Origin of the sequence: Oscillibacter sp. 1-3, from assembly GCF_000403435.2 — a bacterium.
Taxonomy (GTDB): domain Bacteria; phylum Bacillota; class Clostridia; order Oscillospirales; family Oscillospiraceae; genus Oscillibacter.
The window spans coordinates 271,604-328,854 of the sequence record NZ_KE159709.1 but is presented as its reverse complement, the minus strand read 5'-3'; the positions used below and the strand labels follow the sequence as shown (position 1 = coordinate 328,854).

Annotated in this window: 57 protein-coding genes and 2 pseudogenes (1 of these 59 cut by a window edge); 13 read left to right on the top strand and 46 right to left on the bottom strand. The window is 58.8% G+C overall.

Annotated features, from left to right (window positions below; translation table 11 throughout):
* The 3 genes from C816_RS14135 to C816_RS14130 form a co-directional block, all read right to left on the bottom strand.
* A protein-coding gene (locus C816_RS14135; protein ID WP_081646363.1) for a Mu transposase domain-containing protein crosses the window boundary here: on the bottom strand, positions 1-271 show its 5' portion. The gene continues 581 nt to the left of window position 1, outside the view; the window shows 271 of its 852 coding nt (coding positions 1-271); the start codon lies at positions 269-271; its stop codon lies beyond the left edge, outside the window.
* A gap of 98 nt (positions 272-369) precedes the next feature.
* Positions 370-642, bottom strand: coding sequence for a hypothetical protein (locus C816_RS25025; RefSeq protein ID WP_016323081.1), 273 nt, complete (start codon positions 640-642; stop codon positions 370-372).
* Positions 643-687: 45 nt separating this feature from the next.
* Positions 688-894: a hypothetical protein gene (locus C816_RS14130; protein WP_040655665.1), complete on the bottom strand. Its 207-nt coding sequence runs from the start codon at positions 892-894 to the stop codon at positions 688-690.
* Positions 895-1,178: 284 nt separating this feature from the next.
* On the opposite strand from C816_RS14130, the gene C816_RS14125 reads away from it, so the two are divergent.
* Entirely contained in the window at positions 1,179-1,400 is a 222-nt protein-coding gene (locus tag C816_RS14125) for a DUF378 domain-containing protein (protein WP_016323080.1), read from the top strand.
* Here the strand turns inward: C816_RS14125 and C816_RS25020 are convergent.
* The 8 genes from C816_RS25020 to ssnA all read right to left on the bottom strand — a co-directional run bounded on the left by C816_RS25020 (position 1,388) and on the right by ssnA (position 9,613).
* Positions 1,388-1,597 (bottom strand): cysteine hydrolase family protein, encoded by a 210-nt coding sequence (locus C816_RS25020; RefSeq protein ID WP_051147094.1) that lies wholly within the window; start codon positions 1,595-1,597, stop codon positions 1,388-1,390. The two genes, C816_RS14125 and C816_RS25020, sit on opposite strands and share 13 nt — an antisense overlap.
* The gene (locus C816_RS25015; protein WP_016323079.1) at positions 1,594-1,758 is read right to left on the bottom strand and encodes a hypothetical protein; all 165 of its coding nucleotides are present in this window, start codon (positions 1,756-1,758) and stop codon (positions 1,594-1,596) included. Before C816_RS25015 ends, C816_RS25020 begins: the two co-directional genes overlap by 4 nt.
* 180 nt (positions 1,759-1,938) lie before the next feature.
* Entirely contained in the window at positions 1,939-3,678 is a 1,740-nt protein-coding gene (locus tag C816_RS14115) for an Rqc2 family fibronectin-binding protein (RefSeq protein WP_016323078.1), read from the bottom strand.
* The gene (locus C816_RS14110; protein ID WP_016323077.1) at positions 3,669-4,085 is read right to left on the bottom strand and encodes a Mini-ribonuclease 3; all 417 of its coding nucleotides are present in this window, start codon (positions 4,083-4,085) and stop codon (positions 3,669-3,671) included. Before C816_RS14110 ends, C816_RS14115 begins: the two co-directional genes overlap by 10 nt.
* Positions 4,086-4,112: 27 nt before the next feature.
* Positions 4,113-4,406, bottom strand: a complete 294-nt coding sequence (locus C816_RS23775; RefSeq protein WP_155979024.1) for a hypothetical protein — start codon at positions 4,404-4,406, stop codon at positions 4,113-4,115.
* A 22-nt stretch (positions 4,407-4,428) separates the two neighbouring features.
* A complete protein-coding gene (locus C816_RS14105) occupies positions 4,429-5,016 on the bottom strand; it encodes a hypothetical protein (RefSeq protein ID WP_040655662.1) in 588 nt (195 codons plus the stop codon).
* Positions 5,017-5,293: 277 nt separating this feature from the next.
* Entirely contained in the window at positions 5,294-8,242 is a 2,949-nt protein-coding gene (gene ygfK, locus C816_RS14100) for a putative selenate reductase subunit YgfK (protein ID WP_016323075.1), read from the bottom strand.
* 27 nt (positions 8,243-8,269) lie between these two features.
* Complete coding sequence (gene ssnA / locus C816_RS14095; RefSeq protein WP_016323074.1) at positions 8,270-9,613, bottom strand: putative aminohydrolase SsnA; 1,344 nt, start codon at positions 9,611-9,613, stop codon at positions 8,270-8,272.
* Between the two features lie 303 nt (positions 9,614-9,916).
* Between ssnA and C816_RS14090 the strand changes: the two genes are divergently transcribed.
* From C816_RS14090 to C816_RS14070, 5 genes are all read left to right on the top strand, one after another.
* Positions 9,917-11,131 carry an immunoglobulin-like domain-containing protein gene (locus C816_RS14090; protein ID WP_016323073.1) on the top strand — a complete coding sequence of 405 codons (1,215 nt, stop codon included), beginning with the start codon at positions 9,917-9,919 and terminating at the stop codon, positions 11,129-11,131.
* 188 nt (positions 11,132-11,319) lie between these two features.
* The gene (locus C816_RS14085; protein WP_016323072.1) at positions 11,320-12,024 is read left to right on the top strand and encodes a PAQR family membrane homeostasis protein TrhA; all 705 of its coding nucleotides are present in this window, start codon (positions 11,320-11,322) and stop codon (positions 12,022-12,024) included.
* Between the two features lie 250 nt (positions 12,025-12,274).
* Positions 12,275-12,904: a redox-sensing transcriptional repressor Rex gene (locus C816_RS14080; protein WP_016323071.1), complete on the top strand. Its 630-nt coding sequence runs from the start codon at positions 12,275-12,277 to the stop codon at positions 12,902-12,904.
* Positions 12,905-12,913: 9 nt separating this feature from the next.
* Positions 12,914-13,987, top strand: a complete 1,074-nt coding sequence (locus C816_RS14075) for an S-layer homology domain-containing protein (protein ID WP_016323070.1) — start codon at positions 12,914-12,916, stop codon at positions 13,985-13,987.
* Positions 13,988-14,072: 85 nt separating this feature from the next.
* The gene (locus C816_RS14070; RefSeq protein ID WP_016323069.1) at positions 14,073-14,285 is read left to right on the top strand and encodes a hypothetical protein; all 213 of its coding nucleotides are present in this window, start codon (positions 14,073-14,075) and stop codon (positions 14,283-14,285) included.
* A gap of 377 nt (positions 14,286-14,662) precedes the next feature.
* Here the strand turns inward: C816_RS14070 and C816_RS14065 are convergent, their stop codons facing one another.
* The 3 genes from C816_RS14065 to C816_RS21925 all read right to left on the bottom strand — a co-directional run bounded on the left by C816_RS14065 (position 14,663) and on the right by C816_RS21925 (position 17,679).
* The gene (locus tag C816_RS14065) at positions 14,663-15,310 is read right to left on the bottom strand and encodes a YczE/YyaS/YitT family protein (protein WP_016323068.1); all 648 of its coding nucleotides are present in this window, start codon (positions 15,308-15,310) and stop codon (positions 14,663-14,665) included.
* A gap of 63 nt (positions 15,311-15,373) precedes the next feature.
* Positions 15,374-16,609, bottom strand: coding sequence for a glycerate kinase type-2 family protein (locus C816_RS14060; protein WP_016323067.1), 1,236 nt, complete (start codon positions 16,607-16,609; stop codon positions 15,374-15,376).
* 29 nt (positions 16,610-16,638) lie between these two features.
* On the bottom strand, positions 16,639-17,679 hold the full coding sequence (locus C816_RS21925; RefSeq protein WP_016323066.1) for an endonuclease/exonuclease/phosphatase family protein: 1,041 nt from the start codon (positions 17,677-17,679) through the stop codon (positions 16,639-16,641).
* Positions 17,680-17,890: 211 nt separating this feature from the next.
* On the opposite strand from C816_RS21925, the gene C816_RS14050 reads away from it, so the two are divergent.
* Positions 17,891-21,049 carry a PAS domain-containing hybrid sensor histidine kinase/response regulator gene (locus C816_RS14050; RefSeq protein ID WP_016323065.1) on the top strand — a complete coding sequence of 1,053 codons (3,159 nt, stop codon included), beginning with the start codon at positions 17,891-17,893 and terminating at the stop codon, positions 21,047-21,049.
* 86 nt (positions 21,050-21,135) lie between these two features.
* Here C816_RS14050 and C816_RS14045 read toward each other — a convergent pair whose 3' ends face one another.
* From C816_RS14045 to C816_RS14015, 7 genes are all read right to left on the bottom strand, one after another.
* Positions 21,136-22,128 carry an asparaginase gene (locus C816_RS14045; protein WP_016323064.1) on the bottom strand — a complete coding sequence of 331 codons (993 nt, stop codon included), beginning with the start codon at positions 22,126-22,128 and terminating at the stop codon, positions 21,136-21,138.
* Between the two features lie 5 nt (positions 22,129-22,133).
* A complete protein-coding gene (locus C816_RS14040) occupies positions 22,134-23,231 on the bottom strand; it encodes a metallophosphoesterase family protein (protein ID WP_016323063.1) in 1,098 nt (365 codons plus the stop codon).
* Between the two features lie 28 nt (positions 23,232-23,259).
* Complete coding sequence (locus C816_RS14035; RefSeq protein ID WP_016323062.1) at positions 23,260-23,733, bottom strand: YbaK/EbsC family protein; 474 nt, start codon at positions 23,731-23,733, stop codon at positions 23,260-23,262.
* Positions 23,734-23,773: 40 nt separating this feature from the next.
* Positions 23,774-24,547: a TIGR00282 family metallophosphoesterase gene (locus tag C816_RS14030; RefSeq protein WP_016323061.1), complete on the bottom strand. Its 774-nt coding sequence runs from the start codon at positions 24,545-24,547 to the stop codon at positions 23,774-23,776.
* A gap of 508 nt (positions 24,548-25,055) precedes the next feature.
* Complete coding sequence (locus C816_RS14025) at positions 25,056-26,153, bottom strand: C45 family autoproteolytic acyltransferase/hydrolase (RefSeq protein ID WP_016323060.1); 1,098 nt, start codon at positions 26,151-26,153, stop codon at positions 25,056-25,058.
* Positions 26,154-26,258: 105 nt separating this feature from the next.
* Positions 26,259-27,824, bottom strand: coding sequence for an AbgT family transporter (locus C816_RS14020; RefSeq protein WP_016323059.1), 1,566 nt, complete (start codon positions 27,822-27,824; stop codon positions 26,259-26,261).
* Positions 27,825-27,903: 79 nt separating this feature from the next.
* Entirely contained in the window at positions 27,904-29,529 is a 1,626-nt protein-coding gene (locus C816_RS14015; protein ID WP_016323058.1) for an amidohydrolase, read from the bottom strand.
* Between the two features lie 231 nt (positions 29,530-29,760).
* Here C816_RS14015 and C816_RS21920 point away from each other — a divergent pair, with 231 nt between their 5' ends.
* Both C816_RS21920 and C816_RS14005 read left to right on the top strand, forming a co-directional pair.
* Positions 29,761-30,759: a LysR family transcriptional regulator gene (locus C816_RS21920; RefSeq protein WP_016323057.1), complete on the top strand. Its 999-nt coding sequence runs from the start codon at positions 29,761-29,763 to the stop codon at positions 30,757-30,759.
* A gap of 101 nt (positions 30,760-30,860) precedes the next feature.
* Positions 30,861-32,267, top strand: a complete 1,407-nt coding sequence (locus tag C816_RS14005; RefSeq protein WP_155979021.1) for an MATE family efflux transporter — start codon at positions 30,861-30,863, stop codon at positions 32,265-32,267.
* Between the two features lie 183 nt (positions 32,268-32,450).
* On the opposite strand, the gene citX is transcribed toward C816_RS14005, so the two are convergent.
* Genes citX through C816_RS13970 form a run of 7 tightly spaced genes read right to left on the bottom strand, consistent with a single transcriptional unit; the run spans position 32,451 to position 39,206 of the window.
* The gene (gene citX / locus C816_RS14000) at positions 32,451-33,701 is read right to left on the bottom strand and encodes a citrate lyase holo-[acyl-carrier protein] synthase (RefSeq protein ID WP_016323055.1); all 1,251 of its coding nucleotides are present in this window, start codon (positions 33,699-33,701) and stop codon (positions 32,451-32,453) included.
* Between the two features lie 33 nt (positions 33,702-33,734).
* On the bottom strand, positions 33,735-35,264 hold the full coding sequence (citF, locus tag C816_RS13995; RefSeq protein WP_016323054.1) for a citrate lyase subunit alpha: 1,530 nt from the start codon (positions 35,262-35,264) through the stop codon (positions 33,735-33,737).
* Between the two features lie 3 nt (positions 35,265-35,267).
* The gene (citE, locus tag C816_RS13990; protein ID WP_016323053.1) at positions 35,268-36,170 is read right to left on the bottom strand and encodes a citrate (pro-3S)-lyase subunit beta; all 903 of its coding nucleotides are present in this window, start codon (positions 36,168-36,170) and stop codon (positions 35,268-35,270) included.
* Positions 36,167-36,463: a citrate lyase acyl carrier protein gene (citD, locus tag C816_RS13985; protein WP_016323052.1), complete on the bottom strand. Its 297-nt coding sequence runs from the start codon at positions 36,461-36,463 to the stop codon at positions 36,167-36,169. The genes citE and citD overlap by 4 nt, the downstream gene beginning before the upstream one ends.
* Positions 36,464-37,537 (bottom strand): GNAT family N-acetyltransferase, encoded by a 1,074-nt coding sequence (locus C816_RS13980; protein ID WP_016323051.1) that lies wholly within the window; start codon positions 37,535-37,537, stop codon positions 36,464-36,466. It lies immediately after the preceding gene.
* Positions 37,538-37,547: 10 nt separating this feature from the next.
* Positions 37,548-38,561, bottom strand: coding sequence for an AbrB family transcriptional regulator (locus C816_RS13975; RefSeq protein ID WP_016323050.1), 1,014 nt, complete (start codon positions 38,559-38,561; stop codon positions 37,548-37,550).
* A 51-nt stretch (positions 38,562-38,612) separates the two neighbouring features.
* Positions 38,613-39,206, bottom strand: coding sequence for a hypothetical protein (locus tag C816_RS13970; RefSeq protein WP_040655655.1), 594 nt, complete (start codon positions 39,204-39,206; stop codon positions 38,613-38,615).
* Between the two features lie 48 nt (positions 39,207-39,254).
* Here C816_RS13970 and C816_RS13965 point away from each other — a divergent pair, with 48 nt between their 5' ends.
* Both C816_RS13965 and C816_RS13960 read left to right on the top strand, forming a co-directional pair.
* Entirely contained in the window at positions 39,255-40,142 is an 888-nt protein-coding gene (locus C816_RS13965; RefSeq protein ID WP_016323049.1) for a LysR family transcriptional regulator, read from the top strand.
* A gap of 7 nt (positions 40,143-40,149) precedes the next feature.
* A complete protein-coding gene (locus C816_RS13960) occupies positions 40,150-40,779 on the top strand; it encodes a trimeric intracellular cation channel family protein (RefSeq protein ID WP_016323048.1) in 630 nt (209 codons plus the stop codon).
* A gap of 33 nt (positions 40,780-40,812) precedes the next feature.
* On the opposite strand, the gene C816_RS13955 is transcribed toward C816_RS13960, so the two are convergent.
* The 17 genes and pseudogenes from C816_RS13955 to C816_RS13885 form a co-directional block, all read right to left on the bottom strand.
* Complete coding sequence (locus C816_RS13955; protein WP_016323047.1) at positions 40,813-41,148, bottom strand: hypothetical protein; 336 nt, start codon at positions 41,146-41,148, stop codon at positions 40,813-40,815.
* A gap of 13 nt (positions 41,149-41,161) precedes the next feature.
* The gene (locus tag C816_RS13950) at positions 41,162-41,542 is read right to left on the bottom strand and encodes a hypothetical protein (RefSeq protein ID WP_016323046.1); all 381 of its coding nucleotides are present in this window, start codon (positions 41,540-41,542) and stop codon (positions 41,162-41,164) included.
* On the bottom strand, positions 41,543-41,836 hold the full coding sequence (locus C816_RS13945; RefSeq protein ID WP_016323045.1) for a DUF2089 family protein: 294 nt from the start codon (positions 41,834-41,836) through the stop codon (positions 41,543-41,545). It lies immediately after the preceding gene.
* 145 nt (positions 41,837-41,981) lie between these two features.
* Entirely contained in the window at positions 41,982-43,958 is a 1,977-nt protein-coding gene (locus C816_RS21915) for a M23/M56 family metallopeptidase (protein WP_016323044.1), read from the bottom strand.
* Entirely contained in the window at positions 43,955-44,329 is a 375-nt protein-coding gene (locus C816_RS13935) for a BlaI/MecI/CopY family transcriptional regulator (protein WP_016323043.1), read from the bottom strand. Before C816_RS13935 ends, C816_RS21915 begins: the two co-directional genes overlap by 4 nt.
* A 230-nt stretch (positions 44,330-44,559) precedes the next feature.
* Positions 44,560-45,319: pseudogene (locus tag C816_RS22865) on the bottom strand (IS5 family transposase).
* A gap of 45 nt (positions 45,320-45,364) precedes the next feature.
* Entirely contained in the window at positions 45,365-45,991 is a 627-nt protein-coding gene (locus C816_RS22860) for an IS630 family transposase (protein ID WP_081646360.1), read from the bottom strand.
* A complete protein-coding gene (locus C816_RS13925; protein ID WP_155979020.1) occupies positions 45,895-46,305 on the bottom strand; it encodes a winged helix-turn-helix domain-containing protein in 411 nt (136 codons plus the stop codon). Before C816_RS13925 ends, C816_RS22860 begins: the two co-directional genes overlap by 97 nt.
* 103 nt (positions 46,306-46,408) lie before the next feature.
* The gene (locus C816_RS23770) at positions 46,409-46,603 is read right to left on the bottom strand and encodes an alanine racemase (RefSeq protein ID WP_016323042.1); all 195 of its coding nucleotides are present in this window, start codon (positions 46,601-46,603) and stop codon (positions 46,409-46,411) included.
* Positions 46,584-47,618 carry an acyltransferase family protein gene (locus tag C816_RS23765; protein ID WP_242832221.1) on the bottom strand — a complete coding sequence of 345 codons (1,035 nt, stop codon included), beginning with the start codon at positions 47,616-47,618 and terminating at the stop codon, positions 46,584-46,586. The genes C816_RS23770 and C816_RS23765 overlap by 20 nt, the downstream gene beginning before the upstream one ends.
* Complete coding sequence (gene vanG, locus C816_RS13915; protein ID WP_016323040.1) at positions 47,618-48,667, bottom strand: D-alanine--D-serine ligase VanG; 1,050 nt, start codon at positions 48,665-48,667, stop codon at positions 47,618-47,620. Before vanG ends, C816_RS23765 begins: the two co-directional genes overlap by 1 nt.
* Positions 48,664-49,215 (bottom strand): annotated as a pseudogene (locus C816_RS13910) (D-alanyl-D-alanine carboxypeptidase family protein); the annotation flags it as partial. The pseudogene C816_RS13910 and the gene vanG, both read right to left, overlap by 4 nt.
* A gap of 387 nt (positions 49,216-49,602) precedes the next feature.
* Positions 49,603-50,310 (bottom strand): VanW family protein, encoded by a 708-nt coding sequence (locus C816_RS13905; protein ID WP_196803642.1) that lies wholly within the window; start codon positions 50,308-50,310, stop codon positions 49,603-49,605.
* 70 nt (positions 50,311-50,380) lie between these two features.
* Positions 50,381-51,514, bottom strand: a complete 1,134-nt coding sequence (locus C816_RS13900; protein ID WP_305809364.1) for a sensor histidine kinase — start codon at positions 51,512-51,514, stop codon at positions 50,381-50,383.
* Entirely contained in the window at positions 51,498-52,214 is a 717-nt protein-coding gene (gene vanR, locus C816_RS13895) for a VanR-ABDEGLN family response regulator transcription factor (RefSeq protein WP_016323036.1), read from the bottom strand. The genes C816_RS13900 and vanR overlap by 17 nt, the downstream gene beginning before the upstream one ends.
* A gap of 256 nt (positions 52,215-52,470) precedes the next feature.
* On the bottom strand, positions 52,471-53,244 hold the full coding sequence (locus tag C816_RS13890; RefSeq protein ID WP_016323035.1) for a CAP domain-containing protein: 774 nt from the start codon (positions 53,242-53,244) through the stop codon (positions 52,471-52,473).
* A 489-nt stretch (positions 53,245-53,733) separates the two neighbouring features.
* A complete protein-coding gene (locus C816_RS13885) occupies positions 53,734-54,555 on the bottom strand; it encodes a MerR family transcriptional regulator (RefSeq protein ID WP_016323034.1) in 822 nt (273 codons plus the stop codon).
* 88 nt (positions 54,556-54,643) lie between these two features.
* Between C816_RS13885 and C816_RS13880 the strand changes: the two genes are divergently transcribed.
* Together C816_RS13880 and C816_RS13875 are read left to right on the top strand one after the other, a co-directional pair.
* Complete coding sequence (locus C816_RS13880) at positions 54,644-55,975, top strand: MATE family efflux transporter (RefSeq protein ID WP_016323033.1); 1,332 nt, start codon at positions 54,644-54,646, stop codon at positions 55,973-55,975.
* A 12-nt stretch (positions 55,976-55,987) separates the two neighbouring features.
* A complete protein-coding gene (locus C816_RS13875; RefSeq protein WP_016323032.1) occupies positions 55,988-56,986 on the top strand; it encodes an AI-2E family transporter in 999 nt (332 codons plus the stop codon).
* Positions 56,987-57,033: 47 nt separating this feature from the next.
* On the opposite strand, the gene C816_RS24550 is transcribed toward C816_RS13875, so the two are convergent.
* Positions 57,034-57,251: hypothetical protein (locus C816_RS24550; protein WP_207636943.1), on the bottom strand; the 218-nt coding region annotated here is incomplete at its 5' end.

Here is a 57,251-nt window from a genome sequence, read left to right as displayed (position 1 = left end):
ACCTGAAACCGTGGAACCCCGCGAAGTCCTCAAACTGCCGGTTCAGCGTAGAGTCCTCCTGTTTCAGCAGCCGCTTGATGACCACCTGCTTCATGTTGTTGTACAGGATTTCCTCTGGGCAGCCGCCAAAGTACCGAAACGCGTTCTGGTGGCGCCGAATCAGCGTGTTTATGCTCATATCTGTGACAAATGCGATGTACCGCATCCGTGAGTACCCCAGTATCATGAGAAAGCAGTACAGCTTTTTCCACTTCCCATCCTCGTATACCAGGTGATCCTCGAAAAATCCTCAGTCCATCTGTCCCTGTTTCCCCTGCATTATCTCAAACCGTACCGTCGCTTTCTCATTCAAATCCATCTTCCGGCTGCTCACATACGCCTTGACGATGCTGCAGCCCCGTCAAACCCCATCTCCTGCAGCTTCTCCAGTATCCGCTGCGCCGAATAAGGCGCTTCCTCCAGCCACTCGTCCATGATCTGCTTGTACGGGTCCATCTTTGTTGGCTTGGGTTCGCGCAATGTGTACTTCGGCTTCTGCGGCGATTCCGCGTACCGCTTTGCTGTTCGCGGATCCATGCGGTACTTCCGTCCCAGCTCCACATAGCTCAGCCTTTTTGTCTGTCGCTTCGGATATCCATCCACTGTGCTCCTTTCATTTTCTGACTCCCTTTCCGGGCTCTTTGCGCCCTATTGGGAGTCTATCTTTTTCTCCTCCTCCGCCTCATACCTACATTTTTTCCTCGGCGTTTTCTTTCTTTTTATCACTGGCGGTGACCGAATTTCTTGCCCTGCTCTTTGTAAGCTATTCGCCAGCGGAATGTTCACGGCCCTGTCCAACGGCATGATGTCCGCCGCGCCAGCCTTTTCTTGATCGTTTCTCTTCACCGCCGCCATTCAGCTGATGCCCGTCCTGCTGGGCAGCTTCACCGGCGTGTGGCTGGCTATCCCAGCGGCGGAACTGCTGAGGGCGGTCATGGCAGCGGTCCTTTTGGTGAAATAGCGGAGACGGTACGGATACTGAAATGACAAAACAACGCAGGCCGCAAGGCCGCCGGACAGACGCGCTGAAAAGTGGTAAAAAATTCACAATTCAACCAAGCATAAAGCTATTTTTCCGTGGTTAAACTAACCGCGGCACCACCGGCATTTTTCGCCGGAGGTCCGAAGGAGGTATTCCTATGGCTATCATCGACAAGATCGCGCTGACCCTGGCGGTCATCGGCGCTTTGAACTGGGGCGGCATAGGCCTGTTTGGCTTTGACTGCGTAGCCTTTTTGTGCGGCGGTCAGGCAGCTGTGCTCTCTCGGGTCATCTACACCCTGGTAGGCGCCGCTGGGCTGTGGTGCGCCACGCTGCTGTTCCGAGACAGCGAGGAAGAGCGGACGCCCTACACGGCCTGAGAAAAAGGGAGCGCCGCCTGGACGCTCCCTTTTACATATGCTTTATTTTGAATCTCTGGACTCATCCGCCAAGGCGCCGCCCACCTGGCATTTTCCGCGTCCTGAACGGTCACCAGGGCATCCACCGCCGTATAGTGAATGCAGACATCCGTCAAACCGCCGATGAGATAGAGTGTATCCGCATGGAGCCCTTTCAAAAGAATCTCCAGGTCCGTGCCAAAGAAGGCGCTGTACCGGGTTTGGAGATCAGGTATTCCCCTTCAACAGGGAAAGTCAGCTCTGCGTAGTCTGTCAGCGGAGAGGTTTTGATGCAGCGGACCCCCTCGAAGCCGTCCAGCTCCCGCCCGAAGTCCACCATGTGCGGCTACATCCTTAACCTGAATGACCAACAGCTTCCGGGTTCGGAACACATCCAGCACGCGTCTGGCATTCCGGATACACGTCCAGGCGGGATCGTCCGGACTTTCCTTACCGCGGAGCGCATTGATACCGGTCCATATTGTCGTCAAGAGCCATGGACATGTTATTTCTCTCTCCCCTACCGAATCCTCAGCCGCTTCACCAGCGCCTCCTCCGGGGTTACATTCACAGTCTGGTGCCCCGTGTAGATCACCATGCCCGGCCGGGCTCCGGCGGGCTTTTTTACATACTTGACCTGCACGTAATCCACAGGCACGTTGCCGCTCTCCCGGGCCTGAGAATACCAGGCCGCCAGCTTGGCGGCCTCCACCAAATCGTCCTCCCCCACGGCCTGCCCGCCGGTGCAGAGAATCACGTGAGAGCCGTGGAGCTTCTGCGTGTGGAGCCAGATGTCCCGATGGTCCGCCTCCCTCAGCGTCAGGCGGTCATTCTGGCGGTTGTTTCGTCCCACCAGCACCAGGAAGCCGCCGCTGGTGCGAAATTCCCGGGGCTTCGCCGGACGCTGGCGGGTCTCCTTCTTCCCCTGCTTTTTCAAAAAGCCCGCCTCCCGCAGCTCGCTCCGGATGTCCAGGAAGTCCTGCTCCGTCTCGGCCAGCCCGATCTCCTCCAGCACGCTCTCCAGGTACTCCAGGTCCCGGCGGGCGATGTCCATCTGCTCCCGGAGATACCGCTCGGCGGTCTTGGCCTTGGTGTAGCGCTTGTAGTATTTGGCGGCGTTCTGCTGGGGGGTGAGCAGCGGGTCCAGCTGGATGACAGCCTCGCCCCCCGCCTCGTCGTAGTAGTTCTCGCACACCAGCCTGCCCTGCCCCCGCTCCATACGGTAGAGATTGGCGGTGATGAGGTCGCCGCAGATCCGGAGCTGGTCCCGGTTTTGGGTCTCGGCATAGTCCTTCTCCTGCTGGCTGAGCTTCCGCCGCAGGCGGTCCCGGGCAGTGGAGGCAGTGCGGATCAGATCCGCCCCCCGCTGGCGTGTCCGCTCCTGCCGCTCCCGGGCCTCGTAGAAGGTGTCCAGCAGCTGGGAGAAGCTGCCGCAGGTTTCCGTCTCCATGGCGGCGCCGTACTGGGCGATGGGCAGGCAGGCAAACTCCACTGCCCGGCCCTCCCGTTTGAGGCAGATGGGTGTGAAGCGGCTCTCCCGCACGGCGGTGAGGAACGCTTCCACCTCCCGCCACAGAGCTGCCCGGTCCTCCAGGGCGCAGAGACGGCTGTCCGTCTCCCCCGCCGCCCGGAAGGCCAGCTCCCGGGCCATGAGGGGAGAAATGCCGAAATAGTGGTCCAGCAGAAAGGCGTCAATCTGCCGCTCAGGGTTGGCGTCGGAGAGCTTCTCGTAAAACCCCGCCTCTGTCTCCTCGATCACAACGAGACGACCCCCGGCGGCAGGGGGCTCGTAGTACAGCCCCGGCAGCACCTGGCGTTGGGCGGACATCTCCGCATCCACCCGGCGGAGACACTCGATGACCCGGCCCTCCCCGTCCAGCAGGATCAGATTGGACCGGCGGCCCATGGCCTCCAGCACCAGCGTCCTGCGGCCAGGGCGGCCAAAGTCGTCGGCGACGTCCAGCTCCAGCCGGACCAGCCGTTCCAGGGGCGGCTGGGTAAGACCTGCAATCTTTGCCCCGGTCAGGTGCTTGCGCAGCAGCATACAGAACATGGGCGGCTCCGCCGGGTTGTCCCGGACGATCTCCGTCAGCTGAATGCGGGAGGCATTGGCCCCGGCATTCAGCAGCAGCCGCCGGCCCCGCAGCAGCAAAATCACCTGGTCCCGGGCGGGCTGCTGCACCTTGTCGATGCGCAGGCCCAGCAGCTGGGGCCGCAGCTCCTCCACCACCGCCTGTAAACAGATTGCGTCTAACGGCATGGCGTATCCTCCTCCATCATCTCGCAAAAGAGCTGGTTGACCCGCTCCCGCTGGCCGCTGAGGTACAGCCAGCCCAGCAGGGCCTCCAGGGCCGTGGCCTCGCCGTACTGGGCCCGGCTGGCGTGGCCTGGGACGGTGTGGACGTGGGCGTTGCGGCCCCGGCGAAACACCGCCGCCTCCTCCTCTGTCAGCATGGGCAGAATCCGCTCCGCCCGCCGGGCCTGGGACTCGGCGCACACCAGGCGGATGGCGGCCTGGTGCAGCCCCCTTCCGGTGGCCCTGCCGTGGGCGCAGAGCCAGGTGCGGGCCAGAATCTCAAACACGGCGTCCCCGATGTGGGCAAGGCCGATGGAACTCATAGCCCGGAGCTGGTCCGGAGCAAGATGGGGTTCAAAGTAGTTCTCCATAGGGTTCTCCTTTGTCAAAAGCGCGTTTTACAGCAGTATACCACGTTTCCCGGAGGTTGGGCAATAAAAAATACGGCCTCTCCGCTTTTTGTATAGCGCAGCGGCCGCATGGAAAGATTTTCCCAAATAAGCGAACAGGGAACCGCCGGCAGCGGCTCCCTGATTAGGCCATGTTTGAAAAATAGCGGAATGCCCAACGGCGAGAGATTTTTTGCCAATCAAGGCAAATCTTTGCAGGCGGGCTGACGCCCGGCAAGAAAATTTAACGCAGAGTGGCGGATCAAGATCCACCGTTTGGGCGTTTTGTCTTTTTTCAAACATGGCCTAATTCCAAAATACCGATTTATTCATCAGGAAAAATCAATTCATCTTCGTCGTAAAGTTCGCCCGCAAAGAAACAACGCGCTAATTCTTCAAAGCTATGAAAAAAAGGCAGCGCCCATTGTAAAATATCCGCTCTTGTTTCCTCCTCCGCTGTCAGCCGGACCCGCTCCATATCCGCCTGAAATATTTGTCCGCTTTGCGTCTCAATCAAAACATAATTTTCCCCATTATATATTCCCAACCAGAGATACCCTGTTCCGGCAAACGCGCGGTTCACTTCCTCAAATTCACTTAAATCATTATTGGGAAGCATTAAAGGAAGCCGGAGAACCGTCGTTGCAATTTCCTCTTCTATCTCCAGTCTGCGCCATCTGCCCGTTTCCTCGCAATACGTATTTGAAAAATCCCCCAACATTTTCCCTGTAACAAATTGGACAGGCAAGATATAAGACCGAAAGTAGTCTTTGACCGTATCAGGTATGATAATCCGGAGCCTGCTTTCAAGCTCGCTGATCTCACGGCTTGAGATCATAGATTTTACCAATTTTACCTCTGGATGCCTACGGCTGAATTCTTCTATCGCAATCTGGATATAGCTTTTTTCCACACCATGCCTCCGCTCTATCGTCGGCGCGCTTGAAAATCGGTAAAAAGAAGGTAAGGTAAAGCTGACCGCGGCCAAACGGAGTACGTCCATCGCAGTCCATGCCCTGCTTTAACCGCCGAATTTTACCGTTTTTCAAGCGCGTCTGCTATTACTTCCGGTTTTTTTATTATATCACCGCCGTTTCCAACCGTCAACGCAGCTCCCTGAAATTACCGCATCCCAGCTCCGGCAGCGCAAAAGAGGGTGGGAGCTTTCGCTCCCGCCCTCCACGGAAAAATCACAGCAGATAGGTATACTTGGTCAGCACCGTCAGAATCAGGACCTCAATCTCCGCGGGCAGGTCGTTGGCGCCGTCCAGGTCGGCCTCGAAGACCTTCCCGTCCAGCCGGACCAGCGCCTTCCTGCCGCCCAGGGGCAGGAAGCCCTGGTTGTTCACGCTCTCGTCAAAGCCCTCCCGGGTCTTGAACAGGGTGAACTTGTCCCGGTACGGCGCGGAGTCGTAGGGGCAGAAGATGGCGCAGTTGCCGCACTCGTTGCACATCCGGTCCACGTGGAGGATCTCATGCCGCCCGTCGGGCAGCTCCACCACCACGTTGGCCCGGTTGGGGCACACGTCGGCGCAGACCTGGCACACCACGTTGCAGGTCAGGCACCGGTCTCCCTCGCACTTGGCGGACTCGCAGAGGACGCCCTTCTTGGCGATGGCCTCCGCCCGGCCGGCCCTGGCGTGGGCGGGGACGGCGTACTTGTAAGTCTCGCCAATGACGGCGTTTGCGAACCACTGGGCGTCCGCGATGCCCTCCACCACAGTGGCGGGGCCCCGCATGGCGTCGCCGCCGGCGTACACGCCCTCCACGTTGGTCTTGAAGGCCGGCAGGCCCTTACCGTCCACCTCGATGCCGTTGGCGGTGAACAGCTCGCTCTCCACCTTCTCACCCACGGCGGAGATAACGGTGTCACAGTCGATCTCCACAAACTCGCCGGTGGGCTCCGGCTTCCGGCGGCCCTTCTCGTCGGGCTCGCCCAGCTTCATCTTCTCGCAGCGGAGCCTGCCGCCGCTCTGCTCCACGGGGGCCACCAGCTCCAGGAAGTTCACACCGTCGGCGATGGCCAGCTCCAGTTCTTCGGCGTCGGCGGGCATATACTTCTTGGTTCGGCGATATACCAGGGTGGAGGACTTGGCCCCGGCCCGGAGAGCCGCCCGGGCGGCGTCCATGGCGGTGTTGCCGCCGCCCACCACGGCCACATGGCCCAGGGAGACGTCTTTCCCGGCCTTCAAATCCTTCAGCCAGCCGATGACGGGCACCACGTTGCCGGGAATGTCCAGCCTTCCGGCCTTCCAGGCGCCCGCGGCGAAGAAGATGTGGGTATACCCTTCGGCTTTCAGCTCCGCAACAGAGGGGGCGGGGGTGTTCAGCTTGATCTCCGCGCCCATCCTGGCGATGAGGGCCGCGTCCTTGTCGATGGCCTCATCGCTGATGCGGAAGGCAGGGATCACCTGCCGGACGATGCCGCCCAGGCTGCCGGACTTTTCAAAGACGGTGACAGGGATGCCCGCCCGGCCCACAAAATAAGCTGCGGCCATGCCGGCGGGACCGCCGCCGACGACGGCCACTTTCCGGCCGTCTTTCACCGGGGCCGCCGGTTTGATCTTGGACACATAGGCGTCGTAGCCCCTCTCAGCGGCCACCAGCTTGGCAGCGCGGATCTGGACGGAGTCGTCATAGAAATTCCGGGTACACTTGGTCTGGCAGCGGTGGGCGCAGATGGTGCCGGTGATGAAGGGCAGGGGGTTCTTCTCGCAGATCAACCGCAGGGCGGAGTCATACCGGCCCTTGCGGCACAGCTCGATATACTCCGGGATGTCTTGCTGGATGGGGCAGCCGCCCTTGCAGGGGGCGGTGAAGCAGTCCATCAGCGGCACCTTCTCATAGAGCTTCCGCCGGGGCAGGGGCTTCACAGCCTTAACATGGTACTTGTCGGATCGGGCCGCCAGGGCCAGGGCCTCGATGCCCGCCACGTCCACGCCGGTGAAGGGCTTGAACTCCAAAGCGTCCAGCTTGTCGCCGATCTGGACGAAGCGCTGGTAGCCGCCGGGCTTGAGCTCCGTGGTGGCCATGGTGATGGGCCAGATGCCAAGGGAGAACAGCTTGTCGATGTTCAGCGCGTCCGCGCCGCCGGCGTAGCTGATCCGCATTTTTCCGCCGAACTCCCGGGAGATGCGGGCGGCCATTGTGGTGGTCAGGGGGAAGAGGGACTTCCCCGCCATATACATCTCCTCGCTGGGGAGCTCCCCGGCCTTCACATCCACGGGGAAGGTATTGGAGAGTTTTAGGCCAAACTCCACGCCGCACTTGTCCGCCAGAGCCTGCAGGCGGCGGAACATGGGCACGGCGTCCTGGTACTGGAGATCCTCTTTGAAATGATGATCGTCGAAGGCGATATAGTCGTAGCCCATACCGTCCAGGATGGAGCGGGCGGTCTCGTAGCCCAGGATGGTGGGGTTGCACTTGACAAAGGTGTGGAGACCCTTTTTCTCAATGAGGTAACTGGCAATGCGCTCGATCTCGTCCGGCGGACAGCCGTGGAGGGTGGAGAGGGTCACGCTGCCGGAGATCCGGGGGGAGATGGTATCAATGAAGGCGCTCTCCCCAGGGAAAAACTCCTTCAAAACCTTGATGCACTCCTGGAAGATGGGCGTCTGGGAGGCATTGGTCATGCCGTTCAGGAAGGCGTCAATCTTCCCGCCCTGGATGCCCGCCAGGTCATAGCCCACGGACATATTGAACACAAAGGCGTCCGGGTCTCCCAGGCCGTACGCCTTGGCCATGACCTTGCAGGCGCACCAGGCTTTGACATACTCCTCAAAGGCCTGCTGGACATAGAGCTCCGTGGACCACTCGCAGTTGTAGCACTCATCCTCCGCCAGGATGCAGGGGCGGTTGATGCAGGCGGCCAGGTCCGCTCCGTCCATTTTCTGGACGGTTTTCAACTCAAAGAACCGTGCGCCAGCGAAATAGCCGGCGATGATATTCTGGGCCAGCTGGGTGTTGGGTCCGGCGGCGGGGCCGAAGGGGGTCTCGATCTTCTCACCGAAGATGGGCAGGGTCTTGACGCCCGCCCTGTAGGGCCTGTGGACACCGAAAACTGTACCTTCTCTCTGGTATTCGGCGGTCACCCAGGTCATCAATTCCCGGAAGGGAATGGGGGTCATCAGTTCAGACATGGCTTGATTCCTCCTAATATTGTTTAATCAATACTCGCAGTGGTTCAGGGTCCCCCAGAGCTTTTTAGAGACCTCCAGGATCTTCGCATTGACGGCCTCCTCGTCGATCTCGGTCAACACCCGGTCCCTCATCAAAATTTTGCCGTTTACCATGGTGGTCTGACACTGGCGGCCCGTCATGCCGAAGAGCATATGGCCATCGATGTTGGCGCCGCTGAACGGGGTGAAGGGCTTGTAGTCCATGACGATCACATCCGCCGCCGCTCCGGCCTTCAAAACGCCCATCTCCGGGAATCCTGCCCGCCGGGCCATTTTTGCGTTGTTCTTAAAGAGCATGTCCGTCACCTCGCACCAGCCCACGCCGGGCAGGCACGCGTTGTGCCGCTGGATGGTCAGGGCCGCCTTGATGCTCTCCAGCATGTCGTTGGTGTAGGCGTCGGTACCCAGCCCCACCAGAATGCCTTTTTGGAAGAGCCGGAGCACCGGGGAGCAGCCCACGGCGTTGCCCATGTTGCTCTCGGGGTTGTTGACGCACATGGTATCCGTGGCCTTGATGATGTCCATCTCGGCAGTGTTCACGTGGATGCAGTGGCCAAGAATGGTCTTGGAACCCAGAATCCCATGGTCCTGGAGCCGCTGGACCGGACGGCGGCCGTAGTTCTGGAGGCTGTCGTACACATCGTTCATGCCCTCGGAGACGTGGATGTGGTAGCCCACCCGGCCGGCGTTGGCGGCGTTCATGCGTTCAAAGGTCTTGTCGGAGATGGTAAAGAGCGCGTGACCTCCGAACATGGCCTTGAGCATACCGCTGGGGTTCTTCTCGCAGTAGTCGATGAAATCCTTGTTCTCCTGAACGGACTGGAGGGACTTCTCCTCCCCGTCCCGGTCGCTGACCTCGTAGCAGAGGCACGCCCGCATCCCCATCTCCCGGGTTACCTCCGCAATCGCCATCAGGGAGCCGGGAATCTCGCAGAAGGAGGCGTGGTGGTCAAAGATAGTGGTGACGCCCTGCTTGATGGAGTCGATCACCAGGGCCTGTGCGCTGGCCCGGGTAGCCGCCAGATCCAGGTGGCGGTCGATGTACCACCACTGGCCGTCCAGCACCTCATAGAAGTTGGTGGGGGCGTAGCCGTTGATGGAGAGTCCCCGGGCCAGGGCGGAGTAGATGTGGGTGTGGGCGTTGATGAGGCCAGGCATGATGACGCCGCCCCGGGCGTCCACAAACTCCGCCTGGGGATACTTGTCCCTGAGGGCGGCAGTCTCCCCCACCTCCACGATCTTTCCGCCGTCGGTGACCACGCCGCCGTCGGGCAGGTAGCCCGCGCCGCCGGGGTCCCGGGTGATGAGTCTGCCGTTTGCCAGTAAGATCATACGAAAAACCTCCTGATGTTGATTTAGGCGATTTCCAAAAAGAAAAGGCGCCTCAAACCGGACTGGTTTGAAACACCTATCAAAAGAAAAGGAATGATAGGTGTCAGCCCGTGCGCGCGGCACTCCGTTACAGCTATCATTCTCAGTTTGTGTTTTTATTGTACCAGAGACGACGGCAGGATACAAGCGTCAGATAGGAAAAAAAGAAAAAATTTTTTGTACATTTTTAACAGAATCCGGAAACCGGCGGAACCTTTTACACCGTCCTTCCGACAAAAGAGATACTAAAGGGGGTTGACACAGATGAAAAAAATAATGAACGGAATCCTGCTTCTGGGTATTCTGTTCCTGACCGCCTGCGGGGGAGAGCCAGTCCCGGAGCCCTTGCCGGAGGATGGGCTCCGCGGACCGGGAGAGGCGCCGTCAGACCATCCCGGATGGACCGTGGACATGGAGCGGGAGGTCTATGACCCGTCTCTGACCACGTTTGCCTATTTTATCCGCAATGAGACGGGAGAGACTGCGGAGTTTGGGGAGGATTACCAGATCCGGCGCCTGGAGGGAGGCATGTGGACAGACCTGACCCCCAGGGATAACTGGGGCTTCAACCACATCGGGTATTCCCTGGCCCACGGCGGTGAAATGGCCCTGACCTGCACACTGGACAGGTACGAGGAGCCGCCGGAGCCGGGGCGCTATCAATTGGTCAAGCCTCTGGGGGACACCGCCGCGTATGTGGAGTTTCAGTTGGGAAAAAGCCCTTACACAGCAGAAACCCCTTACGGCTTTGAACCTCTGGAGAATCTGCCGGAGAACTACCGGGCCGATACGGCGCCGAAGGACTGCGTGGTATTTGCAAACAGCGGCATGAGAAATCCGGAGAATGTGGAGGCGTTCCTGCGCAAATCCGCTCTAGGAGTTCCCTGCCAGCTGCGGGCCGTGGAGGACCGCGGCGACGGTGACCCTGTCATCCAGGATGTGATCTATGAAAACGGCCATTTTCTGCGGCGGGCGCGCCGGAGCGGAAAGATCGAAGAACAGCGGTTTTCCTATCTGGTGACGGACGGACAGGATCTGTACCTCTCCAACGGTACGGACTGGGCCAGCGGCGAACAGTACCATGACAGCCGCGCCCTGCTGATCCCGAAGGGAACGCCGGAGATGATTGCCGCCGCAGAGGAGACGACGGCGCGGCGGCTGGAGGGAAATGCTGCCCGTTATCAGATCTGGTCCGCCGACGGCGTCTGGTCTGCCGCGCTGACGAATGTCCCCACGGAATTTTCCGTCAGATGGCAAAAGCCCGGCGAGGGCTCCTGGGGCGGCGTCTATGATCTCCAGAACTGGGACGGCCTGGAGACCTCCGTCACCGGCATCTCCTGGCAGAAGGACGGTGCGCTGCTTCTCACCTGCGGCACCTCCAACGGCGGCACCAGCCGGCTGGCCTTTTCCCCGGAGACGGAACGGCTGACCAGTCTGGATTTTTATGGTCTGCCCCTGGCGGAGGATACGTCCAAATAGAGACAAAATAACAGAGCTCCAAAGGAGGGTGCTTCCGCGCCCTCCTTTTTGGTAAAAATTTCACAGAATGCACACAGTTTTTTTGAAAAAACTACTTGCAATATGATTATATATCGTGTAATATAGTTTTGTAAATCATATTTCGCAATATGGACAGCCGCCATTCAGCGCGGCAGAGGAGAACGATTATGGAAGCGACGCCGATGACAAACGAGATGTATCGGGCCAGGGCCCGGGCAATCCGAAGGGCCAAGGTCCAGGCCCGGAACGAGCCCCCTCACCTGACAGCGGGAGAGGAACTCTTCAACACGGCGAGCCACGGCGCTGGCGCGGCGCTGGCGGCGGCGGCCATGGTATTGCTGCTTCAGCGGTCGGATACGCCGCTGAAGGTCATGGCCTCCTGCTTTTACGGCGTCAGCATGGTGCTGATGATGGTGATGAGCAGCGTGTACCACGCCATGCGGACCGGCTCCAGGGCAAAACGGGTCTGCCGCCGGTTTGACTATACCTCCATCTACCTGCTGATCGGCGGAACCTTCGCCCCCATCCTGCTGGTATACCTGGGCGGCGTGCTGGGGATTACGCTGTTTTGTGTCCAGTGGGCCGTGATTCTCACCGGCGTGACGCTGATTCTGGTCTTCGGCCCCGGCCGCTGGCGGGCGCTGCACTTCACACTGTATTTTCTGATCGGCTGGAGCGGGCTGGTGTTTTTGCCGGATTTCTACGCCAATAACCGGCCTCTGCTGTGGTTCATCCTGGGCGGCGGACTGGTGTACACCCTGGGGATGATCCCCTTTGCCAGGGGCCGGAAAAACGACCACTGCGTGTGGCACATGTTCGTGCTGGCCGCCGCGGCGCTGCAGTGGGCGGGAATCTACTCCAGCATCTATTGATGCGGACAACAGCTTTGTAAGTTTTCAATGGTGCGTGAAACCTTCCTCGTCCCGCACACACCCTTCCTTCCCGTTGAATCGGTTTTTTACAGTCTGTGCCCGGGTGCCTCCGCACCCGGGCTTTGGCGTGATTGCACAAAAATCAGGGAAATTTTTTGAGAAAAAGATTGTTAAAAAAATTGACAAGTCGCTGAATTTGGTCTAAACTAATCATAACTTTAACAAACTTTCTCGATGGGAGCTGATCGACTTGAAGAAGGAAAACATCTCTGACGCGGTCATCCGCCGCCTCCCCCGATATTACCGGCAGCTGACGGACCTCTGCGCCCGTGGCGTAGTCCGCATCTCCTCCCACTCCCTGGGTCAGGAGATGAACATCACCGCCTCTCAGATCCGGCAGGATTTCAGCTGCTTCGGGGAGTTTGGCCAGCAGGGCTACGGCTATAATGTGGAAGAACTGCGCTCTGAGATCGGGCACATCTTAGGTGTGGACAACAACCACCACCTGATTATGATCGGTGTAGGCAACCTGGGCCACGCCCTGCTCCAGAATTTCCACTTTGACCAGGCGGGCTTTACTGTGGACGCCGCCTTCGACATCTCCCCCGCGATGGTGGGCTCCAGCGTCAACGGAGTACCTATCTACGCCATGGACGAGCTGGATCAATATATCCGGGGCCACGCCGTGGACGTGGTGGTGCTGACCATCCCCCAGTCGGTAGCGCAGGACACCGCCGACCACCTCATCGGCCTGGGGGTCCGGGGCTTTTGGAACTTCACCAATGTGGAGCTCAGCAGCGTGAATCCCGACGTACAGTTTGAGAATATCCATTTTGCGGACAGCCTGCTGACCCTCAGCTACCGCATCGCCAACCGCTGAGGAACGCCTATGAGAAAAAAACTTCTGATCCTGCTGCCCGTCTGCGTACTGCTTTTGGCCGCCGTCTGGGCCCTGGCCGCGGGAGACGCGGCGGACCCGCTGGCCACGCTCAGCTATCTCACCGGAACCTTCACGGACACGGTGGACCAGCGGGTGGACCAGCGGCTGAACGACGCCGATCTGTCCGGCAGCGGCGGAACCGTATCCGCCGCCTCCGTCTGGATGGAGACAAGGCTGAAAGGGGCGGACGACGCGGTATGCTCCACCGGCTCCAGCATTCTGCTGCTGGCAGGGGAAGCATATGTGTCCTATCCCTCTCCAGGCGCGGTGGTGGACGTCACCGCCGGTACGGTGGTCCCCAGCGGCACGGCCCTCGTTGCAAACCACCGCTATATGGCGGCGGAGGATACCGCGGCCCACTTCATCGTCACCTCTAAAACGGCGGTGCTGGACTACCAGGGGAGCGTGGAGTTCTCCTATTCCAGCGCCGAGGACTACAACGCCATGGCCGCCGCCCTGAAAGAGCTCCACCTGTTTCGGGGCACCCTCACCGGCTATGGCCAGGGCTTTGATCTGGAGGCCGCCCCCACCCGCCTCCAGGCGCTGATTATGTTCATCCGCGTCCTGGGTGAGGAGCAGCAGGCCCTGGCCTGGACGGGGACCACTCCCTTTCGGGATGTGGCCCAGGGTACCGAGGCGGAGAAATACGTGGGCTACGCCTATGAGCGGGGCTATACCAACGGGTACAGCCCCACAGAGTTCCGGCCCGCCGGCGCCGTCAACGCCTCCCAGTACACCGAGTTCGTTCTCCGGGCCATGGGATACAGCTCCGCCGCCAATACCAACCTGGCGGACGTCTTTGACCGGGCTATGAACGCGGGAGTTCTGACCGCAGGGGAGTGCACCATGCTCCAGCGGGACCGCTTCCTGCGTGCGGAGCTGGTGTACATCTCCTATTACGCCCTGGACGCCCTGCTGCCAAACAGCAGCCGGACCTTGGGCGATCAGCTGATGGATGCCGGCGTCTTCACCGCCGGGGAGTGGGACTCGGCCCGGGGACTGGTGACCTCCTGGCGGCTGTAAGAGATTTTCGCACCCTTGGCGGGGGGGCGCATACTATGGGTTGAGACCGGTTGAACCGGCCAACAATTCATAGGAGGTTCCCCTTATGTGCAATAACGGCTTTGGCGGCGGCAACTGCTGCTGGATCATCATCCTGCTGATCATCATCTGGTGCTGCTGCGGCAACAGTGGCTGGAATGGCGGCAGCAATTGCTGCTGCTGCGAGTGCTGCAACGGCGGCGGCAACGGCTGCGGCAACGGCTGCGGCTGCAATTGCTGCAATTGCAATTGCAACTGCAATCCCACTCCCTGCTGCTGATTCCTTACTCCATACCAAAGAAGTCGGGGCGCTCCGGGCAAAACCCGGGGCGCCCCGCTCTTTTCAGACAGCCTGTCCTATCCCGCTTTTCAAATTGTTCTGCAGTTTTTTGCAGACAAGGGACTTCTGCGCCCTGGCACTCCTTCCCTGCATATGCCTTGCGCGGTAGCTTCTGTTTTGATTTTTTCGGCAGACAGCGAGGCATCTCGGGCAAATGTTCAGGAGCAGTACAGCAGCATTAGAAAAGTTTGTTGAATTGACAGCCGCCCCGCTATTCCAACCTACTTGCAAAATTCAAAAAAGAGTTATAATAATGCAGGTTCTCCAGGCTTTTTTGCCGGCCTGCATCTTTGCCGCTGAAAGGCTGCGGTGCCTCCCTATGCAAACCACCCGCCGACACGGTCCGAGATCAACGCAATTACGGGCCCCAGGCAGAAACCGGTGAGCACCGTCGTCAGCCCCACCGTGGAGCCCAGAAAAAAGCCCACAGACAAAATAGAGATGTCCCAGACCATCCGGACCCGGCGATAGCTCCACCCCTTCACTCGGGCGGCGATCAGCTGCGGGACGGCGTCATAGGGGGCCACGCCCAGGTCCGCCACCATGTAAAAGGCCGCGGCGACCAAAAAACCGGCCATGCTCAGCGCAAGCATCACGACTCTGGCCGTCATAGAGAGCCCCTCTGCCGGAATCGCCTGCTGCATGAGCTTCATACAGAAATCCGCGATGTATCCAACGCCCACCATGTTGCCAATGGTTCCGATCCCAATGCGGGACAGATCATACCGGAGGACCGGTACGAACATCAGCAGATTGAACGCCAGCTGGCAGGTTCCAAAGGACACGCCGGTACGGGCGGACACCCCCAGGGTGAAGGTGGAGCAGGGATCGGTGCCGAAGCCCACCGTCTTAAATACCGCCACACAGACCCCGATCACAATCAGGCTGAGCGTCAGAGCCAGCAGCCTGCGGCCCATGCGGGGCCGGATCAGGTGTCCGGCCAGGTCCTGAACATTTACAGACATATCTCCCACTCCCGCGTAAAATATCTCCCTCAATCCCGAGAGGACACCGGCAAGGCCCTGCGGTCACGGCCGCAGCAGCGCCACCGCCACATCGTTGACGTTGGTGCCCGTGGGACCGGTGAAAATCAGTCCGTCCACCGCCCGCAGGGCGTGGTAGGCGTCATTGTCCGCCAACACCTTGTACACCTCCAAGCCCTTTTCCTCCAGGGCGGCCAGGGTGCCGCCGTCCACATAGCCGCCGGCGGCGTCGGTGGGACCGTCAGTGCCGTCGCTGCCCACGGAAAGCACCGCCCCATGGGGGATTCCGCTGATACCCGGCGAGGCCGCCAGAGCCAACTCCTGATTCCGTCCCCCCAGACCCCTGCCGGTCAGACGGACCACCGTCTCACCTCCGGCGATGAAGGCCAGCCGCCGCCCCTCCCCGGCGTGGGTCCGAAGGATACTGGCCAGAAAGCTCCCCGCCTCCCGGGCCTCGCAGCAAAGATGGTCCGTCAGCAAAACCGGCTCATAGCCCAGCTCCCGGCACCGCTCCGCCGCCGCCGCGCACAGCTCCCGGACGCTGCCGGTGATCTCGGTACACACGTTGTCCAGCTCCTTGGGTGTCTCCTCCCCCAGCAGCCGTCTGGCCTCCGGCGTCAGACGGAGCCCGTATTTCTCCGCCGCGGCCATCGCCTGGGCACAGGTGGAACCGTCCGGACAGGCGGGACCGCTGGCGATCATATCCAGCGGATCGCCCAGAATATCACTGAGGACGATGCCAAATACCCGGGCCGGGGCACAGAGCTGGGCAAAACGGCCGCCCTTGACACGGCTCAGCCGCTTGCGGATGGTGTTGATCTCCACAATATCCGCGCCGCTGGACAGCAGCTGCTGCGTGATGTTCTGCAGCTCCGCGCCGCAGACCCGGGGCTTTTCAAAGAGGGCGCTGCCTCCGCCGGAGAGCAGGAACAATACGGTATCCTCCTCCCGCAGCTCTTTCACCAGCTCCAGCGCCCTGCCGGTGGCCGCAAAGCCGTTCTCGTCCGGCACGGGATGCCCCGCCTCGCAGCAGACAACGCCGGGGATCTCCCCCTTCACATGGCCGTATTTGGTAATCACGATGCCGTCGTCCACACGGCCCAGAGCGTCCACTGCCGCCTGCGCCATCTGCCACGCGGCTTTTCCCGCCGCCACCAGCACCATCCGCCCGCCCCGGGGATGGTAACGCTCCAGCGCTCGCCGTACCGCCGCGTCCGGCTGGACGGCGCTCAGGCAGGCCCGGATAATCTGTTCGGCATCGTTCCGCAAAATCTCATTCATCTTCCGCACTTCCTCTCTAGAGTCTGTTTTCAAACCGGCAGCAGCCGGCACATGGCCCAGACCGCGTTGTGATCGGACAGCTCCGCTCCGGTGAAGGCCGCCAGCGCCGAACCGGGACGGGCATAGACGAGGTCCTCCCGGGCGGTGGAGACCATGCGGCTCTCCTCTGCCGAGGCGCCTTTCAGTAAAATCCAGTCCAGCCGCAGCGGCAGGAAATCTCCCCCCGGCAGAGGCTTGCGCCTTGTCAGCCTCGGCTCGCCGGGCACGATCTCATACCCCGCCTCCACCGCCATAGGCAGCAGCTCCTCAAACTGGAACACGTCCTCCAGGCACCGGCGGCGCAGCTCCGGACTTCCGGCGATGTCCCCAATGTCCTCCTTGTCCCGGCCGTCAAAGGTATTGGTGTTCAGGTCGCCTCCCAGGATTACCGGCATGTCAGGCAGCTCCCTTTCCACCGCTTTGAGAATCGTCTCCATCTGCGCCCTGCGGCCCTCTCCGTGGGTGCGGTTCTCCAGGTGGATGGACACGGCCCCCAGGGGCCGTCCGCCCACGTCCAGCTCCGCGAACACCGCCAGACGGCCCCCGATGCGCCTCTGCCGGTCAAAGTACCAGTTGTACTGCTCCGGCAGGCGGATCACCCCCGCCCGGCGGATGGGCCAGCGGGAGAACACGGCGTTTCCATGGAAGCCCTTCCCGTTTTCGTCGTTCACCAGCTCGATGAACTCCAGGCCCCAGGCGTAGTTCAGGCCGAGGGCCTGCGCCAGCTCCCGGGCGGTGTTTTTGTTGCCGGACCGGGCGCAGCCGTCGTCCAGCTCGTTGGCAAGAATCAAATCAAGGGGCTGAATATCCAGGCAGTCCCGCAGAAAGTCCTGAATTTCCTCCAGATGAACGCCCCGCTCCATGTTGAACATCAGCACGCCCAGAGCGCCTGGAGCCGTGTCCGGCGGACTCGCAAAATTTTCGGTCTCCGCCGTCCCGAATTGGGCAATGCGGGCCATCACCTCTTCCTGGGACCGCCGCTCCAGCAGCGCCCCCAGGGCCTTACGCTCTTCCAGCGGGATTCCTCGCATGGCGTTCACGCTCCTTGTCTCTTCGATAGATAATAAGATACCACAGTGAAACATCTTCCGTCAATGAACAAAGCACTTTTCCCATAACCTCCTCCCCAGATTCCCCCTTTTGTCATATTGACACAACGGTGGAAGTCTATTAAAATAAATGTATCTATGCACAGAGCCGCAGAAGCATCCGCGGGCTTTTGCTGTTTGGAGGAAGGTCATCATGTATCACTGTCAATTACACTTCTATTGTCTGGGCCGCCGGCAGGAGCTGTTCGACGCGGTCAGGGCGATCCCTCCACTGGAGCATTTCACCCACACTTTTTCAAAGAGCGGTGAAACGGACATGGCCCTGGCCGCCCAGGCGGACGTGATCCTGGCCGATCTGCGGGGTCTGGACGCCCCGGAGACCGCAGTCCGGCTGGCCGCCGGAAAAAGGGCGGAGGCGTCTTTGATTCTCCTGACGGAGCGGGAGCAGTTCCCCGCTCTGGAGGAATGTCTTGACGCGGCCGCCGACCTCTGGGTGCTCCCCATGTCCGCCGCGGAGCTCTCCTTCCGCTTCCGCCGCCTCCAGGCCCATATAAAAGACCGCGCCGACGCCTGGCAGACCAGCCACTTCCTGGACGCTGCCATCAACAGCACCCCCAACCTGATCTGGTACAAGGACAAAAACGGCATCCACGAGAAGGTGAACGACAGCTTCTGCGAAACCGTTGGCAAGACCAAGGAGCAGGTGCAGGGCCGGGGCCACGCCTATATCTGGGACGTGGAGCACGACGATCCCGCCTGCATCGAGTCGGAGCGGATCGTCATGGAGAACCGGGAGACCTGCGTGTCTGAGGAGACCATTCAGACCGGCGGCGGCACCCGGCTGCTGACCACCTACAAGTCCCCCCTGTACGATATGGACGGCAGCGTCATGGGCACCGTGGGCATCGCCATCGACGTGACCCAGGAGCGGGCCTACGAGCAGGAGCTGATTGCCAAGACCCAGACCCTGGAGACCCTCTTTACCACCATGGACTGCGGCATTATGTGCCACAGCCTGGACGGCTCCCGCATCCTCAGCGTCAACCGGGCCGCCCTGGAGATCCTGGGATACCGCTCCGAAGAGGACCTGGTGGCGGACGGGTTCAACATGATCGCCTCCTCCGTGCTGGAAGAGGACAAGCCGAAGCTGCGGGAGGCCATCCTCTCCCTGAACCGTGAAGGCGACAGCGTCAATGTGGAGTACCAGGTCCGGCACACCAACGGCGCCATCCTCCACGTTATGGGCAACATCAAGCTGATCCGGGAGGGCGGCGAGCTGTTCTACCAACGCTTCCTGCTGGACTTCACCGCCCAGAAGCAGCGGGAGCGGGAGGCCCGGATAGAGACCGAACGGCGGCACAGGAGCCTGGTCCAGGCCCTGGCCGTGGACTACAATCTGGTGTGCTTTTTGGACCTGAACAGCGGCCTGGGCGAACCGATCCGAACCCATGCCTGCCCCTTCCATATTCTGGACTCCCTCTTTGACGGACGGCAGCCTCTGATGGAGAGCATGGAGGCGTACATAGAGACCTGCGTCCATGAGGACGACCGGGAGATGCTGCGTCAGGCCGTCTCCATAGAGTCCCTGCGGGAGGGCCTGGCCGAGCGAAGCACCTTCTACCTCAACTACCGCACCCGCTGCGGCGGGAAGATGCGCTATTTCCAGATGAAGGCCGTTCGCGCCGGAGATTGGGACAGCAGACACGGCGTGGTGATAGGCTTTCGCAGCGTGGACGAGGAGACCCGGGCCGAGATGGAGAAAAAGGCCCTGCTGGAGGACGCCCTCTCCCAGGCCAACCGGGCCAGCAAGGCCAAGAGCGTGTTCCTCTCCAACATGTCCCACGACATCCGCACGCCCATGAACGCCATCATCGGCTTCACGGCCCTGGCCACCACCCACATCGACCAGAAGGAACAGGTGGCGGGGTACCTCAAAAAGATCATGACCTCCGGCAACCACCTGCTGAGCCTCATCAACGACGTGCTGGACATGAGCCGCATTGAAAGCGGTAAAATCTATCTGGAGGAGAAGCCCTGCAGCCTGCCGGACATCCTTCACGGCCTGCGCAACATTGTCCAGGCAGACGTCCATGCCAAGCAGATGGAGCTGTACATGGACGCGGTGGATGTGAAAAATGAAGGCATTTACTGCGACAGGCTGCGGCTGAATCAGGTGCTTTTGAATCTGCTGGGCAACTGCATCAAATACACTCCCGCCGGCGGCGTGGTCTGCGTCCGGGTCATTGAAAAGCCCGGAGCCCCGGCCGGCTGGGCAAAATACGAGTTCCATGTCAAGGACACGGGCATCGGCATGAGCGAGGAGTTCGTCTCCCACATCTTCGAGCCCTTCGAACGGGAGCGGAATTCCACCACCAGCGGCATCCAGGGCACGGGCCTGGGCATGGCCATCACCAAAAATATCGTGGACATGATGAACGGCACCATCGACGTCAAGAGCAAGCTGGGCGTGGGCACCGAGTTCACTGTCACCATCACCTTCCGCCTGTGCTCCGAGGCGGCGGTTCCCCAGACCATCCCGGAGCTGAGAAACTGCCGGGCCCTGGTAGTGGACGATGACTTCAACACCTGCGACAGCGTCTCCAGCATGCTCCAGCAGATCGGAATGCGGGCGGAGTGGACCCTCTCCGGCAAGGAGGCAGTGCTGCGGACCCGTCAGGCGGTGATGCGGAACGACCACTACTACGTGTACATCATCGACTGGCTGCTGCCGGACATGAACGGCGTGGAGGTGGCCCGCCGGGTCCGGAAGGAGTGCGGCGAGGAGGTGCCCATCATCGTCCTCACCGCCTACGACTGGTCCGACATTGAGGACGAGGCCCGGGAGGCCGGCGTCACCGCCTTTTGCAGTAAGCCCCTGTTCCTCTCCGAGCTGCGCAGCTGCCTGCTCTCCGTGGTGGGCACGGAGGAGGAGCCCCTGCCTGAAACGGTCGAGGCGCCCACCGTCCGCACAGGGCGTATCCTGCTGGCGGAGGACAACGAGCTGAACCAGGAGATTGCCCAGGCCATTCTGGAGGAGGCCGGCTTCTCTGTGGAGATCGCCGGAAACGGCCAGATCGCCCTGGAGATGCTGCGTGCATCCCAGCCCGACCACTACCAGCTGGTGCTGATGGATGTCCAAATGCCGGTGATGAACGGCTATGACGCCACCCGGGCCATCCGCGAACTGGAAAATCCCGATCTGGCCGCCATCCCCATCCTGGCCATGACCGCCAACGCCTTTGAGGAGGATAAACAGGAGGCCATCCGCTCCGGAATGAACGGGCACATTGCAAAGCCCATCGACATCGACGAGCTGATGAAGGCTTTGGATACCGTACTGCGAAAACTGTAAGCAAAGGCACCCGCGCCGCCTGAGCGGCGCGGGTGCCTTATTCAGACCCTGTATTCACAGCCAGTGGCTGTGAATACAGGGTCCGCTTATCCGGCGGGCCACAGAATGTCCTGAGCCACTGGCGTGTAGAAGAGGCGGGCGACCTCCTCCCGCCGCCGGGTCTGGCCCAAAATCCACATCAGCTTCGCCACCACCGCCTCGCAGGTCATGTCGTAGGCCTCCAGCACCCCCAGATCGTTTTTCAGGGCGTGGCCCACATGGTATACCCCCAGGTCGCTGCCCTCGTTCTCCACCTGAGTGGTGAGGACCACGGTCTTCCCAGCCTCCATGGCGTCCCGGACGCAGTCGTACAAACCGCTGTCCTCCGGCAGGCCGCCCACGCCAAAGCTCTCAATAATCAACGCGTCGTTCCGCTCCAAAAGATAGTCCGCAAGCCCCCGGGTCACGCCGGGGACCAGCTTCAAAAGCGCCACTTGGGTGTTCAGCCGATCATAGAACACTGGGGCTGCCTTGCACTCCTGCCGGATATAGCGCAGCAGCACGCCGTCCCGCAGGACGCCCAGGTCGGGGTAATTGATGCTGGAGAAGGCCTGAAAGCTCTTGGACCGGGTCTTTTTCGCCCGGGTGCCCAAAATCACCCGGTTGTTGAACACAATGGAGACTCCCGGCAGGTCCTCCGCCGCGCAGCGGAATGCGTCCATCAGGTTGACCTTGGAGTCCGTGGAGTCGAAGCCGATGGGCTTCTGGGCCCCGGTGAGGACGATGGGCTTGGGACTGCCCTGGATCAGATAGCTGAGAGCCGCCGCCGTGTAGGCCATGGTGTCCGTGCCGTGGGTGATGACAAACCCGTCGTACGCCTCATAACGGGCCCAGACGCACCGGGCCATCGTCTGCCAATGGCCGGGGATGATGTTGGTGCTGTCCAGGTTCAGAAGCTGGATGCAGTCCACATCACAGATGCCGGAGATGGCCGGAACCTGGGACAGAAGCTGCTCCGTGGTCAGCTCCGGCGTCAGTCCCCCCTCCGTCATCTCCGAGGCGATGGTGCCGCCGGTGCCGATGAGTAATATCTTCTTCATACGCCTCACCCCAAATCCCGGTGGTCCAGCGCCGCCAAACCAAAACGGGCCGCCTGGTCCACAGTCTCCCGCTCCGCCTCGCTCTCCGCTCTCTGCCGCCGCTCCCCCAGTTCCCGGAGAAACAGCCCCCGGAGGGAGTCCTCCTCCGCCCGGGCCCAGATGTCCTCCGCCATACGGGTGCAGTCCCGGATCTCCAGGGCGTAGAACCGGTCCGCCAGGGCCTCCTGGAGCCCCCGGACGTCCGCGCCGCCCTCGCCGGTCCGGCCCGTCAGCACAATCCGGTACAGGTGCCGGGCGGTGTCCTCCGGCAGGGCCGCCTCCACGGCGGAGCGGGGGGAGCGGCCCGTCACGTCCACCTCCAAAATCTCATAGCGCCGCTGGGCAAAGGGGACAAACTCCAGCACAATCCGGCCGTTTTCTCCAATGGTTCCCCGGTAGAACCCCTTCTCCCCCAGCTCGTCAAAGCCCCGGCCCTCAATACAGCCGGGCCAAGCGCAGAGGGTCTTTCCAAGCCGCAGGGGCTCCGTCCGCCTGTGGATATGCCCCAGGGCCAGATAGTGGAGGCCGCTGGCGGCGATCTCCTCCCTCCGGATGGGGCCGTACCGGGCCTCCGGCGGATCGATCTCCCCGTGGAGCAGGCCGATGTGGACCCGTCCGTCCTCCGGGGCCGAAAAACCCGCCAGGAAGCTCTCCGCCCGCTCGGGAGCGGTGAAGGCCCCGCCATGGACGGCGAGGTTCCACTCCGGCAGCTCCACGGCGGTCAGGCGGTCCTCCCGAAACACATGTACATTCTCCGGCCAGCGAACAGTCAGCCAGGGGCTGCCGGGTCCGGCCCAGTCGTGATTCCCCGGGGCGATAAACACCCTGGCCGTCATCTGTCCCAGGGCCTCCGCCAGCTGCTCCCCGGTCTCCCGGAAGGCACTGCCGCTGTCAAACAGGTCCCCCGCCAGCAGCACCAGGTCCACGTTATTCTGATTCACATAATTTGCAAGCCGGAATCCCAGCTCCCGGCTCTCCCGGCGGCGGCCCGCCGCCTGCCGGGCAGTCAGCGCCCCGAAGGCACTGTCCAGATGGAAGTCCGCCGCGTGCAGAAAAGTCAACATAACAACAACTCCAGCAGAGAATTTCCGCTCACTGCCATGCCTTGCAGACGTCCACCCACTCCACGAAGTTGGAGGAGCACCGCTCCAGCTCCTCACAGGTCAGCTCGATGGCGCTGCTGCTGCTTCCGGCGGCGGGAAAGACCGTCTCAAACCGTTTCAGAGACACGTCCAGATAGACCTTCACATCCTCCGGCAGGGCGAAGGGGCAAACGCCGCCCACATCGTGGCCGATGAGGTCATGGGCCTCCTCATGAGTCAGCATTTTGGCCTTGGTGTGAAATTGGGCCTTGTACTTGCCGTTGTCCACCTTGGCGTCCCCCGCCGCCACCACGATGATGGGAAGGTCCTCCACCTTGAAGCTGAGGCTCTTGGCGATGCGGGCGCCCTCCACGCCCACGGCTACCGCCGCCAGCTCCACCGTGGCGGAGGAGACGTCAAACTCCCGGATGCGGCCCGCCATGCCCCGCTCTTCAAAATAGGCTCTTACTCTTTGAATCGACACAATCGTCTTCCTCTCTTTTCAACAAAATATTCAGTGCCGCTTACCGCAGGTCCACCCGCTCCACGGCAGTGCAGAGGCCGGTATCGCTGTCCAGCGTAAAGACGGCCCCCTGCATTTTGCAGGGCCCCTCCGGGGACTTGTACCGCCCCGGCAGACCGCCCAGAAAGCTCTCCACCGACTGCCAGGGCTCAATGCCCAGCACGGACTCCACAGGCCCGGTCATCCCCAGGTCCGTCAGGTATCCGGTGCCCTTTGGATAGACCCGCTCGTCGGCGGTGGGCACGTGGGTATGGGTTCCCCAAAGGGCGCTGACCCGCCCGTCCAGATAGTAACCCATGGCCAGCTTCTCGCTGGTGGCCTCGGCGTGGAAGTCCACCAGGGTGAACTCCGCCTCCCCCTCTCTCAGGAGCTTGTCCGCCGTAGTAAAGGGGTTCTCCGCCCCCCAGGCCAGATCACAGCGGCCGATGAGGTTCATCACCCGCACCCGGACGCCCCCCAGATCGAAGATCTCACAGCCATGGCCCGGCATCCGCCCGGTGTAGTTGGCGGGCCGCAGCAGCCAGGGGGTGTCCTCCAGGAAGGTCTTGATCTGCATCTTGCCGAAGGAGTGGTTTCCCAGGGTCACCGCGTCGGCTCCGGCGTCCCGGATGCGCTCCGCCTGCTCCGGCGTCAGGCCCACGCCGGAGGCGTTCTCACCGTTGACCACGGTGAAGCGAATCTGCTTTAGTTTCTGCAAAGGCCGCAGGTTTTTTTCCAGGTGCCGCAGACCCGGCTCCCCTACCACGTCGCCTATCGCCAGAATATGGTACTGCATATGGTTTCCTCCGCTTTTGGGTTCATTTCATGGGATAGTATACCAGAAAAGCCGCCGTTTGGAAAGGCTTGATTTTTTTATACGCTCCTGACGGCTCCATATATCCTCTTTCTGCCGCTCTCTCGGAACTTTCGTTTTCGCCGTTACCCGCGGCCATACGCCCAATACCTGCAGAAGCTTCTCGTATTCGCTTGAACCGGACGGCACAGTCACGCCGTCCGCGGTATTTGAACGAGGCAGGCATCCGTGCCGGGAGTCAGACGCAATCATCCGCCAGAACGCAAGTGGAACGAGGCATTTGCAAACGCCGCCAAAACATGCCCGCCCGGCCCTTGTTTGAAAAATGCCGAAACGCGCAGCGGCGAGGGATTTTTCGCTGGGCAAGGCAAAAATTCGCAGGAATACTTTGTGTATTTCAGGAATTTTTAACGCGGCTCAGCGGAAACAGCTCCGTCGCTTGGGCATTTCGACATTTTTCAAACAGGGTCTAACCGGCACAGCCCTCCTGTCACAGCGGATATGCGGTGAACTGTCCCTGGCAGGGGCAGCCCTTGCAGATATAGGCTGTCCTGCCGCTCAGATCATAGATGGACGAAGCGATGGTCTTCCAGATTTTATCCACATCAATGTCTCCATAAGGCACGTGGCTGCACACCGCCTCCAGGCAGTCGGACTCCGGATACCGGGTGGGCCAGCCGGGCTTCATCTCATGGTCGGTGAGGCAGGACCGAAGGATTTCCAGGTCCAATTCCCCGTGGTGCGCCATCAGCCGGCGGCGCAGCACGCCGTCCCGGAACTTGCTGCCGTGGTTGGTGCAGTATTCCGCCCCCGCCACCATGTGGTTGGCATGGGTGACGACGCCATTCTCCGGCTCCAGCTCAAATACACCGCCGGGAGTCGCCTCCAGATTCACCGCCTTCCCCTCGGCGGAGGCCACCAGAATGTTGCAGGAGACCCCTCGGGGACTGTTTTTCACCACATCGCAGGCCTGGGCAAAATTCCGGCAGCTGAGGGCCTTCCGGCGGACAAAGGTCACCGGAGCGCCGACGTCTCCCGTGTCAAAGACGGAGGTCAGATTGTTGCCGCACACACTGACGCCGTGGTTGTTGATGCCGTCCCGGATCAGCTGACCGGCCTCGGTCAGTCCAACAATGCGGGTCCCGCTCAGATCGTCAATATCCACGATCACCACATGGTCCTCCACCCAGGGGCGGTAGTCCCAGTTCTTGATGAGAAATGTCCCGCCGCCGCGGGCGGCCTCCGGCAGCACGGCGCCGCTGGTGCACTCCTGATCCTGGGGGAGATTTTTCAGCTTTAGGATCTCATACCTGCAGTTCAGGGCCATGATGGCATCCAGATCCGCGCCGCTCCCCTCCGCGATGCCCCGGGCCTCCGCCAGCTCAGCAGGGAAATCCCGCTCCAGAAGCTCCAGATACAAATGGCTCCGCTGCAAAATCTCCTCCCAGGGCGCGGAGAGGGTCCTGGCAAAGTGCCGCTGATAGCCCTGGATGCCCAGGCGGATCAGATCCCGCGCCTGGGCGCCGTACTGCACGCCCCGCTCAAAGGGATCGGCGGAACGGATTTTTACACACTGAAACGCTTCCATAAAGAATTCTCCTTATCCGCATCATGCATTTTTTACAGCGCAGCTCGCAGCAGCGCCGTGCGCTGCTGCGAGCTGCCGAGAGAAAAGAGGTGTACCCGTATAGAATTAGCCTACCAGCATGGAGACGCCGGGGCCCAGCGGAAGCTTCAGCATCCACCAGATCGCCAGAATCACCATCTCCGTGATAAAGGTCGCGATGGCGTAGGGCATGCAGCCGGCGAAGACCGTGCCCATGCCGGGCTCCTTGCTCCTGTCCGTATTATACTTCGCAAGCAGGCCCACAATCAAGGCCACATCGGAGGAAATCGGAGCCACTGCGTTGGTGGCGGAGTCGCCGATGCGGTAGATAATGGTGGCCAGGGCCGGGCTGTACCCCAAAGTATAGAGCATGGGAATCAGGATAGGCGCCAGGATCATCCATTTGGAAGAGCCGGAGGTCATGAACAGGTTCAGGAAGGTGGAGAACAGCGCCACCAGAATAAACAGGCCGAATCCCTGGATACCGGTGGATTTCAGCCAGGAGCCTCCCACGGAGCCCAGATAGGTGGGGATGTTGGAGGCGTTGAACAGATGGATGAACAGCGAGGCGGGCAGCGCGATGACCATGAAGGTGGTCATGGAGTTGATGCCGGTGGCCAGCAGAGCGGGCAGCTGGTTCCACTTTTCAATTTTGCCCACAGTGCGGCCATAGGTGGCGCCCGTTACCAGGAAGAACAGGAACAGAAGGGTGAGAACACTTTTAATCAGGGGGGAGTTGGGCACGATGGAGCCGTCGTCCGCCCGGAAGAAGGAGTTCTTGGGGATGGTGATGGCCACGAGGACGGCCAGATAGATCAGGGCGGCGATGCCGGCGTTGCGAAGGCCCCTGCGCTCAACGGGGGTGAGCTCGCTGTTCTCGTCCGCAGCCCGGACCAGGCTGAGATCCTTCGCCTCGCCCAGGTAGGGGCGGACGAATTTGACGGTGACAAATGTGTAGACAAAGGTCAGCACAATGGCGCAGGCCAGCAGGAAGTACCAGTGCTGCAGCACGTGGACGGTGGAGGTGTCCAGGCCCAGGGCCTCGCACACCGACACGTTGATGCCGCTGAGCAGCACGTCCAGATTGCCCACAAACACATTGGCGGACATGCCTGCGTTTCCCGCGGCATAGGCCAGCAGAATGCCGAGCCACGGGTTATACCCCAGGGCGGCGAATACCGACGCGGACACCGCCGTGGCGCCCAGGATACCGGCGTTGGAGGCGGTGTTTGCGTTGATGGCAATGAACGCCACCACCGCAAACACCATTGCCGGCTTTGCACCGCCGATAAATCGTTTGATAAACGCTCCAAACAGACCAACCGTCTCCGAAAGACCGATGGACAGCAGCAGCAAGCCCATCATCATCATGGGGGAGAAGTTGTAGTAGATGCTGTACATGTTCTGGGTGACGTTGGTGATGGTCTCCTTGTTAATGAGGTTTTTGATGGTGACCTCCACAATCTCGGGCTCTCCGCCGGAGGAGGACGCCTTCTCATAGGTGGTGGTGGCCCCGTTGAACATCACCGACAGCACCAGGGAGACCACAATCAGAATGCTGAAGAGATAGAACGGATGCGGGAGTTTGTTGCCAACCACCTCAATGCCATGGATAAATTTCCAAAACAGGCCTTTTTTCTCTTGCTTTTCCATATGCTTTTCCCTTTCATTTTTTTCTCTTCATATAAACAGCAGCCCTTAGAACCTGTTCATAGCCGGAGGACGCAGGTTCTTATTTTGTGTAGACCGTCTCACCTCCTATCACCGTCTCAAGGACCTGAATATCTTTGATCTCGTCCTCAGAACAGGTCATAATGTCGCGGTCGATCACGATGAAGTCCGCCAGCTTGCCCTGCTCGATGGAGCCCTTGAGGTGCTCTTCAAAGGCGGCATAGGCGGGCCAGCAGGTAAAGGAGCGCAGAGCCTCCTCCCGGGTCATGGCCTCCTGGGGGTAGAAGCCCTCCGCGGGCTCGCCGGTCTCGTCCTTGCGGGCCACGGCGCAGTACATGCCCACAAAGGGGTTGAAATTTTCCACCGGGGAGTCGCTGCCGTTGGGGAGCACGTTGCCCTGATCGATGAGGGTGCGCCAGGCGTAGGCGCCCTTCATGCGCTCCTCGCCCCAGCGCTGCCGGGCCACCCGCTTGTCCGTCCGCAGAAACACGGTCTGGAAGGTGGGGATGACACCCAGCTCCCGATAGCGGCCGATGTCCTGGGGAGAGAGGCACTGGGAGTGCTCGATGCGGTGGCGGCAGTCGGGCCTGGGCCACTCGGACTGCAGCCGTTCAAAGCAGTCCAGCGCCTGGCGGCAGGCGGCGTCCCCGATGCCGTGGTACCAGATCTGAAAGCCCGCCCGGTGGGCCTGATACAGCAGGTCGTACAGCTCCTGGTCCGTCCACTTGCCAAAGCCCCTGCAGCCGGGGGCGTCGGAGTAATCGTCCAGCATCCAGGCGCTGCGGGCGCCCAGGGAGCCGTCGCCGGAGATCTTGTAGGCCCGGTAGGTCAGGCGGTTGTCATAGGCGCCGATGCGCACGCCCCGCTCAAAGTACTTCATGGACCCCTCAAAGAGCTCTTCATAGCTGGGGCGGCCCACAATGCGCAGGCTGACGTACATCCGCATCTTCAGCTTCTTCTGCTTATAGAGCTCCTCCCAGGCGTCCACCCAGTGGGCAAAGCTGCCGGCGTCGTGGACGGAGGTGATGCCCACCTCGAAGAAGCCCTCCTGGGCCAGCAGGGCAATTTTCTGCATCTGCTGGGCAGTATAAGGGGGAATGGCCCGGTTGAAGGGCTCCTGGGCCTGATCGCTGACCACGCCCAGAAGACTTCCGTCGCTCTTACGCATGATCTCGCCGCCCACGGGGTTGGGCGTCGCCTCGGTGATGCCCACCACCTCAAAGGCCTTGCTGTTGACCCAGGCGCCGTGGCCGCAGCCCCGCTTGAGGTAGACGGGCACGTCCGGCGCCACGGCATCCAGCTCCTCCTTGCTGGGGAAGGAGGGGTCCGCTTTCCAAGCGTCGTTGATCCAGCCGCGGCCCACGATCCACTCGCCGGGCTTGGCGGTTTTGTACGCCTCGGCCACCATGTCCAGGATCTCTTGCTTCGTCTTGCCCACGAGATACAGCTCCAGCTTCAGGGCGCCGGTGCCCGCGATGTGGAGATGAGAGTCGGTGATGCCCGGCAGGATCACCTGGCCCTTCATGTCAATCACCGGTGTCTCCGGCGTGCATTGGGCCAGCACCTCCTCGTTGGTGCCCACGACGGCAAAACGGTCGTCCGAAATGCCGAAGGCGGCGGCGGTGGAAAAAGCCTTGTCTACGGTGTAGACCTTCGCGTTGATATATGCGGCGTCCAGCTTTCTCATTATGTGTTTTCCTCCATCTACCAGTTTAGTTTTACCTGCGCGAAATGCGGTCACGTACGGGATGTCCACAGAGTTTATAGTTATTTTTCCTAATATCCACTGTACAAAAAAACACTTTTTTTGTCCAATATCCAATATGCATGGGGTTTATAAAAAAATTGCATTATGCAAGACAGGATAAATCCTGTATAATATAGACAACAAGAGTTCTCAGGGAGGTAAGCACTATTGATGGATTTCAACAAGCTGAATTACCTGATGGCCATTGCGGAGCTCCAGAGCTTTTCTAAGGCGGCGAAGAGGTGTTATGTCTCCCAGCCCGCCCTGACCCGGTGCGTGAAGAACATTGAAGACGAGCTGGGGCTGAAGCTGTTTGACCGCTCCTGTTCCCCCATCAAGCTGACCTATGCCGGGGAGCGCTACATTGCCGCTATGCAGGAGATCCTGGAGCTGAAGACGAAGCTGGACCAGGAGATGGAGGAGATCGCGGCCCGCCGGCGGGACCGGCTGGTGCTGGGAATGCCTACGACCCGCAGCGTCACTTGGATGCCCCGCTTCCTGTCCGCCTTCAAACGGGAGTGCCCCAGCGTGGACATCCAGCTGATTGAGGGCAACTCCTGCACTCTGGAGCAGCTCCTCAGCAAGGGGACCATCGACTTCTATGTGATGGCAACGGACCCCGTCTTCACCAAGGGGCTGCAGTTCACCCCCATTTTCCAGGAGGAGATGATGCTGGTCATCAGCCGGCAGGCCAAGGCGCTGCGGCCCTTCCATCTGCCGCCCAATGAGCCCGGTACCGTGCAGTATATCCCCCCGCAGCTGCTGGAGAAAATTCCCTTTTACTCCGCCACGCCGTCCCAGGGCACCTATTATCTGGCCCACCGTGTCTTTGACCAGTACAACATCCAGCCCAACATCAGCATGGAGGTCATCAACACCTCCGTCGCCTACCAGATGGCGCCCCAGAGCGGCGGCTTCGCCTTTGCCCCGGTCACCGTGGCCTATGAGGAGGAGTTCTCCCCCGAGCCCATCTTCTGCTCCATCACGGACGGGATGATCTTCCGCACCGCCGGAATTTTGTCCCGGGAGGGTATGGAGATGAGCGATACCGCCAGACTCTTTTTGGACATCGCGGTCCAGGCAATCGGCGAATACGCCCGGCAGCATATTGAGAAGGTCCAGGTGCGTCACGACATTGACTTCTCCAGCTTCCACAAGAAGCTGCCCTAGAGTCCGGGCTTATGCGAACAGACTCTATCCTCTGCGCACATCTTCACTAAAGAGCGATTTACGCAGGAAAGGAGCCCGTTATGGCAGGAGGAGTGGAACAGATGCAATACCTGCAGGACAGCGCCGTGCTCTCCCGCAAGCAGCAGCTGCGGCTGGTGGTCCGCCTGAGTATCCCGGCGATTCTGGCCCAGCTCAGCACCACCATCATGCAGTACATAGACGCCGCCATGGTAGGGAGCCTGGGCGCCGGCGCCTCCGCCTCCATCGGACTGGTGTCCAGCTCCATCTGGCTGATGAACGGGCTGTGCATCGCGGCGGTAATGGGATTTTCCGTCCAGGTGGCCCAGCTCTCCGGCGCCGGGGACCGCCGGCAGGGCCAGGCGGTATTCTGCCAGTCCATCCTCATGGGGGCGGCTCTGGGAGTGATTCTGGCCCTGATCGGCGCGGGGATCAGCCCCTGGCTGCCCCGGTGGCTGGGGGGAGAACCGGAGATTCTGGAGGACGCCTCCCGGTATCTCTTTATCTATGCCTGCCAGCTGCCATTCCTCCAGTTCCGGCAGCTGGCAGGGGGGATGCTCCAGTGCAGCGGGGACATCAAGACGCCCAGCATCCTCAATATCCTGATGTGCGCCATGGACGTCGTATTCAACGCTCTGCTGATCTTTCCAACCCGCCAGGTCCTTGCGGCGGGGCAGGTCCTCACCCTTCCGGGGGCGGGGCTGGGCGTCACCGGTGCGGCCCTGGGCACGGCCCTGGCGGATATTTTCACCGCCTGCGCCATGATGTGGGCGGCCTGCCGCCGGTCGGACTTTCTGCGCCTGGACCGGAACTGCCGCTGGAGGTTCGATTCCCTCTGCTGGCGGACAGCCCTGCGGATCTCCCTCCCCCTGGCCCTTGAGCGCGCTATTTTGAGCAGTGCGCAAATCGCCTCCACCCGCATCGTGGCCCCTCTGGGCACGGTGGCCATCGCGGCCAACACCCTGGGCGTCACGGCGGAGAGTCTTTGCTACCTGCCGGGCAACGGGATCGGGACGGCGGCCACCACCCTGGTGGGCCAGAGCCTGGGAGCGGGGCGGCGGGATATGGCCCGGCGCTTTGCCCGCCTCTCCGTGGGGCTGGGCGTCGCTGTGATGAGCGCCATGGGACTTTTGATATTCCTTTTCGCGCCCGCCATCTTCACCGCGCTGACACCGGACCCGGAGGTGCGGCTTCTGGGGGCCCATGTGCTGCGCATCGAGGCGTTTGCGGAGCCGCTCTTCGCCGCGGCCATCGTCACCGCCGGCGCCCTCCGCGGGGCGGGAGATACAAAGGTCCCCAGTGTGATGAACCTTGTCAGCATGTGGGGCGTCCGCATCCCCGCCGCCGCCCTTCTGGCGCCCCGGCTGGGACTGTACGGCGTGTGGATCGCCATGTGTAGTGAGCTGTGCATCCGGGGACTCCTGTTTTTGACCCGGCTGTTTCGGGAGAAGTGGCTGGACCATGCGCTCATAAGAGAGGGAAAATCGTAGGCGGCCCCTCAATGCCCTGCGGAAACGCCCCATCCGCCGGGTGGGCGTTTTGACAATTTTCAAACAGGGCCTAACGAAGAACGGCGGGAAAAGAACCGTCCAGACCTCGTTCAACGCATGTGAATACAAATTCTAAAGGCCGCGTCTTCTCCCTTTGAGAAGACGCGGCCTTTTCCTGCCTCTTTATGGCTCCCCCCAGATCATCCGCGTGGCATCCAGCAGCAGGGCCAGCGCCAGCAGATCGGCGCTGCCGCCGGGGGAGAGATTCTTTTCTATGCACAAAATGTCCAGCTCGCGCAGTCGGCAGACGTATTCCTCCGGCGCTCCGGCCAGAATGGAGGCGGCTTTGCCGCGGACAAACGCCAGCCCCTCCTCGCCGCCCCGCCGGAGGAGGTTGGCGTCCTCCACCTGGGAGAGGAGGGTCAAAAGGGCGGGAAAGAGACTTCCGTCTCCGGCCCGCAGCGCCCTCTGCGCCCGCCGGGCATTTGGAAAGCCCGCCAGAGCCTCTCCCCGCGCGCCTCCGGCGCCATAGCGCATTCTCGCGGCGGCGTCGGGCGTATCCGGAGGCAGCGCCGCTGCCGCCAGGGCGGCGGCTTTGACATACAGATCGCCCCCCTCCGCCAGTACGCTCCCCAGCGCCGCCAGGATCAGCCCGAAGGCGTAGACGGCGCCTTTGTGGGTGTTTACGCCGCCAGTGACCTCCAGCATAGTCCGCTCCGCACGGAGCCCTGCCCGCTGGAGCTGCGCCATGCAGTCCCGCCGCTCCAGCCCCAGTGTGACCGCCTGGCGAAAATAGGGGCTGAGGCAGCGGGCGGAGCGGTGAAACGTCTCCAGGTCCATATCCCGGTGGGCCCCGGTGTTGCACCGGTCCACCAGGCCCGGTTTTGGCGTCAGGTCCACCTCCCGGATCAATGCGTCCACCGCCAGCTCCGACAGATACTCCGCCGCAAAATCCCGCAAAAGTGCGTCCGCGGCGGCCTGGACGGCCTCCAGACCGTGGGCGCGGCTGCGGGCGCACACCTTGGCGGGGCCTCCGCACACCAGGCAGGCGCGGGGGCTCTCTCTGGAGAGGACGCCGCCCTCCGGGGTAAGCACATCCAGATCGCACAGCCGCCCCGCGGGCCGCGCCTCCTCCAGGCCGACGGCCAGGGCCTTCAGCTCCTCCGCCGGCAGGGCGCACACCAGCAGCGCTTCCAGTCCCGAGGCGGCGTCCGTACGCTCCTGGTACACCAGCGCATTCCCCAGCGTCCTACCCAGAGACTCCAGCATGGCCCGGAAGAGCAGGTCGCTGAGCCTGCCCCGTTTCACCGGCCCCGCCAGATTCATGGTAAAGCTGAGCAGCGGCTTCCCATACTCCCGCAGCAGCTGCCGCTGCCTGGACGCCCGGGCCTCCCGGGCGTCCAGCATCTCCTGCAGGCTCACGCCTTTGACCATCCTCCGCCTCCCTTCCGTCTCAGCGGGGCGCCGTCACTCCCCGTCAATCTGCCGGATGACATCGATGACGGAGTTGTCCCGGTACATCACAACGCCCACCACCCGGTCCTTGTAGCGTATGGGGTCCGGCCTGCCCGTCAGGGCCTCCGCCCGGTCCTTGAGCTGCCGGATGGTATCAACCCTCATACCCGCCTTTTTCAGCTTCTCCGCCACCTCCGGTCTCCGGGGGTTGACTGCGATGCCCTGATCTGTGACCACCACATCCACCACAGCACCGGGGGTGACAATGGTGTTGACACGGTCAATGACGGTGGGAATGCGCCCCCGGGTCAGCGGCGCCACCACCACGGACAGGCTGGCGCCTGCCGCCGTATCCGGATGGCCGCCGATGGCCCCCCGGATCACGCCGTCGGAGCCGGTGAGGACGTTGACGTTGAAGTCCGTGTCGATCTCCAGGGCCGAGAGGATCACAAAGTCCAGCTGGTCCACCGCCGCGGCGAAGAGGAAGCTGGCGTAGTACGCAGCGTCGATCTGATGGTGGAAGCGGTTTTTCTTCAGGGACAGCGCCGCATCCAAGTCAAAGCTCTGTACATCCAGAATGCGGTCGATCATGCCCTCCTCGTGCATAGCGGTGATCTGCCCGGTGATGCCGCCCAGGGCAAAACGGCAGCGGATTCCCTTCTCCTGCATCATCTGCCGCAGGAAGCGGGCCACCGCCAGAGAGGCCCCGCCGGAGCCCATCTGCATGGAAAAGCCGTCGTAGAGGTATCCGGCTGCGTCGATCACGCCGGCCGCAGTCTGGGCGATGAGCAGTTCCTTTGGATTTTTCGTGTAGCGGGTGGCCCCGGACATGATCCCCGCGGGATCGCCAATGTCATCCGTCACCACGATATAGTCCACATCATACTCCGGGATGGCCCAGGGCGCGTTGGGATAGCGGACCAGGTTATTGGTCAGGATAATCACCTTGTCGGCGTATTTGGCGTCGGTTCTGGCGTATCCCATGGAGCCGCAGGCAATGGAGGTATCGTCGTCCCGGCTGTATCCGTTGGCGTTTCCGTAGGGGTCACAGGAGGGCGCGCCCAGGAAGGCCACGTCAATGTGCACTTCGCCGCTGCCGATGGCGGCGGCCCGGCCGCCGTGGCTTCGGAATACCACAGGGCACTCCAGCAGCCCCCGGGAGATCTCCTCCGCCAGCTGGCCGCGAAGCCCCGAGGTCTCAATATGGGTGATTACCCCGTTTTTAATATGCCGGATCAGGGGCGCGTGGACGTCCGCCAGGGAGCTGGCCGCCAGAGTCAGATCCCGGAAGCCCATGGCCGCCAGGGTGTCCACCACCTGGTTGACCACATGGTCTCCCCCACGGAAATGGTGGTGGAAGGAGATGGTCATGCCGTCCCGCAGCCCTGCGGCGCGGACTGCGTCCTCTAGAGAGGGCAGGACCTTGTTGTCCTTGCCGGAGCGGGCGCGGAAGGTCTCTGTCAGCTTGGCCCCGGCACCGGCAAATACGCCCCGGTGGGCAATCCGATCAATATGGGGGATCGTTTGCAGCAGTTGGTCCATCTCTTACTCCTCTCTGGCGATGCGGTCCGCCTCCGCCAGCGCGATCAGACGCCGGGCGCGGATCACAATGGGCCTGTCGATCATTTTTCCATTCAGGCTGATTACGCCGCTGCCCCGGGCATTGGCCTTTTCAATGGCGGCGATCACATCATAGGCCCTGCGCAGGTCCTTCTCGCCGGGAACAAAGGCCCGGTGAAGGGGCTGGATCTGCCGCGGATTGATGACGGATTTCCCGTCGAATCCCAGCTTGTGGATCAGCTCCACCTCCGCCAGAAACCCCTCTTCGTTGTTGACATCGGAGTAGACCGTGTCCAATGCGGCGATCCCGGCGGAGCGGGCGGCGTGAAGGATCATGCTGCGGGCAAAAAGCAGCTCCGTGCCGTCCGCACGGACGGTTTTCAGGTCGGTGACATAGTCCTCCGCGCCCAGGGCGATGCCGATGAGACGGTCGGAGGCGCAGGCGATCTCCCGGGCGTTCAAAACGCCGTTGGCGCTCTCAATGGCGGCCATCATGCCCACTGCGCCCACCGGGATACCGTGGGCACGTTCGATTCGGGCGATCTCCCGCTCGCAGTCTATCACATCCTGGGGGCAGTCCGTCTTGGGCAGACGCACCACGTGGACGCCCGCCGGGATGATGGCCTCCAGGTCCCGCACTCCCAGGCCGCTGTCAAGATCGTTGATGCGGACCACGATCTCCTTTTTTCCAAAGTCCAGCGTCCGGAGCGCCTGGTACACCAAAAAGCGCGCCGCGTCTTTCTCCGCCAGGGACACACTGTCCTCCAGGTCGAACATGATGCTGTCCGCCCCGTAGATCCGGGAGTCGGCGATCATGCCGGGATGGTTGCCGGGGACAAACATCATGCTGCGGCGCAGCCGGTCCTTTTCATAGCGTCTCTCGTTCACTTGCCCACCTCCCAGGTGATGTTCTCCCGCTCCGCCGCGCGGAAAATGGCGGCGCTGACACGGGCCCGGACCGTACAGTCCAGGGCGCCCTTATCAACCGCGCAGATCAGGGCGTGCTCCACACCCAGCTCCGCCGCCGTCTCTCGGATGACCCGCTCAATCCGGCGGCCATACTGCTTCATTACGGAGCTGGTGAGCTCCAATACAATCCCGCCGCTCTCCCGCGGCTCCACGGTGACCATGATGTCGCTGGACTCCATGGTACCGGCCACAGCTGTTTTTTTCAGTTCCATTTACCTTCCTCCTGTCTCCTGCGCAACAATTTGATCGCTCACTGTCAGAGCCTGATACCTCTGTAAAAAGAGACGCCGGTTCTCCTCCTCCGAAAAGTAATCATAGGCGGCCTCTGGCACCAGGGATTTGATCTCCTGCCAGCGGCCGTCCGCAATCAGCTTCCGCACGGCGGTGGCGCTGATGGGGACGCCGTTTTGTTCCAGGCGGGCGAGCTCCACAAGCTCCACCCCCGCCTGGGGAAGGGCGGCCGCCATGGCCCGATTGTAGGCCGCCGTCACCGGGCAGAGGGGCTCTGTCCCCACGAAACGCCGGGAGATGCCCAATATCCTGGCCAAGCGGCAGAACACCGCAATGTCCAGGCCGCACCAGACCGCCTCCGCCCTCTCCTTCAAAAAGTAGTCCGGGAAGCTGGCGGAGGAGATGAGATACCGGCCGGTCTCCGCCACAATGACATTGGCCAGATCCCCGGCGGCCTGTTCCACAATACGCCTGCGGTGGGCGGCGGGAACGGCGCTGCGGTCCTCTGACACCACCAGCAAATACAGCGTGTCGCACCTGGCGGCAGCCTGCTCAATGAGATGCCGGTGCCCCAACGTCATGGGATTGCAGTTTGCCGCCAGACAGCCGACGGTCCCGCAGGCGCGGATGTCCTGGATACCCGCGGCCCATGCGGCAAATCCCCCGCGGCGGTCTTCCATCAGCAGGACCTCCTCTGTCCCGGCCACCTCATAAAAGCCCAGCTCCGCGAACTGGCGCCTGTTCCGGGGCTTGGTATAGAGAAACAGGCTGCGGATGCCGCGGCTGACGGCCTCCTGCCGCAGACAGGTGATAAGTTGGGCCATCAGGCCGCTCCCCTGCAGGTCGGGGCGCACGGCGGCACATTTGACCGTGTCACGGTCCAGAGAGGCCGCGGCGGCAATGCGGCCCGCCTCGTCCCGGATAACAACCGAGTAGCCGATCCCGGGATCGTAGGTGAGTTCCGCTTCCGCCAGAAAAGCCCGAAGCTCCGCCTGCGCCTGCCCCCTGAAAGGTCTCCCGGCGCACAGCTCATATCCGTATTCGATACGCCTCACTCCTTCCGCGCTAAATGAACATGACAACCAGACGGATGATCTGGGGGAAAATGGTCACGACGGTAATCATCCGAATGATTTGCAGCACATTCAAATCCAGGCTGGAAATGCCCAAATCGCCGGAAATCAGCGCCATATCTGTGGCGCCGGCGGGCGTAGACACCAGCATGGCCTCCCGGCGGGTCATGCCGCAAAAGCGGTGCAGCATCGCACTGACAAAGAAACAGTTCAGCAGATATGCCGCCACCAGCAGGCACACAGGCAGAACGAGATGGCGCAGGTCCAGCAGCTCCTGCAGGCCGATGGAGCTGCCGATATACGCCCCGGAGAGCACCTGTGCGATCCGTTTCAGATACATGGGGATCACTGCGCGGCCGGTGGCAAGTCCCAGCGCCGCCGTGCCGGCCATGGAGAAGATCAGGGTGCCCACCGGGATGCCCGACACCTTGCCGGCGATTCCGCAGAGGGATGCAACGATGACTGTCGCCGGCACCGAGGGCCGCACGGCGGCCGGCGCGGCCTCCTCCTCCCGCAGTTCGGAGGGCTCCACAGTCTCCTCGTGCCGTGTGGCCGCCATGATGATGGCGGGAAACGCCCCCACGCCACCCAGCAGGCGGAAGAACTGCATGAAGGCGACGGCGGCCCCGTCGGCTCCCATCTCAGCGGCAATGATGGGCGTGTCGCTCATCCCCCCCGGGACGGCGCAAAAAAAGGATGTCATCCAATCCAACCCACTCGTGGCATGAATGCTCACCCCCAATACCAGATTCAAAATCAGCATACTACAAAGCAGGATCGCTGCCGGCTTTGCCAGCTTCGGCATCCTCCGCACGTCACTGCGCCGGATCGAGGCCCCGATAAAGGCTCCTGCGGTAATTTGGGCAATGGTCCTGGCCGCGGCGGGCATATAGGCCAGGCCGGTGCCGATATTCAAGACCACGGTGCCAACCAGCGCGCCTACCATCACGCCGCCGGGCACTTTTTTCTTCATAAACAAATATCCCACGGCGGAGGCGGCTGCCATTGTCAGAAAAAAAGCATTTCATCATCCCTCTCTGGGAAAATAGTATCAAAGTTACTCCTTTTGTGTCAAATACCGATTCTGCATAGGGGCTATAACCATTTTGTCCGCAGATGGCCGCGGGGCGAAACGCCTGCGCGCCTTCCAATTCGAGTCAGAGACCATCAGCAAAGGAGAATCCTGTGGCGCCGATTCCGTATCAGAATAGAAAGCCGCCCGGCCGGTTATATACCAGCCGGGCGGCTTTCTACCGAATTTCATCTGTGAAAATAGGTGTTGTATTTCCCTCTTATTTCCATTATAATGGTGACTGCGCCAGGCCTTGTTTGATAAATGGCAAAATGCGCAGCGACGAGAGATTTTTTTGCCGATCAAGGCGATTTGGCGCTGGCATACTTTGTGTATGGCAAGGAAAATCAACGCAAAGCGGCGGAAAAAGATCCGTCGCTTGGGCGTTTTGACTTTTTTCAAGCAAGACCAAATAGAAGTTATAAGTATTCCTACTGAACGGGTGCCGCGTCCGCCCAGCATGTCATCTAATGCCCAAGGCTCGGATTCCATAGCAGCCATCAGAATTCCCGGCAAATGGGCCGCCCTGGAGGCCGCTGCCCTTGGCAGCCCGGTGCCCGCAATTTTGAAGATTGCCATAAAGCATGCAAAATCTCCCTCTCCGTCAGAAAAACAAAAGGAGGCCCCATGGCAGTAAAACTGGAACTCTACCGCGTCTTCAAGGAAGTCGCCGAGACCGGAAACATCTCCGAGGCGGCGAAAAATCTGTACATCTCCCAGTCGGCGGTGAGCCAGTCCGTCAAGCAGCTGGAGACAGCTCTCCAGGCCCGGCTCTTCGCCCGCAGTCCTCGAGGCGTCACCCTCACCGGAGAGGGCCAGATGCTCTACCAGTACGTCCGCAGCGCCCTGGGCCTCATCGCCACCGGGGAGGATAAGCTCTCCCAGGCCCAGCAGCTGCTTCTGGGCACGCTGGTCATCGGCGCCAGCGACACGGTGACAAGTCTCTTTCTCACCCCCTATCTGGAATCCTTCCACCGGGAACATCCCGGCATCCGGCTGAAAATTGTCAGCGGACGCAGCGCAAAGGTGCTGGGTCTCCTGCGCTCCGGAGGCGTGGACATCGCCTTCGCCTCCTCCCCTGCTGAGACCGGCCTCACCACATGGCCCTGCTTCGCCACCCACACCGCCTTTGTGGCCGGAAGCGGCTACGACTGCGACTTTGACCACGTCCACTCCCTCCAGGAGATCGCCGCTTTCCCCCTGATCCTGCTGGAGCGAAAGGCCAGCAGCCGGGTCTTTCTGGAGCAGTACTTCGCCAGGGGCGGCGTCACGCTGGCGCCGGAGATCGAGCTCTCCTCCCGCAGTCTCCTGGTATCCCTGGCCGCCATCGGCCTGGGCGTGGCGGGGGTGACGCTGGAGTTCGTGAAAGAAGCGCTGAACGCCGGGGAGATCCGGCGGCTGAAAACAGACTTCGACGTTCCCGCCCGCAGCGTGGACATGTGCACCCTCCAGGACGTGACGCCCACCGCGGCGGCGGCGGCCTTCATGGAGATGGTGCGCTCCGGAAGGCGGTGACCCGCCCATGGATACCGTCATTTTAATCGTTGAGCTGGTGGGAGTCCTGTCCTTTGCCGCCTCCGGGGCTATGACGGGCCTGCGGAAGAACATGGACCTCTTCGGCGTGTGCATCCTGGGACTTACCACCGCCGTGGGCGGCGGCGTCATCCGGGACGTGATTCTGGGCAACACGCCTCCCGCCACCTTTCAAAACCCCATTTACGCCGCCATGGCGGTGGTCACCTCCCTGGTGCTGTTCCTGCCCAGGGTTCGCCGCCTGCTGACCCACAATCAGCCGCTCTACGACCTCGTCATGCTGCTGATGGACACCTTGGGCCTGGGCATCTTCACTGTCATGGGCGTCCAGATCGCCTACACCTATGTGGAGGAGCCCACGGTGTTCCTGCTGGTGTTTGTGGGCGTGGTCACTGGCGTAGGCGGCGGCGTCCTGCGGGACATGATGTCCGGAGACACCCCCTACATCTTCGTCAAGCACGTCTATGCCTCGGCGTCTCTGGCGGGGGCGCTGGCCTGTACCCTGCTGTGGCTCCCTGGGCTGGAGCTGTATGCCATGGGCGCCGGGGCCGTGACGGTGATTTTTATCCGCTTTCTCTCCGCCTATTACCACTGGAATCTTCCCCGGGCCCACGACTGAAAAACCGCCCTCCCAGCCGGGAGGGCGGTCTTTTTACAGCTCGTTGATGTCCTGTTTTCCCATCTTCTCCATCTGGTCGCGGACACGGTACTTCTCCCGGGCCGCCCAGTAGATGGCCAGCAGGATCAGCGTGGGGATGTTCCCCGCCAGCAGCGTCACCAGCATCAGCAGAATGTTTTGGGACGCGCTGCCGGTGTCCATCACGTTCAGCGGCAGCAGCAGGGAGCTGAGAAGGGTCAGCAGGGGCAGGATCAGTCCCGGCCAGCGGCTCTCCCGCCGGGAGAGGAAGATTTGCAGCAGGACGCCGCCAACGGCAAATACCAGCATTACAATCAGCAAAACAAGAATCATCTTTGATGCAACCGCCATGAAAATATCCTCCTTACAGGTCGTCGATCCGGGTCCTTTTCAGCTGTCTTTTCACCTTGCGCCGCCGGTGCAGATGGCACACGGTATAAATGGCCAGCAGAATCAAGTTTGGGAGGTTCTCGATCAGCAATACCAGTATGCCCATACCTGATGTGGAAAAAATATCATAAAAATCTCCTTCTATCCAAAGCTGGACCATCTGCGGCGCAATTCCGATGACTGTCCACAGCAGCCACGCCGTCGGCAGGATCACCCCCGGCCACCACTTCTCCCGCCGGGAGAGACAAATTTGAACAGCAACGATTACGGCAAACACGGGAAGGACCACCAGCAGATCCCGCAAATTGATCGCAAGCGAAAAATACGGATAGATAGTAATTCCTGAAGTCAGCATTTATATCCCTCCCTTCGTCTTCCGGTACTCGCCGATGAGAATTTTCGCCGTGTCAAAGTCCAGCTTGTCGTCCACCGCCAACCGCTTCACCAATGACACGTAGGGGTCCGCCTCCGCCGTCTCGCTGATCTTGATTTTCTGAATCAGCCGGTCCAGCCGCAGCCGCACCGTTGGGTAGCTGACGCCATACAGGGCCGCCACCTCTTTCAGCGAGCCGGAGGCCAGAACGAATTTCTTGATAAAGGCCGCATCCTCGTCCTCCAGATCCGCCAGCCAGATGGGGATATTCTCCATAGACACCCTCCTTTCACAAAACTAAATATAAACTTTAATTTTATGAAAGTCAAGTATTAATTCTTCCTTTCATAAAATTTCATAGCAGGAGTCTCCGCACAGAAAAAAGCTCCTCTGAAATTTCAGAAGAGCTTTTTACAATATTTTACTGCGGGTCTTTTAGACATTCCTTCAAAGCCTCTGAGGTGTAGACGTAATCCAAGGGGGCCTGCGGCTCTCCATCCTGCCAGACCTCAAAGTGGAGGTGGGGCCCGGTGGACAGGCCCGTGGAGCCCACCTTGGCAATGATCTGCCCCTGCTCCACAGTGTCCCCCGCCTCCACGCACAGCTCCTGACAGTGGGCATACCGCGTCTCTAAACCATCTCCATGGTCCAACATCACATAGTTGCCCAGGGTAGCTTCAAATCCGGCCTCCGTCACAGTACCATTCAGCACGGCGAAAATATCCGTACCCGCCAGTGCCGCAACATCTGCGCCTATGTGAACCGGATCACCCTCTCCGCCAGGGTTTGCGCGGGGGTTGAAGCTGGCGGCAATGGCCCTGAAATCTGTCACGGGCCATACCATGCTTTTCCCGGCGCTCTCCCGCTGTGCGGTGAACGCCGCCTGCTCCTCCTCACCGAGGAACTCCAGACCCGTCAGAACCCCGTCCTCGTAGACGGCCCGCACCTCTCCGGCGTCCTCGTCAAAGAGGCCGTTTCCCACGTGCTCCGCGATCCAGGTCTCCCCGTCCACAATGCCACGGACCTCCCGGCCCCGCAGGGTCATCCGCAGGCCGTTGCCGTCCCCGTCCGGATCGTCGAAGGTATACTCCAGTCCCAAGGGCAGATAGGGTGCCAGAGTCTCCGCCCAGACGGCCTCCACTGCGGCGGAGAGGCTCCCGTCTGCCGGCCGGGGCACGTAGGGCAGCAGATCGAGGTCCATGTTCTCCCACCCGTTGGTGCCGTTGATGGTCAGCTCGTCATAAACGGCCTCCGCCAGCTGGAATTGATAGGTTCTCCCCGGCTCCCAGCTCTGGGCGGCGCTCTCCGACTCCAGATAGTGGACGCTCATGGTCATGCCGTCGGCCTGAATGCGGCCGGAAATCCACAGCTGCCACTCCGCCTCCCCTTCCGGGATGGTAAAGGAGAGGGTCCCGTCCTCACAGGCAATGCTCTCCGCCAGCCGGTCCGCCAGAGACTCCGGCGGCTCTTTGGCGGAGGTGGCGAAGGCGGTGGTGACGCACACCACCAGCAGCAATGCGCAGACCGCGGCCAGCGCAGGAACACGTTTTGTTTTCATCATTGCTTTAATCCTTTCTTCTATGGGGCTCTGGGCAAACCGGGGACACAGCCCCACCCGGGCCTCCTCCATGGCCAGCAGGGTCCGGGCGTAGGCCGCCGGATCTCCCAGGCGGCGCACCACGGCCTCGTCGCAGGCCAGCTCCAGGTCCCGGTTCGCCAGAACGGCCATCAGCCACACCGCCGGATTCCACCAGTGGACGCACAGCGTCCCCGCCAGAACCAGCTTGGTCAGGCCGTCCAGATGCCGGATATGCACGTACTCATGGGCCAAAATGTGGGTCAGGGCTGTCTCGTTCTCCCAGTCCATCCCCTTGGGCAGGAGAATGACGGGGCGCAGAAAGCCATATGTCAGGGGGCCGGAGATCCGGTCAGACACCCGGACGGATATACGGGGGTGCGTCTCCTGCCACCGGGCGGCAAGACCGCCGCCCACAGGCAGGGACATCCGAAATTCCCGGCGGCAGCGGAAATAGGAGACAGCAAACCAGCCTGCCAGAAACAGCGTCCCCGCCAGCCAGACCAGCGCCCAGGGGAAGACCGCCGGAGGAACGGCAGGCGGCATCGCCTCCCCCAGAACCGGCGCCGCCGTCCCCGGCAGCAGATGCACCGTGACGCCTCCACCCGCCGGCCGGGGAATGGCACGCTGCGGAGCCGCGGCAAACAGGTTGTACACGCTGAACCGGGAGGCCAGCTCCCAGGGCAGCAGCAGCCGCAGCATGGCCGCCCACCACAGCAGTCCAAAGACCCGCCGGGGCAGGGCCCGCCCCACCGCTCCCCGCAGAAGTGCGATGGCCAAAATCAGAACCGCTCCGGCCATCCCCCGCTCCAGAAGGGTCATGACCGGTGCTCCTGCTCCATGGCGGTAACCAGCCTCCGCAGCCGCTCCAGCTGCTCCACGGACAGCTTCCGGCTGTCCAGCAAGGAAGCAAAGAGCAGGTCCGGGGAGCCGTCGAAGAGCTTGCCGATCAGGGCCTCCGTCTCCGCCGCCTGGACTTCCGTCTTGGAGATCAGGGCATGACACTGGAAGCCGGGCTCGCTGCGCCGGATGGCCCCCTTGGTCACGCACTTCTTGATGACCGTGTAGGTGGTGTTGGTATTCCAGCCGATCTCCTCTCCCAGAATACCCGCGATCTCTTTGGCGGTCCGGTCCCCGTTCCGCCAGAGAACATCCATCACCTTCAGTTCCGAGTCAAATAGCTTTACTGTCATAGCGCTTCCTCCTTCCTAACAAACTATTGCAATAGTTTATGCTGTTATACTATCACAGTAGTTTCTTCTTGTCAATACTATTTTACACATTTTTGCAGACCTCTCTCAATTCAGATCTGACCTATTTGGAAAAGGGGAACCGAGCGGCGTATGCCTCTCGGTTCCCCTTTATACCATCTCTTAATTAAAAAATATAATTAGGGCATGTTTGAAAAATAGAGAAGGCTGAGCTAAATCAACAAAATAGCGATAGAGGCGAGGTAACCAAAAGCAAGGAAAGACACATCTAACTTGTCATATCTGGTGGCAATCCTGCGAAACCATTTGAGCTTTTGAAAGAAGCATTCCACCAGATGGCGCTCTTTATATAACCACCAATCAACCGGCCATGGTTCAGAGATATTGCTCTGTGGCGGAATCACATAGCTGGCTCCCCGTGCTGAGATGTAAGCTCGGATTGTCTTTGCCCCATAAGCACGATCTGCTAATACATTGCTGCCGCTGATCTCTACCTGTTCCAGCAACTCAACTGCATTGACTGAATCATGGTCGCTCCCTGCAGACAGCATGAATTCAACCGGATTCCCCAGTCCATCCACAATAGCGTGCAGTTTTGTATTCAACCTGCCCCGGGTTTGCCCGATTGCCTTATCTGCCGTTTTTTCCCCCTCCGTTGGCACTTTCGTGAACCTTGATGCAGGTAGAGTCCAAGCTCAGGTTTTCCATATCCGCATCTGCGGACAATGTGCGAAATATGGTTTCCAATGTACCATCGTCCCGCCATTTGGCAAATCGGGCATACACAGACTGCCAAGGGCCATATGCCTCCGGCAATTCCCGCCACTGTGCTCCGCTGCGGACGCTCCAAAGCATCCCATTGAGCATGTTTCGATCATCTTTCCCTGGCCGGCCTCGTTTCCCCGTCCTTTCCGGCGGCAACAGAGCTTTTATGCGTTCCCATTGTTCTTTTGTCAATTCATACCGTTTCATGTCTCTATTTTCGCACTCGCCCTCAAATTGTGCAATATTTATTTTTCAAACAAGACCTAACCAATTTCTCCTTGTGATACTGGAAATAGCCTGGTTGGTCAAAGAGCAAATAGTATCACACAAACGCTCAACTGCTTTATCCAGAGCAGCAAATACTTCGTTATAGAATCCACGCTTTCGGATTTCTTTCCAAATCTGCTCAATCGGATTCATTTCAGGCGTATATGGCGGGATATACAGAAGAACGATATTATTCGGCACAATTAATCCAATGGACTTGTGCCACGCGGCGCTGTCACAGCAAAGCAAAATTACATTGTCAGGATATTGTTCGGATAATCGTCTTAAAAAGATATTCATACATGCGGTATTGCAATAGGGCATGATTAATAAGTATCCCTCGCCAGTCAGCGGCTCTGCAGCTCCATAGGCATAGCGATACTCCCGGATGTGGTGGCAAGGCACACTGGGACGAACCCTTTTTTCGCACCAGCAGTATTTTGGCTTGTTGACCCTTCCAAATCCAGCCTCATCTTGAAGCATTAAACGAATGGTCTTCCCTCTGTGGATAACTTTCAGATCTTGGACTGGGGTGTTAATTTTTTTGAGGCCGCAATTTCTTCCTCGCTGGCCTTCTTGGGGCGTTTGCTCCGGGGCATTACTTTGCGCCATCCGAGTCGGTGCAGCACAAAATAAATCCGTCCTGTGCTGATTGGATGATCTACAGCACTTTGATATGCTTTTGCTATCTCGCTGCTCTCCACCAGCTCTCCGGCTTCAGCCCAGGCCTTGAAGGGGGCAAGAATGGCCGCTTCTTCTGCACTCATATTTCGGTGATTGCCATCATAACGATTGCCGGAGATTGCCTCAAGTCCATATTTTCGATGCTTTGTCACTAACTGTGTCACATACGCTGCATGAAATACTGTTGCTGCTGCTACCTCTTTCGCGTTTGCTCCTTTGGCACGTATCTCCAATGCTTTCAATCTGGCCTCGGTTCGTTTATTCTCATTTTCTTTGCGTCTTTGCTCGATTGCCTTAATTTCTTCCTCGCTATTTTATATCCGGAAGCCATTTTCATCACCAGATTTATTTTAGCAGCTTAGAAAACTGCTCCGGGTGGGTATAGCCCAACACCAGGATTTCCCCCTTGATACCGCCCCGCCGCAGCTCTATCCCCTCCGTTACGGTTGCCACGCAGAAAGCTGTGATACCCAGGCGGTTCAGTTCTTTTGCAATTATCACCGCTCCGTGTCCGTAGGCGTTAGCCTTGACTGCTGGCATAAGGGCGCAGCGCGGCCCGATCCAGTTCGATCCAGGCCCGTCCTGTCTGAAAGGGGCGGGTTGGCCGGAGCCACAATAATATCTGTGACAGGAAGAAGCTGGAGACCCAGACCAGAATAAAAAGCATACTGGTGTTTTCCACCAGCAGGTCAGTAAGTCCGACTATCTTTGCAGCCCCCCGCACCAGCACAAGACACCAGAGATGGATCAGATACACCACTGTTGTCAACTGGCGTAAACTGCGCCGCTCTCCCTGATTGGCCTCCAACAGCAGAGAAAACAGAAATACCATCAGAAACGGGAAGAAGAAATACATACTGTCGTGCCTTTGAATACCTGACCGATGAAGTGCAAGCGCCTCCACGATTAATGCGGTCAAAGAGCATAACAGCCCAATCACGGAAATCTTTCGGCTGAATACAATCCCTTCCGCTCCCAATAGGAGGAACAGAGGGACATAGAAAAGTCCGTTTCGGGTGTAGTCAAATACTTGAAAGATACCGCTGTAAAAGGTGAAGAGAACAGGGATATTTGAGATTAGTCCATAGTAGCTCTCTCCGCCCAGCCCGATCAGATACAGCACCCCGGCAATCAGGATCGCCGCCTGTGGCTTGAAACGGCTGAGATAGTAGGCGATGGGTGTCCCCAACAAAAGGGCGGGGAGATACCAAAGATGATAAAAGCTGCCGTCAAAAATTACCCGGCGAAAAAAATCCGGCGATAGCTGTCCAGCGTAGTAGTTCAAAGGCAAGTACAGCAGTACGACTACACCGTAGAGCATCGCCGTCTTTGTCAGGAATTTTCCCGTAGAGCGCCAGTTCCCACGGGCCAGAAAATAGCCGCTGACCATAATGAAGAAGGGGACGGCCACCCGGCGCAGGACAGTCAGCAACCAGAGAAATTCGCTGTCAGCAGAGCGGGTGTGATTGGCTACCACAGGGATCACGGCAATCAGCCGGAAGTCGTCTAAGGCTGGAGACCTCTTTGCGTTCAGGCGGGATGCGTTCGTAACCATCATTGTTTCACCGCCAGTTCGATCAGAATGGAAATGACCTGCTCAAAGGACATTCCTGCCGCTTTCATCATATTGGGATAACGGCTATGGGCAGTAAAGCCGGGGATGGTGTTGACCTCGTTGAAAATCAGTCTGCCATCCGGCGTCAAAAACTGATCCACACGGGAAAAGCCCTGACAGCCCAGCGCACGGTATATCCGTTTGGCGTTGGCCTTGATCTGCTCTCGCTGTTCCATCGAGACGCGGGTGGGTACATGGATGGCGGAGGTTTCCAGGGTGTACTTTTCCGTGAAGTTGAAGAACCCCCCAGCCAGTTCAATTTCGTCCGGCTCTCCCACCGTCAGCGTTTCGTTTCCCAAGACGGCACAGCCCACCTCAAAGCCTGGAACGGCTTCTTCCAAAATGATGTGGTCGTCATATGCAAAGGCCAGCTCCAGGGCGGCAGGCAGTTGGCCCCGCTCCATGACCTTTGTGATCCCGTAGGAGGAACCGGCCCGGACGGGCTTGACGAACAGCGGATAGCCCAGCGTTTCCCCTTCGGCCAGGGCAACCGTGACCCCCATCCACCGCTCTAAAACGGCAGACCGGGGAACCGCCACCCCTGCGGCCTGGGCCAGCTTGTGGGCGCGGTCTTTGTCCATGCACAATGCCGAGGCCAGCACACCGCAGCCCACCAGCGGAATGCCCGCCAGCTCAAAAAGGCCCTGCACCGTCCCGTCCTCTCCGTTACGGCCATGGAGGACAGGAAATGCGGCGTCCAGGTGGACTTCCTGCATACCTTCCGACCCAAACACCAGGAGGGCCGGGGCGCTCCGATCATGGCGCATAACAGCGGGGACACAGGTTTCCACATTGTGCCAAGTGTCGCTTTCAATGCTGTCCACCGGGCCGGTATAGTGGAACCAATCGCCCGCCTGGGAAATGCCCACCATCACTGGCTCATACCGGCTTTTGTCCATGTGCCGGAGAACGGCGGCGGCGGATTGGAGGGACACCCCATACTCCGGGGAACAGCCGCCGAATAGGACGGCGATTTTCAGCCTGCTCATGCCTCTCCCTGCCTTTCCGCCAGATATTCCTCCAGGCACAGGCCCTTTTCGTACATTTCCGTGGCCGCTTCTACGCCCACATAGCGGTAATGCCAAACTTCCTCCGCCACGCCGGTGATTTCGGTTTTGCTCCCAGGATAACGGAAGATAAAACCGTACTTGTAGCTATTCTCCTGAAGCCAGAAGTAGAGGTCATAGGTGGCCCCGTTGATGTCCACCGCCAGCCCGGCTTGGTGTTCGCTGTATCCGGGAACAGCCACCCACTGCTTTGCCAGTTCTTCCGCTTCACTCTTGGAGTGTCCCTCACTTTGATATTTGGCTACCTTGTCTTGAAAGAGCTTCTGCTGCTTGGCCTGGGTGCGATAGCCGGACACCACCATCGGGAGCTGATCCCAATTCCCCTCTTTGGCCGCTTCCAGCATCTCCATCAGGGGATCGTAGATGCGTTCATCCACTTTCTCCCCGCCAGCTACCTCCACCAGATTGATCTCGTAGTTTTCGGGGATAGCGTTTTCATAATTTACTAGCACAAGATTCCAGTCGATGTCACTGGCCGTTGGCTGTGTGTTTTCAGCCAACAGGTCAGCCAGCGCGTTGTCCTGTGCCTGGGTCGTAGTCGGAGCGGATGTGCCCCTTACCGGCGTTTCTTCATCGGGCGTTTTTTCACCAAACGATAGAAAGACATAGGCGCAAATGGCCACCACCAACAGCGTCGCCACAATATCTCCCCAGGGAAACCGCTTCCGGCGGCGCTTTTGACTGCGGCGGGGGTGGTCATTACGGACTTGCATCATTTTTTCTTCCATCATAAAAAGCTCCTTTCAAACGTCGAGCAAAAGTGCCCCTGTCAGTATCTATTTTACTGGACAGAGGCACTTGGAACTTTAATATGAAGTTGTTTATTTCCTAAGAAAATCCTAATATAGTGGGGAGATTTAACTAATTTGCTTTTGACAGACAGACCGCAGCCTTGTGTCAGACAGTACCGTACCGCTCATGTTATGGCTGTCAACAGCAACCAGGAGTTGAAATGTGTGGGCGGTATCGTTTCTGACCTTCAAATCCAGCCAGCCCTCGGCCACCGCAGCGTCGATGCCCTGGGGAATACCGGGCATATTGAGATGGAGGTCAATTCCGTGGGTGTGCTGTTCTGTGATAGTCAGCGGGGTATGCAGAAACAGCCAGTACAAAAAGCTGCTCATTTGGCACAGCCCGCCCCCCGGCAAAAGCTGGAGCCGTCCATCGGACAGAACATATCCATTTTTATAGGCCGTTTCCTGATCTGCGCCCCGTACAGCGATCCAAAAGGAAAATGTTTCGCCGGGGGCGATGATAAGTTTATCAAGCACCTTCGCCGCCAGTTTGCAGTTGTAAGCCTTATTCTCCTGATAGGTCAGCTCGTAGCCCGTTTTATAGTTATAAAGAGGCCAGCTTGCATGAAAGAGCGGATAGGAAAGCGTGATGTCAGAGTGTGTTTCTGAATAGCGGTTATGGTCTAACCTCATTCCCATATAGTAACAGAATATCTTCTGCCTTTTCCGCAGCGGCAGCAGGCCAGGAAAAAATTGTGTCAACCGTTTTCTTCCCATGATGCGCTCCTTTCTGTTGTCGCTCTGACAAAGAAATGCTCCTGTCAGCATCATTCTACTGAACAGGAGCATGGAGTGCTTTAAGATGAAATTGATACATTCCTAAGAAAATATAGAGATTTTCCTAATTTGCCAGCGGTAAAGAAATTGTGAATGTAATGACATGATTTTTGCTGGATGCGCTGATCGCTCCGCCGTGGAGTGTGACGATCTCCTTGGCGATAGCCAATCCCAGCCCTGTGCCGCCTGTATCAGAGGAACGGGACTTGTCAGCCCGGTAAAATTTGTCAAAGAGGGATGCCAAAGCCTCGCTGGGAATATCTTCGCCGCTGTTCTGAAATTGGATGATGACCTCATGCTCTGCCTTTTCTGCGGAGATCGTGATTTCGGTGTGCGGGTAGCTGTACGATGCCGCATTTTTCAGAATGTTGCTGAACACCCGCGCCAGCTTTTCCGGGTCGGCCTCCACCGTCAGATCCTCGGCCAAATGCAGCGCAACCGTGTTCCCCCTGGGGGCAAAGACCGGGGACAATTCATCAGATAGCTGCACCAGCATATAATATAGGTCAATCGTTTCCTTGGACAAGGTAATTTGCTGGGAATTGTACCGGGTGATCTCAAAAAACTCGTTTATCATGGTTTCCAGTCGGTAAGCCTTTTCCAATGCGATATGGACACGCTTGGCCCGCTGTTCCGCAGGCATATTCGGTTCTTCTTCCAATAAATTGAGGTAGCCGATCACAGATGTGAGGGGCGTCCGAATATCGTGGGCCAGATACATAACTAATTCATCTTTCCGCTGCTCCGCCAGGGCCGTTTCCGCTTTTCGCTCCGCCAGCGTCCGCTTTACCGTGTTCAGCTTCCGCTCGAAGGGCAGCATTTCTGGCGACAGTTGGATTTGTTCTTCATCGTCAGCCAGTAACGCCTCAATGCCTTGGTTGACCTCGCTGAAATAGCCTGTCACCCATCGGAAAATCCGCACCAGCAATACCGTAAATATCAGCAGGACAGCGGCGGCAAAAAATATCTCTTTGTTACCCCGAAAATGGTCGCTGTAATAATAAAACGCATCTTCGTGTTTCATTTTGAAAAATGTTTCCAGCAGCCAGACAATCCAATCGCCCATTCGCTGTTTCCAAACAAACAGATAAAGCCCTACCACCACAGCGGCGGAGGTAACTGCGTTGACGCAGGCCCGCCGGATCAGTTTGGATTGAAAAGCAAGGTATTCGTCCTTTCGATCAGGTTTCAATTTTATACCCTACCCCCCATATCGTTTTGATAAACCTGGGCTTGTCCATGCTGTCCCCCAACTTTTCCCGCAGATGACGGATGTGGACGGTGATGGTGTTGTTGGATTTGCTGTAATACTCGTCCTGCCAGATTTTGTGAAACAGTTCCTCCGAGCTGACCACATTCCCGGCGTTCTCCAGAAGGATACGCAGAATAGAAAACTCCGTAGGGGTCAGCGTCAGCAGTTTTTCACCCAGGAAACAGGTGTGGGCTTTGATATTCATAGTCAAGTCGCCGCAGATGATGGTGTCTGCCGGGGCAGTGGGTGTTTCTATGCTGCCGGAACGGGCGGGGTTGTATTTCTGATACCGGCGCAGTTGAGATTTCACCCTCGCCATCAGCTCCAGAGGGCGAAAAGGCTTGGTTACATAGTCGTCCGCCCCCAGGGTCAGACCCGTGATTTTGTCTGTCTCCTCGTCCTTGGCCGTCAGCATGATAATGGGCCAGGTGTGCTTTTCCCGTATCTTCTGGCACAGCGCAAAGCCGTCTATTTCCGGCATCATCACATCAAGAATGGCAAGGTCAAGCTCCGTGGTGTTGATACACGCAAGGGCTTCCGTTGCCGAGTAGAACTTAAATACTGTATAATTTTCGCCGGTCAGATAGGCTTCGATCAGGTCGGCAATTTCAGCTTCATCATCTACAACTAAAATCCGATTAGCCATTTCACTTACCTCTTTTCTGTGGTGAATTTTAACCATTATATCAGATTTTCTTTTGCAGCTCCTTGTTTTTTCCATAATAATTTCTTAAGATTTTCCTAATTGCCCACAGCTTTTATTCTTTGTTTTATGCTATGCAAAATCTGAGCAGAAAATCTGCACTTCCGGGTATCATATTTTCCTGCCTGTACTCTGTTTTCTACCGACACGAAAGAGGGCCATCCAGCTTCCTGGACGGCCCCCTTTGAGTACTATTCGCTTACGCATAGAAGTTGACGCTGTTGGGGATTTCGACGAACATGTAACAGTAGGTGATGCCGTCGTACTGGGTCACGCCCACGCCGATGCAGTCGCATCTGGGGTCGATCATGGTCTCGAAGTGTCCCGGTGAGTTGATCCAGTTGTCGACGGCGCGCCGGGCGGCGGCGTCTGTGCCGGTGAACACGGTGAGGTTGTCACCGAAACCGTAGGGGTAGCCGGCGTCAGCGGCGGCTTGGCCCTCCTCTGCGGCGTGATGCCAGGTGTAGCGCCGGTCGGAGCAGGATTGGGCGGCGGTCATCAGGGCCTCGTTGACCAGCAGCTCCGACACGCCGTTGGCCTTGCGGGTCTGGTTGATCAGCCGGATCATCTCCTGCCGGATCTCCAGGTTGTCCGTCAGGCTAGCGCTGTCCATGCTGGCGGGAGCTTCCGGCGCGGCGGGGGCGGCGGAGCCGACCGTCAGCGTCATGCTCCCGCATTCCCCGGCGCTGTTGGATGCTGTGATCTCCGCGGCCCCCGCCCCCTTTGCGACAGCCACCCAGAAGGTCAGCACCTGCTCGACTGCTACCGTGTCTGGGTTGCTGGAGGTCACAGTGTAGTTTGCACCGCTGGGACCGATGATGAGGCCGCTACGCTCTCTCACCTCCAGGGTACTACCCTTGTAGCTGCCCACCCGGATGGACGGGGCCTCCACTGCGGTGGCGGGGATAGCGAGGGCAGTTGTAAGGATGCCTGCTGTCAGTGCAGCGATGATGCTCTTTTTCGTACTGGTCATTTGCATCTCCTCCTGATTTCTATATTTTGTGTAGGTTTCGCAAGTGACACAATACCGAAACAGGAAACGAAAGTCGATAGGGATAAACGGAGAAATACAGGGGTGAAAATCGAGCGTATTACACAGTGCTTCGTTGTGTTTGTGAAAGGTCTCTTTCGGTGCACCGGTTTTCTTGACCACATAATTAGCCACAGACAGACGTGGAGCACGTGGAAACACTGGTTTTAAATAGTGCCGAAGAGTAAATGAAAAGGAACAGAAACGCCTATAAACCATTAGAATTTGTATAAAAAACCTTCGCAGACCTCTTTGGATACACCGGTGCAGTCCATGGGCCTCCCAACATCGTCCATAAAGCCTTCGGCGAGTGTTTGCTCTCTGGTGGAGTTGCTGTCCATCTTCCCTTCTAAAGATGTTGTCAAGGGGGAATGTAGGATTTCGGTCAGGGATGCTCGAGTTTGACTAAAAATTGTTATTTAGATAAAGTCTCTATTTGGATTTTACAGATATTTCGATCTGCACAAGCGCATCTTCCACCCGCTCAATCACATTGTCATTGATAATGACTTCATAGGAGAACCCCGATAATGCAAGACCATGTTTTTCGACATAATCAAATATCCTTTGGTAGCAAAGCACAGGGCTTTCTGCTGCATCCCTATAAAATGCCCGTACATAATCCCCGGCAGGTTGTATGTGCAATCCATCTTTCTTTATGGGAAACGGAATTTCAATAAAAAGTTTGGAATAATCCTCGAATTCCCACCTTTGCAGACTATCTACTGCGATCATTGTACCATAAGAGGCATCATGCAGACGGCGAAGCTGATATTTTTTCGTTTCAGCAGTAATCATCTCTACCTGCTTTTCAAATGTAGTGTCCTGATTGATGTCTACGGTAACTAAACTGCGCTCATTTTTCTGCACAATGGTGATTTCTGATAAGTCCATCGTCAATAATGTCTGCATATTCTGGCGGTGGTAGGACAGCGTTTTCCGAACTGCTCTCATATGTGCCATGCTGCGGTCTAAATCTTCAATTTTTTCCTGTAAGAGCTGTTCCATGCTGGCGGCGGAGCGGTTTTTCATAAATGCTTGGATTTCATCAATCGGCACATCTAACTCCCGCAGCAGCAGGATTGTTTCCAGAATGGCACTTTGATAATAGCTGTAATATCTGTATCCATTTTCGGGATGGATGAACGATGGATGAAAAAGGCCGATTTCGTCGTACCACATCAGAGTTTTCTTATTGATTCCATGCAAAGCCGCAAATTGACCGATTGTGAGCAGTTTACTTTTTTTCTCCATTTTTCAAAATACCTCTTGACTGTACAGTTACTGTACGGATTATGATAGCACATATACCGGAGAAAACAAGGAAAAAAGGAGTATTATAATGGAAAACCAAAATGCTTATGACAAACCAGTCACATTGAGGAACATCCTCAAATTTGCAATTCCTACCATCGCAATGTCTGTCTTTATGTCCTTTTATACCATGGTTGACGGCCTGTTTGTATCAAATCTGATTGGGACGAGTGCGCTGTCCGCCATCAATCTGACAGCCCCGGTGATCCAGGTGGTGACAGCAATCTCTACCATGCTGGCAACCGGCGGAAGCGCGGTCATCATGAAAAAGATGGGAGAACAAAAGCCCCAAGAAGCCAAGGAAGATTTTACATTCTTGATTTTGGTGAATGTAGTGGTTGGCCTGGTTATGACCATGCTGGGTTATTCCCTAATGGAAACTATCTTCGGGAGCATGGGATTGTCCCCGGATGTCGCCAACTACTGTACTTCCTACCTCAGCCGCTATCTTGTCTTTACGATCCCGATCCTGCTGATGAACAATTTCACCCTCTATATGATTGCTTCTGAAAAGGCAACCTTATCCTTGGTCTGTTCCGTGTCGGGCGGTGTGTTAAACATTGTGCTTGACTATGTATTTATCGGCCTTTTGGATATGGGAATCAGCGGTGCGGCCATTGCCACAGGCCTGGGTTACTCTGTGACCGCTGTTGTCGGTTTGTTTGTATTCAGCCGCAAAAAGAGCCTTCTGCACTTTACAAAGCCCGCTTTCCGCTTCAAGGTTCTCGCAAGCGCGGCGACAAACGGATGCTCTGAAATGGCAACTGCGCTGGTCACAGGCATCATTACGATGATGTTCAACTGGACGATGCTCCATTATGTAGGTGAAGATGGCGTTGCCGCCGTGACCATCATCATGTATGTCCTGATGTTTGCAAGCTCCCTCTATACGGGGTATTCCTATGGTGTCGCTCCCATGCTCAGTTACTACTATGGCGAGAAGAATCACGAAAAGCTGAAAAAGCTGGTTTTCACCAGTCTGAAAGTCATTGGTGTCATTTCTCTTGTGACTGTGGCGGCGTCCTTTGCCGCGACCAAACCCCTGGTGTCCATTTTTGCCCGACCAGATAACCCGGTCTATGGTCTGGCAGTCACCGGAAATCGAATCTGCACCCTGGCGTTGTTCTTTATCGGCTTTAATATCTTTGCCAGCGGGATGTTCACCGCATTGTCCAATGGCATTGTCTCCGCAATCCTCGCCTTCTCCCGTTCCTTCGTGTTCATGCTGATTACCATGCTGATCCTGCCCACAATTTTGGGGGTAAACGGCATCTGGCTGGCGACCCCGGCAGCGGAACTAATGGCTCTGGCCTTGTCTGCATTTATGTTTGTAAGGTATCGGAAACGGTATCAATACTAAGGGGGTGAGGTCTTGAACGCAGAAAGCAACAACGTGAGTAAAATCGAGAGACACAAGAATTTTATTATCGACTTTCTATATTGGACGATTATTGCGGTCTGTGTTTTCATTGGTGGGAAGTATCTCCTGCCGATTCTTCTGCCCTTTATTCTGGCGTATGGAATTGCCTATCTTCTGAACAAGCTGATTTGCCGTATAGCCGGGGAAAGTCGCTGCAAAAGGGTTGCCCTTTCTATCCTCCTGACAGTTTCTTTCTATGTAATCGGCGGCAGTCTGTTGGCGTTAATAGGGATTGAGGTCTTTTCCGGCATAAAACAACTGATCTCCTTTTTCCCTACTGTATGCGATCACTTCATTTTTCCTATATTGGAGGATAGTTTTGCCTGGATAGAAAACCTCTTTCAAAGTGTTGATCTGGCTACACTGGAATTTTGGGAAAACAACGCGGAGGGTATCCTGCAAGCTCTGAATGACGGTGTTATGTCCATCACCAACGGCATACTGTCGGTCGCGGCTAGCCTGGTTTCTTTTGTCCCGTCAGCTTTCATGAAAACAGTCATCACAGTTATCGCAACCGTCTTTCTGACTATCGACTATGAAACGATACGCAGTTTTCTCTTGAGGCTCATTCCACAAAAACAAAAGCGACTGCTGAAAGAGGCGAAAGATTACCTGGGCGGTACGCTGTTGAAATGTATTGCTGCATACGCCGTAATTTTTCTGATTACCTTTTTGGAACTTTGGGTTAGTCTAACGCCTATAAAAATTCCATATTCAATGACAATTGCACTTATTGTTGCCTCTTTAGACATTCTTCCAATCCTGGGAACCGGAAGCGTACTGATTCCGTGGGGGATTATTGCCGCTATCAACGGAGAATTAGCAATGGCAGCCAGCATTATTCTTATTCTTCTATATATTGTAATCACTATCATAAGGAACGTGGTAGAGCCAACGTTGGTCGGGAAACAAGTTGGCCTGCACCCAATGCTGGCATTAGGCCATGTTTGAAAAAAGTCAAAACGCCCAAATGGTGGATCTTTATCCGGCACTCTGCGTTAAATTTTCTTGCCGGGCGTCAGCCCGCCTGCAAAAATTTGCCTTGATTGGCGAAAAAATCTCTCGCCGTTGGGCATTCCGCCTTTTTTCAAACAAGGCCTAGAACGGCTGAAACCCGTGAAGACTTCCGCATCCGTTTTCCCTTCGGTCCCGCGTCCAGCGGAGCAAGTCGAAACCAAAAACGAAGAAACTCCCATCATAGCGCAGTCTTCGCCGG

Coding starts and splice junctions, on each gene's coding strand:
- C816_RS25015 (WP_016323079.1), bottom strand. CDS start 1,758: ATGGTGGACTTCGGGCGGGAGCTGGACGGCTTCGAGGGGGTCCGCTGC.
- C816_RS13970 (WP_040655655.1), bottom strand. CDS start 39,206: ATGGCAATCTTCAAAATTGCGGGCACCGGGCTGCCAAGGGCAGCGGCC.
- citD (WP_016323052.1), bottom strand. CDS start 36,463: ATGGAACTGAAAAAAACAGCTGTGGCCGGTACCATGGAGTCCAGCGAC.
- vanR (WP_016323036.1), bottom strand. CDS start 52,214: ATGGCTAATCGGATTTTAGTTGTAGATGATGAAGCTGAAATTGCCGAC.
- C816_RS21920 (WP_016323057.1), top strand. CDS start 29,761: ATGGATTTCAACAAGCTGAATTACCTGATGGCCATTGCGGAGCTCCAG.
- C816_RS13965 (WP_016323049.1), top strand. CDS start 39,255: ATGGCAGTAAAACTGGAACTCTACCGCGTCTTCAAGGAAGTCGCCGAG.
- C816_RS13975 (WP_016323050.1), bottom strand. CDS start 38,561: ATGGCAGCCGCCTCCGCCGTGGGATATTTGTTTATGAAGAAAAAAGTG.
- C816_RS23770 (WP_016323042.1), bottom strand. CDS start 46,603: ATGCCAGCAGTCAAGGCTAACGCCTACGGACACGGAGCGGTGATAATT.
- C816_RS14005 (WP_155979021.1), top strand. CDS start 30,861: ATGCAATACCTGCAGGACAGCGCCGTGCTCTCCCGCAAGCAGCAGCTG.
- C816_RS13945 (WP_016323045.1), bottom strand. CDS start 41,836: ATGGAGAATATCCCCATCTGGCTGGCGGATCTGGAGGACGAGGATGCG.
- C816_RS13905 (WP_196803642.1), bottom strand. CDS start 50,310: ATGATGCTGACAGGAGCATTTCTTTGTCAGAGCGACAACAGAAAGGAG.
- C816_RS14130 (WP_040655665.1), bottom strand. CDS start 894: ATGGCGGCGGTGAAGAGAAACGATCAAGAAAAGGCTGGCGCGGCGGAC.
- C816_RS14125 (WP_016323080.1), top strand. CDS start 1,179: ATGGCTATCATCGACAAGATCGCGCTGACCCTGGCGGTCATCGGCGCT.
- C816_RS14065 (WP_016323068.1), bottom strand. CDS start 15,310: ATGTCTGTAAATGTTCAGGACCTGGCCGGACACCTGATCCGGCCCCGC.
- C816_RS14030 (WP_016323061.1), bottom strand. CDS start 24,547: ATGCAGTACCATATTCTGGCGATAGGCGACGTGGTAGGGGAGCCGGGT.
- C816_RS13890 (WP_016323035.1), bottom strand. CDS start 53,244: ATGACCAGTACGAAAAAGAGCATCATCGCTGCACTGACAGCAGGCATC.
- C816_RS23775 (WP_155979024.1), bottom strand. CDS start 4,406: ATGTTTGAAAAAAGACAAAACGCCCAAACGGTGGATCTTGATCCGCCA.
- C816_RS21925 (WP_016323066.1), bottom strand. CDS start 17,679: ATGCGAGGAATCCCGCTGGAAGAGCGTAAGGCCCTGGGGGCGCTGCTG.
- C816_RS14060 (WP_016323067.1), bottom strand. CDS start 16,609: ATGAATGAGATTTTGCGGAACGATGCCGAACAGATTATCCGGGCCTGC.
- C816_RS14110 (WP_016323077.1), bottom strand. CDS start 4,085: ATGGAGAACTACTTTGAACCCCATCTTGCTCCGGACCAGCTCCGGGCT.
- citX (WP_016323055.1), bottom strand. CDS start 33,701: ATGGTCAAAGGCGTGAGCCTGCAGGAGATGCTGGACGCCCGGGAGGCC.
- C816_RS14115 (WP_016323078.1), bottom strand. CDS start 3,678: ATGCCGTTAGACGCAATCTGTTTACAGGCGGTGGTGGAGGAGCTGCGG.
- C816_RS14050 (WP_016323065.1), top strand. CDS start 17,891: ATGTATCACTGTCAATTACACTTCTATTGTCTGGGCCGCCGGCAGGAG.
- C816_RS14085 (WP_016323072.1), top strand. CDS start 11,320: ATGGAAGCGACGCCGATGACAAACGAGATGTATCGGGCCAGGGCCCGG.
- C816_RS13885 (WP_016323034.1), bottom strand. CDS start 54,555: ATGGAGAAAAAAAGTAAACTGCTCACAATCGGTCAATTTGCGGCTTTG.
- C816_RS14045 (WP_016323064.1), bottom strand. CDS start 22,128: ATGAAGAAGATATTACTCATCGGCACCGGCGGCACCATCGCCTCGGAG.
- ssnA (WP_016323074.1), bottom strand. CDS start 9,613: ATGATCTTACTGGCAAACGGCAGACTCATCACCCGGGACCCCGGCGGC.
- C816_RS14015 (WP_016323058.1), bottom strand. CDS start 29,529: ATGAGAAAGCTGGACGCCGCATATATCAACGCGAAGGTCTACACCGTA.
- C816_RS14025 (WP_016323060.1), bottom strand. CDS start 26,153: ATGGAAGCGTTTCAGTGTGTAAAAATCCGTTCCGCCGATCCCTTTGAG.
- C816_RS13935 (WP_016323043.1), bottom strand. CDS start 44,329: ATGACAGTAAAGCTATTTGACTCGGAACTGAAGGTGATGGATGTTCTC.
- C816_RS14020 (WP_016323059.1), bottom strand. CDS start 27,824: ATGGAAAAGCAAGAGAAAAAAGGCCTGTTTTGGAAATTTATCCATGGC.
- C816_RS14070 (WP_016323069.1), top strand. CDS start 14,073: ATGTGCAATAACGGCTTTGGCGGCGGCAACTGCTGCTGGATCATCATC.
- C816_RS14040 (WP_016323063.1), bottom strand. CDS start 23,231: ATGTTGACTTTTCTGCACGCGGCGGACTTCCATCTGGACAGTGCCTTC.
- C816_RS13955 (WP_016323047.1), bottom strand. CDS start 41,148: ATGGCGGTTGCATCAAAGATGATTCTTGTTTTGCTGATTGTAATGCTG.
- C816_RS13950 (WP_016323046.1), bottom strand. CDS start 41,542: ATGCTGACTTCAGGAATTACTATCTATCCGTATTTTTCGCTTGCGATC.
- C816_RS14075 (WP_016323070.1), top strand. CDS start 12,914: ATGAGAAAAAAACTTCTGATCCTGCTGCCCGTCTGCGTACTGCTTTTG.
- C816_RS13960 (WP_016323048.1), top strand. CDS start 40,150: ATGGATACCGTCATTTTAATCGTTGAGCTGGTGGGAGTCCTGTCCTTT.
- citF (WP_016323054.1), bottom strand. CDS start 35,264: ATGGACCAACTGCTGCAAACGATCCCCCATATTGATCGGATTGCCCAC.
- C816_RS22860 (WP_081646360.1), bottom strand. CDS start 45,991: ATGGCGCAAAGTAATGCCCCGGAGCAAACGCCCCAAGAAGGCCAGCGA.
- ygfK (WP_016323075.1), bottom strand. CDS start 8,242: ATGTCTGAACTGATGACCCCCATTCCCTTCCGGGAATTGATGACCTGG.
- C816_RS21915 (WP_016323044.1), bottom strand. CDS start 43,958: ATGACCCTTCTGGAGCGGGGGATGGCCGGAGCGGTTCTGATTTTGGCC.
- C816_RS23765 (WP_242832221.1), bottom strand. CDS start 47,618: ATGGTTACGAACGCATCCCGCCTGAACGCAAAGAGGTCTCCAGCCTTA.
- C816_RS13880 (WP_016323033.1), top strand. CDS start 54,644: ATGGAAAACCAAAATGCTTATGACAAACCAGTCACATTGAGGAACATC.
- C816_RS14090 (WP_016323073.1), top strand. CDS start 9,917: ATGAAAAAAATAATGAACGGAATCCTGCTTCTGGGTATTCTGTTCCTG.
- vanG (WP_016323040.1), bottom strand. CDS start 48,667: ATGAGCAGGCTGAAAATCGCCGTCCTATTCGGCGGCTGTTCCCCGGAG.